This window comes from Promicromonospora sp. NPDC050249, from assembly GCF_040656015.1.
Classification (GTDB): Bacteria; Actinomycetota; Actinomycetes; order Actinomycetales; family Cellulomonadaceae; genus Promicromonospora.
This window is the reverse complement of the sequence record NZ_JBFAKY010000001.1, coordinates 114418-172088: the sequence shown is the minus strand read 5'-3', so window position 1 is coordinate 172088 and position 57671 is coordinate 114418. Positions and strand designations below refer to the sequence as shown.

Annotated in this window: 51 protein-coding genes and 1 pseudogene (1 of these 52 running past the window's edge); 28 read left to right on the top strand and 24 right to left on the bottom strand. The window is 67.4% G+C overall.

Annotated elements, in window-relative coordinates; translation table 11 throughout:
* The 5 genes from AB0I32_RS00740 to AB0I32_RS00720 all read right to left on the bottom strand — a co-directional run.
* Positions 1-739, bottom strand: partial view of an ATPase, T2SS/T4P/T4SS family gene (locus AB0I32_RS00740; protein WP_357501825.1) — the 5' portion only. The gene continues 623 nt to the left of window position 1, outside the view; only the first 739 of its 1362 coding nucleotides appear in the window; its start codon is at positions 737-739; its stop codon lies beyond the left edge, outside the window.
* A gap of 221 nt (positions 740-960) precedes the next feature.
* Complete coding sequence (locus AB0I32_RS00735) at positions 961-1770, bottom strand: hypothetical protein (protein WP_357501823.1); 810 nt, start codon at positions 1768-1770, stop codon at positions 961-963.
* A 41-nt stretch (positions 1771-1811) separates the two neighbouring features.
* Entirely contained in the window at positions 1812-2552 is a 741-nt protein-coding gene (locus AB0I32_RS00730) for an SAF domain-containing protein (RefSeq protein WP_357501821.1), read from the bottom strand.
* A gap of 37 nt (positions 2553-2589) precedes the next feature.
* Complete coding sequence (locus AB0I32_RS00725; RefSeq protein ID WP_357501819.1) at positions 2590-3060, bottom strand: hypothetical protein; 471 nt, start codon at positions 3058-3060, stop codon at positions 2590-2592.
* 515 nt (positions 3061-3575) lie between these two features.
* Positions 3576-3932 carry a hypothetical protein gene (locus AB0I32_RS00720; RefSeq protein WP_357501817.1) on the bottom strand — a complete coding sequence of 119 codons (357 nt, stop codon included), beginning with the start codon at positions 3930-3932 and terminating at the stop codon, positions 3576-3578.
* An 892-nt stretch (positions 3933-4824) separates the two neighbouring features.
* On the opposite strand from AB0I32_RS00720, the gene AB0I32_RS00715 reads away from it, so the two are divergent.
* The 4 genes from AB0I32_RS00715 (at position 4825) to AB0I32_RS00700 (ending at position 13634) form a co-directional block, all read left to right on the top strand.
* Entirely contained in the window at positions 4825-5217 is a 393-nt protein-coding gene (locus tag AB0I32_RS00715; RefSeq protein ID WP_357501815.1) for a helix-turn-helix transcriptional regulator, read from the top strand.
* A 134-nt stretch (positions 5218-5351) separates the two neighbouring features.
* Positions 5352-7124: a ParB N-terminal domain-containing protein gene (locus AB0I32_RS00710; protein WP_357501813.1), complete on the top strand. Its 1773-nt coding sequence runs from the start codon at positions 5352-5354 to the stop codon at positions 7122-7124.
* A 383-nt stretch (positions 7125-7507) separates the two neighbouring features.
* Entirely contained in the window at positions 7508-12844 is a 5337-nt protein-coding gene (gene mobF / locus AB0I32_RS00705) for a MobF family relaxase (RefSeq protein ID WP_357501811.1), read from the top strand.
* Between the two features lie 79 nt (positions 12845-12923).
* Complete coding sequence (locus tag AB0I32_RS00700; protein ID WP_357501809.1) at positions 12924-13634, top strand: SOS response-associated peptidase; 711 nt, start codon at positions 12924-12926, stop codon at positions 13632-13634.
* Positions 13635-14166: 532 nt separating this feature from the next.
* Here the strand turns inward: AB0I32_RS00700 and AB0I32_RS00695 are convergent.
* The 3 genes from AB0I32_RS00695 to AB0I32_RS00685 are packed head-to-tail and all read right to left on the bottom strand — an operon-like array spanning position 14167 to position 16199.
* A complete protein-coding gene (locus AB0I32_RS00695) occupies positions 14167-14700 on the bottom strand; it encodes a hypothetical protein (RefSeq protein WP_357501806.1) in 534 nt (177 codons plus the stop codon).
* A 9-nt stretch (positions 14701-14709) separates the two neighbouring features.
* Positions 14710-15915: an HAD family hydrolase gene (locus tag AB0I32_RS00690; protein ID WP_357501804.1), complete on the bottom strand. Its 1206-nt coding sequence runs from the start codon at positions 15913-15915 to the stop codon at positions 14710-14712.
* Entirely contained in the window at positions 15912-16199 is a 288-nt protein-coding gene (locus AB0I32_RS00685; protein ID WP_357501802.1) for a hypothetical protein, read from the bottom strand. Before AB0I32_RS00685 ends, AB0I32_RS00690 begins: the two co-directional genes overlap by 4 nt.
* Positions 16200-16385: 186 nt before the next feature.
* On the opposite strand from AB0I32_RS00685, the gene AB0I32_RS00680 reads away from it, so the two are divergent.
* A complete protein-coding gene (locus AB0I32_RS00680) occupies positions 16386-17648 on the top strand; it encodes a helix-turn-helix transcriptional regulator (RefSeq protein WP_357501800.1) in 1263 nt (420 codons plus the stop codon).
* Entirely contained in the window at positions 17645-18199 is a 555-nt protein-coding gene (locus tag AB0I32_RS00675) for a hypothetical protein (RefSeq protein WP_357501798.1), read from the top strand. The genes AB0I32_RS00680 and AB0I32_RS00675 overlap by 4 nt, the downstream gene beginning before the upstream one ends.
* Positions 18200-18518: 319 nt before the next feature.
* Here the strand turns inward: AB0I32_RS00675 and AB0I32_RS00670 are convergent, their stop codons facing one another.
* Genes AB0I32_RS00670 through umuD form a run of 3 tightly spaced genes read right to left on the bottom strand, consistent with a single transcriptional unit; the run spans position 18519 to position 20243 of the window.
* The gene (locus tag AB0I32_RS00670) at positions 18519-19298 is read right to left on the bottom strand and encodes a DUF4113 domain-containing protein (RefSeq protein WP_357501796.1); all 780 of its coding nucleotides are present in this window, start codon (positions 19296-19298) and stop codon (positions 18519-18521) included.
* 10 nt (positions 19299-19308) lie between these two features.
* Complete coding sequence (locus AB0I32_RS00665; RefSeq protein WP_357501794.1) at positions 19309-19794, bottom strand: hypothetical protein; 486 nt, start codon at positions 19792-19794, stop codon at positions 19309-19311.
* Positions 19791-20243, bottom strand: a complete 453-nt coding sequence (gene umuD / locus AB0I32_RS00660) for a translesion error-prone DNA polymerase V autoproteolytic subunit (RefSeq protein WP_357501792.1) — start codon at positions 20241-20243, stop codon at positions 19791-19793. Before umuD ends, AB0I32_RS00665 begins: the two co-directional genes overlap by 4 nt.
* A gap of 127 nt (positions 20244-20370) precedes the next feature.
* Here umuD and AB0I32_RS00655 point away from each other — a divergent pair, with 127 nt between their 5' ends.
* The 3 genes from AB0I32_RS00655 to AB0I32_RS00645 all read left to right on the top strand — a co-directional run bounded on the left by AB0I32_RS00655 (position 20371) and on the right by AB0I32_RS00645 (position 24812).
* Positions 20371-20982, top strand: a complete 612-nt coding sequence (locus AB0I32_RS00655) for an ATP-dependent DNA ligase (RefSeq protein WP_357501790.1) — start codon at positions 20371-20373, stop codon at positions 20980-20982.
* Positions 20983-21079: 97 nt separating this feature from the next.
* Positions 21080-22300, top strand: a complete 1221-nt coding sequence (locus AB0I32_RS00650) for a tyrosine-type recombinase/integrase (protein WP_357501788.1) — start codon at positions 21080-21082, stop codon at positions 22298-22300.
* Entirely contained in the window at positions 22209-24812 is a 2604-nt protein-coding gene (locus AB0I32_RS00645; protein ID WP_357501786.1) for a site-specific integrase, read from the top strand. Before AB0I32_RS00650 ends, AB0I32_RS00645 begins: the two co-directional genes overlap by 92 nt.
* A 282-nt stretch (positions 24813-25094) precedes the next feature.
* Here the strand turns inward: AB0I32_RS00645 and AB0I32_RS00640 are convergent, their stop codons facing one another.
* A complete protein-coding gene (locus tag AB0I32_RS00640; RefSeq protein WP_357501784.1) occupies positions 25095-26051 on the bottom strand; it encodes an alpha/beta hydrolase in 957 nt (318 codons plus the stop codon).
* 162 nt (positions 26052-26213) lie between these two features.
* Here AB0I32_RS00640 and AB0I32_RS00635 point away from each other — a divergent pair, with 162 nt between their 5' ends.
* On the top strand, positions 26214-27053 hold the full coding sequence (locus tag AB0I32_RS00635) for an alpha/beta hydrolase (RefSeq protein ID WP_357501782.1): 840 nt from the start codon (positions 26214-26216) through the stop codon (positions 27051-27053).
* A 175-nt stretch (positions 27054-27228) separates the two neighbouring features.
* Positions 27229-27843 (top strand): TetR/AcrR family transcriptional regulator, encoded by a 615-nt coding sequence (locus tag AB0I32_RS00630; RefSeq protein WP_357501780.1) that lies wholly within the window; start codon positions 27229-27231, stop codon positions 27841-27843.
* A gap of 140 nt (positions 27844-27983) precedes the next feature.
* On the opposite strand, the gene AB0I32_RS00625 is transcribed toward AB0I32_RS00630, so the two are convergent.
* Positions 27984-28781 (bottom strand): alpha/beta hydrolase, encoded by a 798-nt coding sequence (locus tag AB0I32_RS00625; RefSeq protein ID WP_357501778.1) that lies wholly within the window; start codon positions 28779-28781, stop codon positions 27984-27986.
* 10 nt (positions 28782-28791) lie between these two features.
* Positions 28792-29649, bottom strand: coding sequence for an alpha/beta hydrolase (locus tag AB0I32_RS00620; protein WP_357501776.1), 858 nt, complete (start codon positions 29647-29649; stop codon positions 28792-28794).
* On the opposite strand from AB0I32_RS00620, the gene AB0I32_RS00615 reads away from it, so the two are divergent.
* The 9 genes from AB0I32_RS00615 (at position 29648) to AB0I32_RS00575 (ending at position 42364) form a co-directional block, all read left to right on the top strand.
* Positions 29648-30349 carry a TetR/AcrR family transcriptional regulator gene (locus tag AB0I32_RS00615; RefSeq protein ID WP_357501774.1) on the top strand — a complete coding sequence of 234 codons (702 nt, stop codon included), beginning with the start codon at positions 29648-29650 and terminating at the stop codon, positions 30347-30349. The genes AB0I32_RS00620 and AB0I32_RS00615 overlap by 2 nt on opposite strands.
* 63 nt (positions 30350-30412) lie before the next feature.
* A complete protein-coding gene (locus AB0I32_RS00610) occupies positions 30413-30874 on the top strand; it encodes a helix-turn-helix domain-containing protein (protein WP_357501772.1) in 462 nt (153 codons plus the stop codon).
* Positions 30875-31281: 407 nt separating this feature from the next.
* A complete protein-coding gene (locus AB0I32_RS00605; RefSeq protein ID WP_357501770.1) occupies positions 31282-32199 on the top strand; it encodes an NAD(P)H-binding protein in 918 nt (305 codons plus the stop codon).
* Between the two features lie 89 nt (positions 32200-32288).
* Positions 32289-32909: a TetR/AcrR family transcriptional regulator gene (locus AB0I32_RS00600; protein ID WP_357501768.1), complete on the top strand. Its 621-nt coding sequence runs from the start codon at positions 32289-32291 to the stop codon at positions 32907-32909.
* 294 nt (positions 32910-33203) lie between these two features.
* The gene (locus AB0I32_RS00595) at positions 33204-33611 is read left to right on the top strand and encodes a hypothetical protein (RefSeq protein WP_357501766.1); all 408 of its coding nucleotides are present in this window, start codon (positions 33204-33206) and stop codon (positions 33609-33611) included.
* 356 nt (positions 33612-33967) lie between these two features.
* Positions 33968-37552: an SIR2 family protein gene (locus tag AB0I32_RS00590; protein ID WP_357501764.1), complete on the top strand. Its 3585-nt coding sequence runs from the start codon at positions 33968-33970 to the stop codon at positions 37550-37552.
* 754 nt (positions 37553-38306) lie between these two features.
* Complete coding sequence (locus AB0I32_RS00585; protein ID WP_357501762.1) at positions 38307-40013, top strand: hypothetical protein; 1707 nt, start codon at positions 38307-38309, stop codon at positions 40011-40013.
* A gap of 989 nt (positions 40014-41002) precedes the next feature.
* Complete coding sequence (locus tag AB0I32_RS00580; RefSeq protein WP_357501760.1) at positions 41003-41449, top strand: hypothetical protein; 447 nt, start codon at positions 41003-41005, stop codon at positions 41447-41449.
* A 705-nt stretch (positions 41450-42154) separates the two neighbouring features.
* On the top strand, positions 42155-42364 hold the full coding sequence (locus AB0I32_RS00575; RefSeq protein ID WP_357501758.1) for a hypothetical protein: 210 nt from the start codon (positions 42155-42157) through the stop codon (positions 42362-42364).
* A 124-nt stretch (positions 42365-42488) separates the two neighbouring features.
* Here AB0I32_RS00575 and AB0I32_RS00570 read toward each other — a convergent pair whose 3' ends face one another.
* On the bottom strand, positions 42489-43163 hold the full coding sequence (locus AB0I32_RS00570) for a hypothetical protein (protein WP_357501756.1): 675 nt from the start codon (positions 43161-43163) through the stop codon (positions 42489-42491).
* 338 nt (positions 43164-43501) lie between these two features.
* Here AB0I32_RS00570 and AB0I32_RS00565 point away from each other — a divergent pair.
* From AB0I32_RS00565 to AB0I32_RS00555, 3 genes and pseudogenes are all read left to right on the top strand, one after another.
* Positions 43502-43714, top strand: a pseudogene (locus AB0I32_RS00565) (LuxR C-terminal-related transcriptional regulator); the annotation flags it as partial.
* 251 nt (positions 43715-43965) lie between these two features.
* On the top strand, positions 43966-44697 hold the full coding sequence (locus tag AB0I32_RS00560; protein ID WP_357501754.1) for a hypothetical protein: 732 nt from the start codon (positions 43966-43968) through the stop codon (positions 44695-44697).
* Between the two features lie 310 nt (positions 44698-45007).
* A complete protein-coding gene (locus tag AB0I32_RS00555) occupies positions 45008-45379 on the top strand; it encodes a hypothetical protein (RefSeq protein WP_357501752.1) in 372 nt (123 codons plus the stop codon).
* Between the two features lie 864 nt (positions 45380-46243).
* On the opposite strand, the gene AB0I32_RS00550 is transcribed toward AB0I32_RS00555, so the two are convergent.
* Positions 46244-47071 (bottom strand): hypothetical protein, encoded by an 828-nt coding sequence (locus tag AB0I32_RS00550; RefSeq protein ID WP_357501750.1) that lies wholly within the window; start codon positions 47069-47071, stop codon positions 46244-46246.
* 184 nt (positions 47072-47255) lie between these two features.
* Here AB0I32_RS00550 and AB0I32_RS00545 point away from each other — a divergent pair, with 184 nt between their 5' ends.
* Positions 47256-48020: a hypothetical protein gene (locus AB0I32_RS00545; RefSeq protein WP_357501748.1), complete on the top strand. Its 765-nt coding sequence runs from the start codon at positions 47256-47258 to the stop codon at positions 48018-48020.
* A 388-nt stretch (positions 48021-48408) separates the two neighbouring features.
* Positions 48409-49200, top strand: coding sequence for a hypothetical protein (locus tag AB0I32_RS00540; protein WP_357501746.1), 792 nt, complete (start codon positions 48409-48411; stop codon positions 49198-49200).
* A gap of 112 nt (positions 49201-49312) precedes the next feature.
* Here the strand turns inward: AB0I32_RS00540 and AB0I32_RS00535 are convergent, their stop codons facing one another.
* Positions 49313-49513 (bottom strand): hypothetical protein, encoded by a 201-nt coding sequence (locus tag AB0I32_RS00535; RefSeq protein ID WP_357501744.1) that lies wholly within the window; start codon positions 49511-49513, stop codon positions 49313-49315.
* A gap of 25 nt (positions 49514-49538) precedes the next feature.
* Here AB0I32_RS00535 and AB0I32_RS00530 point away from each other — a divergent pair, with 25 nt between their 5' ends.
* Positions 49539-50057, top strand: a complete 519-nt coding sequence (locus tag AB0I32_RS00530; protein ID WP_357501742.1) for a CGNR zinc finger domain-containing protein — start codon at positions 49539-49541, stop codon at positions 50055-50057.
* 7 nt (positions 50058-50064) lie between these two features.
* On the opposite strand, the gene AB0I32_RS00525 is transcribed toward AB0I32_RS00530, so the two are convergent.
* The 7 genes from AB0I32_RS00525 to AB0I32_RS00495 all read right to left on the bottom strand — a co-directional run bounded on the left by AB0I32_RS00525 (position 50065) and on the right by AB0I32_RS00495 (position 55148).
* Positions 50065-50742: a nitroreductase family protein gene (locus AB0I32_RS00525; RefSeq protein WP_357501740.1), complete on the bottom strand. Its 678-nt coding sequence runs from the start codon at positions 50740-50742 to the stop codon at positions 50065-50067.
* 228 nt (positions 50743-50970) lie between these two features.
* Positions 50971-51096, bottom strand: coding sequence for a hypothetical protein (locus AB0I32_RS00520; protein ID WP_357501738.1), 126 nt, complete (start codon positions 51094-51096; stop codon positions 50971-50973).
* A complete protein-coding gene (aroQ, locus tag AB0I32_RS00515; RefSeq protein WP_357501737.1) occupies positions 51093-51632 on the bottom strand; it encodes a gamma subclass chorismate mutase AroQ in 540 nt (179 codons plus the stop codon). Before aroQ ends, AB0I32_RS00520 begins: the two co-directional genes overlap by 4 nt.
* A complete protein-coding gene (locus tag AB0I32_RS00510; protein ID WP_357501736.1) occupies positions 51629-53029 on the bottom strand; it encodes an FAD-binding oxidoreductase in 1401 nt (466 codons plus the stop codon). Before AB0I32_RS00510 ends, aroQ begins: the two co-directional genes overlap by 4 nt.
* Positions 53030-53174: 145 nt before the next feature.
* Entirely contained in the window at positions 53175-53483 is a 309-nt protein-coding gene (locus AB0I32_RS00505) for an EthD family reductase (protein ID WP_357501735.1), read from the bottom strand.
* Between the two features lie 37 nt (positions 53484-53520).
* Entirely contained in the window at positions 53521-54360 is an 840-nt protein-coding gene (locus AB0I32_RS00500; protein WP_357501734.1) for an alpha/beta hydrolase, read from the bottom strand.
* Between the two features lie 167 nt (positions 54361-54527).
* Positions 54528-55148, bottom strand: coding sequence for a TetR/AcrR family transcriptional regulator (locus tag AB0I32_RS00495; RefSeq protein WP_357501733.1), 621 nt, complete (start codon positions 55146-55148; stop codon positions 54528-54530).
* A gap of 218 nt (positions 55149-55366) precedes the next feature.
* Here AB0I32_RS00495 and AB0I32_RS00490 point away from each other — a divergent pair, with 218 nt between their 5' ends.
* Both AB0I32_RS00490 and AB0I32_RS00485 read left to right on the top strand, forming a co-directional pair.
* Positions 55367-55933, top strand: coding sequence for a hypothetical protein (locus AB0I32_RS00490; RefSeq protein WP_357501732.1), 567 nt, complete (start codon positions 55367-55369; stop codon positions 55931-55933).
* Positions 55934-55935: 2 nt separating this feature from the next.
* A complete protein-coding gene (locus AB0I32_RS00485; RefSeq protein WP_357501730.1) occupies positions 55936-57381 on the top strand; it encodes an NAD(P)/FAD-dependent oxidoreductase in 1446 nt (481 codons plus the stop codon).
* The last annotated feature ends 290 nt before the right edge of the window (positions 57382-57671 follow it).

Below are 57671 nucleotides of genomic sequence, written 5' to 3'. Positions count from 1 at the left end.
CCGTCTCGAACGTCGCGATCCGTTCCCCGGCCGGGATCTGGTCGCATAACGCGCGGGTCAGGGTGGTCTTGCCGGCGCTGGCCGCGCCGGAGACCACGATCGACTTGCGTGCCCGGACCGCTGCGGCCAGGAACGAGGCCACTAACGGGTCGAGCATGCCCAGCTCGACGAGCTGGTTGAGAGTGACCTGGACCAGGCGGTGGCGCCGGATGACGACGACCGGCCGGTCGGTCACCCACGCGCTGGCGGCCAGGCGGGCACCGCTACCGGGCAGGCGCATGTCCACGTACGGGTTCCGCTCGGAGAACGGCCTGGCACCGGAACCGGTGCGTGAGGCGATGTCCTGGATCAGGTCGATCAGCTCGTCGTCGGAGTCCGCGACCGGTTCCCCGGCTACCCAGGTGCCGTCGGCGAGCTGCAGCTGAACATTGCGGTGACCGTAGATCTCGATGTTCTCGACGTCGTCGTTGTCCAGCAGAGGCTGCAGCCGGCCCATGCGGAACAGGCTGTTGAACACCGCGTCGCGCAGCGCCTCCCGCTGCGCAAGCGTGAACTCGGCCTTGTCGTCGTTGCGGCGGTCGGTGGAGGCCTGCTTCACCAACCGGTTGATCGCTTCCTTGCCCGCCTCCTCTCGGACCAGTGCGTCGGTGCCGGGCTCGAACCGCTCGGCCTGCTCGGTGGAAACCTGCTCACGCAACGCAGCGACCAGCTCCCAGTCGACCGGCACCGACCGCGACACCGTGACAGCAGAGTGATCGCTGAGTACACCGTCGTGCCCCGGAGCCGAACCTGCGGGGGATGGTCCGTTGCCTGTGGCTGTGGGCTCTGATTGCCCGGTGCCGACCCAGGGGTTGGCCTTGCGGCGTAGGTTCGGCGGTAGTTCGTGCGGCACGGGGCGCGTGAAGTATGGAACGTCCGCCGGGTCGGTACCCTCGGGTGTCTCAGTGCGGGGCTCGGCCGTCATGCCTGCTCCTGTCGCCGATCAGCAGCGGCTGCCCATACCGCCGCTGGACCCGGTACCCGCTCCTGGGCCCTGTCCGTTGCACCGTCCGGTTCGGCGGACGGCGTGGTAGCCGGGGGAGTACCGAGGGAGGTCTGCCCGCGCAGGGCGCGCGCGGTCTCCTGAAGGGAACGGGCGAAGGCTCCCTTGGGGAACCGAGGGCGTGGTGTCGTGCCCTGGTGGTAGGTCTCGGCGTCCTTGGTGGAATGGGCGATCTGTCCGACCAGCGGCAACCCGAGAAGCTTGGCCGCTCCGCGCCCGGAGTACGGGCGGCCGGGACCGACGACCAGGAGCCCAGCCTGCTTCCACGCCCGGGTCCGTACGACGAGGTCGGCGTGCGACCGGGCAGCCGCGAGTGCGGGCAGATCCGTTCGGGTTACCAGCACCGTCAGATCGGCGCGCTCGAGCAACAGCCGTGGTGACTCGGCCATGCCGAGACGTCCGGCGTCGACGATCACGTCCTGCCCGGCCGCGTCCAGACCGGCCAACACGTCCGCTAGCGGCGCCCACAGGTTGCCCAGCTCTCGTGCCTCCAGGTGCGACCTGGCACCGGGCACAAAACGCACCCCCTCAGTGACGGGTACCGCCACACGATCCAACGCCTCAGCGACCGGCTCAGCCGCGAACGCGACATCCAACAGACCCGTGTCGTGGTCCCGAGCACCCTGGAACCACCCGGCCAGGATCGCGGACCCACCCACCGGGTCGGCCCCGATGATCGTGACCGGGCGCGGCCAGGCGACGGCCAGCCCGAGCGCGGTCGTGGTCACGCCCGGTGAGCCTGAGGCCGAGCAGAGCGCGATGACCGCCATCAGCCCTCCCCGGTCTCGGGCGAGGCGCTGGGCGAGGGGGAAGGCTCCGTCCCGTCGGCGGGCGGCGTGGCGTTCTGCTCGTCGAGCTCGCGGGAGTCCAGGACGAGCGTCACCTTCCCTGCGGCGGCCTCAGCAGCAAGCGTGATCGCCTCTTCGTGGGAGACCAGGACGTCGACCACGGTCTGCCCGTCCGGAGCAGGGGGGTTGACCGCGACCACCTGCGCCTCGTGGAACGTCGGAGCCTGCTCGCTGGCGCCGTCGACCGCAGTGACGACCGCGCGCACCCGGTCGCCGGGCAGCAGCGCGAGGCCGGGCGAGACGGGCGGCGGCAGGACGATGCCCAGCACCGACATCCCCGACGGTGGTACCAGCTCCGCGGTCACTACCCCGGTCGTCAGTGGAGCACCGGCCGCGACGTCCCACGCGGCTCGCTGCCCGACGACGTCGCCCCGTGCCCCGGCCCCGATCAGGTCCAGGGCGACGTCCGCCCCGACCTGCGTCTCGGTCAGGTCCTCGGCCGTGATGACCGAGCCCCGCACGATCGTGTCCCTGGCCACCAGCACCGTGCGGGTATCGGTCAGCGTCGCCACCAACAGCACCGCACCCAACGCGCCAACGCCGATCGCCGCGATCATCACGATCGCCAGGATGGGACGTCGCTTCAGCTTCGGTGGCGCGAGCCTGGCTCCTGCCGGTGGCGCACCCGGCGCCGATGACCCTTGCGTGGTCGTGCTCGTCATCCCTGCTACCCCCTTGACTGCCCTGCCTGGCAGCGCGTCAGTTCACCAGTACCTGTGCCTCGCCGACCGAGACCTGCACGCTGCTCGACAGGTCCTCCACGTCCAGGGACCCGGACTGCCCGGCACCCTCCCACTCCACGACCCACTCGCTGGTGGCCGTGACCGTGTACTCCTGCCCGGGCTGATACCCCGACTCGCGGGTGTAGGTGTGCCCGCAGTCCGGCGACTCCGATCGATCGAAACGGGGCTCGTATGGCGTGCCTGGGCCGGCGCACACCACTTGGGTGCCGTCGCCCATGTCCCACACGATCCGCTCCACCCGAGCGGTCGCGGTCACCGTCACCGACCCCGCCGACGCCGTGCGCGTGACCGGTCCGAACGTCTGCTCGCCCGGGTCCTGGACCCACAACCACGTCGGCAACGCGACGACGCCGGGACCGTTCGGGGCCGGGGACATCCCGATCTCGACCGCGCGCAGGTTCATCCGCTCGACAGCTATCTGCGCCACCTCACCGGGCGTAGGACCGGCATCGGTCGCATTCGGGGGCTCCGCTAGCCACATCGTGCCCCGCAAGCCACCCGCCACGTTGTAGCACCCATAGATCGCGCCATCGCCTGGAGAATGCCCGTCCCACTCCGACGCCGTGGCCGGTGGCTGCGGATCGACCGGGCCACGGCTCACGTAACAGTTCCAGTCGTTGCTCCAGACACCGTGCTCCGATGTGCACGGCACGGGCGAGGAGTCGCCGGCGGAGTACCAGGCCTCCGCCTTCCAGATACACGGCGAGCCCGGCCCCGTGGCACCCGACGGCTTCTTCTCGACCGGCTCCTCGCCGCGAGGACCCTCGCCGGTGGAGATGTCGGTGACGGGCCGCGAGGGCGTCGACGGTTCGATCGCCTGGACCAAGCACGAGTTGGTGAACCGATTGGTCTGCTCACACTTCACCGGGTCCGAGGCTTCGGCAGGCCCTACGAACACTGAAAGAAGGGCTAGCCCCACGGCGGTGCTCACCAGCGTCATGCTCAGGCGGCGTCGCATGGCGCCTTCTCCAGGGTCTCGCCAGATGCGACGCGCCAGGCATCGTCTGGCTCTGCGTCGTAGTCGTAGTTCGCGACCTGCAGCCGTTCCCATGCCCGATCGGGCCGATCCGCTGGCACCACCGAGTTCCCGTGCGCATCGACGACGTCGATCTCACTCACGTCGTAGCAGACGTCGATCTGGACGGTAGGAACGGTCCCAGCGCCCGGATCCGAGTTGTCCAAGGACACCGTCTGCACCGAGAGCTGCACGATCTTCGTCGTGCCCGTCGCCGTCCACTGGTCGGCCCGGAACGTTTCAAGCTCCTGCTGCCACGCCTGGAGCGAGACACTGGACGTCACTCGCTTCAAGCGAGCCAAGGGCTGGGTCGGATCGGCCGCCAGCTCGTCAAGGACCCGGTAGTAGTCCCGGGCTGCTCGCTCTGCATTGCTCGCGGCGCGCTCCTGCTCGGTCGCTGATGATGGCGTGACGCTCGGCGCAGCGGTTGCTCGGGGCGTGGACGACGACGCCGTCGTGGCTGGCTCAGCCTCACTTGAGGCACCGGTGCACCCAGCTGCCAGTGTGAGCAGAACTACGGCTGTGAGAACAGGTCGCGTGGTTCGCATGCTGGGGGGCCTGCCTCCCTTGGCGTGCCGCTGGGACGGTCCGCCGTGATCGCCGACGAGGTCGAATGCGTCGCGCGGGTGAAAACTGGGGGAAACCATTACCCCCGATCTGGATCGTTCATGCAAGGCAAATAGCCTTTCTGTTACGCGCGTGAAACAGACTGCGCTGGGCGCTGGCGTGAAATTGGTTGCAGATGTCACGCGTGGAACCGTTGCAGATGAGCGCACGCTCTGCGCACACCTCATTGCGCGCACACCATGGTGTGCGCGCGCATCGCTGCAGGTCAGATGCGCACACCAAGCCGTTCGCTCGGTCGCACACGTGGCCGCTACGTCAAGACCTCAGCCCTTTTGGACGAATGTCCAAAAAGAGCGCACACCATAGGTGTGCGGGCTCCGCAAGGCGATAGCGTCATGAATTCACCATCTGAAATCGTGCCGCTCCCCGCTGGCGGAGAGGGCGTGCGCCGAGCCCGTGGGCGCCCGCCTCTGCATCCCTGCCGGCCGTCGCGGAAACCTGCGCCGAACTAGGATCAGGCCCACTCTCGGGGCTTCCGGGTGATGGTGACGAAGACGAGCTGCGGATCCAGGACGCAAGGTTGGAGCGAACGACGTGTTGGCAGAGCGAATGACGGGCGCCGAGGTCTTGTGTGAGAGGGAGAGTCTCGGGCTGACGCAGTCGGACCTGGCTCGACTGCTCGGCAACAACGCCGACACGATCCGGGACTGGGAACGCGGCAAGACCTTCACCCCGGTGCGACTCGCCGCCCAGATCGCCGAGGTCGAGGCGCTCCTGGAGGAGGCGACCGAGCGAGCGGTGGCAGAGCTTGTCGCCGAACTGCGGGCGATGCCGCGACCGCGCGCGGTGGTGTACGGGGAAGGAGAACGACCTCAGCAAGGAGACGTGGAGCGGTTCGGGGTGCGTTGGTGGCGTGGTGTCGCGAGCAAGGCCAAGGCCCAGGTGCCCGGAACCAGAATCGGTACACAGGCCGATTTCGACGCCATCGACAGAGAAGCATGAACAAAAGATTCGAACGCTCCGAAAAAGCATGGGTTTAAGGCGGCTTCGAATGGCTCAATAGTCCTTAGTGGCTTAGAATTGTGGTACAGGCCAAGGGGAGTAGCCCCAGGTCAGGACGGCACAAGGAGCCGACTATGTCTGTGCAGACCGAGAACAAGAACGTCGAGAAGGCGGCAGGTAACGCCTTCCAGAAGGCGCAGGTGCGGTACGTCGACCCGCGCACGGTGAAGTTCGGGACGAACGTCCGTAGCGACGTCGAGAAGACCCTCGACCCGGACTTCGTCGACAGCATCCGCGAACTTGGGATCCGGGTTCCCCCATCGGTGTACGAGGAGCCGGACGGGTCGCTCACCCTGGTCGACGGTGGTGCGCGACGGACCTGGGGAGCAATCGCGGCAGGCCTGAAGCTGTACCCCGTGATCGTGGTGCCCCACGGCGGCACGAGCGCGCTGGACCGGCTGGTGAGCCAGTTCCACGAGAACGACCAGCGGCTCGGCATCAACGACGCCGACCGCACAGCCGGGTACCAGCAGATGGCGCTTTTCGGCGCGACCGCAGCACAGATCGCCAAGCGGACCAAGACCACCACGGCCAAGGTGAAGGCCGCGCTCGGCGTCGCCGGGTCCGAGACGGCGCGGGCCGCTCAGGTCAAGTACGACCTCACGATCGATCAGGCCGCGACGCTGACCGAGTTCGCGGACCACCCGAAGATCGTCGCCAAGCTGACCGAGGTCGCCACCAGCAACCCGGGCCAGTTCGCGCACGAGGCCCAGCGTCAGCGCGACGCGCTCCAGCGCACACAGGACCTGGCGCAGGTCCGCGCGACGCTGCGCGAGGCGGGTGTGCGGGAGATCCCGAACCCTGGGTACGGCAACAAGAAGATCACCCGGATCGGTGACCTGGCCGACGCGCAGGGCAACCGCCTGACCGAGGAGACGCACCGCACCTGCCCCGGTCACGCGGCGTACCTGGACGAGTACAGCCGCAGCAAGGTCGTGTACGTGTGCACCGACCCGAGGGCGAACAAGCACGCCAAGGACGGCCGCGTCCTGGGGGTACCGCTGACCGGCAAGGAAAAGTCGGAGCGAGACGCGGTGCGCGAGTTCAACCCGCGCTGGGAGTCGGCCACGGACGTCCGCCGCACGTGGCTGTCCGAGTTCGCCAAGAAGACGACCGCCCCGAAGGGCGCCGACGAGTTCATCGCGATGTCGGTGCTGCAGGAGGGCAGCAGCCTGGACAAGGCGGGCAACACCGGGCACGCCCTGGCCGCCGAATGGCTCGGTATCAAGAACCCGGGCTACGGGGCGCGTCAGGCCGTCGCCGAGATGATCGCCAAGGCCGCGAAGGCGGGCAGGCCGGGCCGGGTGCAGCGGATCACCCTGGTCCTGGCGCTGGCCGCGATCGAGGCCCGCACAAGCAAGGCAACCTGGCGCTCCACGCGCGAGGCCCGCTACTTCCTGGCCCTGCGGGACTTCGGGTACGACCTGGACAAGGTCGAGGAGATCGCCGCAGGCCTGCGCACCGCCATCCCCGAAGCAGCCAGTCTGCAGGCCGCAACGGCAAGCACCGCACCGAAGGCCAGCGCACCGGCCAGGACCGCCCCTCCGGTCCCGACCTCCACGTCGGCTGGTGCCACGACCAAGTCCACCGGCCAGGTCAAGCGCCAGGCCTCGACGAAGCCCGCCAACACCAGCCCGACCCCGGCCAAGGCCAAGAGCACCGAGAAGCAGCAGCCCGCCCACAACCCGCGAAAGGTCACGACCACGCCCGCCAACACCACGCCTGAGGAGGCTGCGACGCGCGAGACCGCGAAGCAGGAGTCGAGCGGGCAGCAGCGACCGGCGGCGAAGCCACAGGAGGAGAAGACCGTCAGCGCCCCGCAGTCTGTTACCGCCGGGTCGCGGTAGTGCGAGCCGCATAGCAACAGGTCCAGGAGGCCGCCATCCCCGTACCGGGGGATGGCGGCCTCTTTCGCGTGCCCACCGGGGAGGTCCGGCCCTCCCCGGTGGGGTCCCCGCGCGAGGACCCCACCGCCTGTGTCCCGGTAGCGGCGACACAGGCGAAGAACAGCAACAGCGACGCGCAGGCACGCGTCGACGCACACGCGCGACACGACACGACGCGACAGGCGCGGTGACGCGGCTGCGTGGCTGGGCAGGCGAGTAGCGGACAGCGGGTCCCGCGGACCGCCCGACGAAGGCCACACACCTAATGCACAAGCCGTGAGCGGAGGTCGCCGAGGCGACCCGGAACAGCCCAGCAGACCTCAGGGGAGGGGGTGGGGGACTTGATGACGGTCCACGTGCTCAGCGCCGGCAGCGGATACACCTACCTCACTCAGCAGGTCGCTTCGGGGGACGTGCCGCGGGGGCGGGGTATGTCGTTGACGGACTACTACATGCAGCACGGCAACCCGCCCGGCCAATGGGTCGGCACCGGTCTGGAGCAGCTCGGGGTGTCCGGGCAGGTGCTGGAGAAGCAGATGAAGTCCCTGTTCGGGCAGGGCCGCCACCCGGACGCGGAGCGCCTGGAGGTCGAGGCACGGGCCCGGGGCATGTCGAAGCAGGACGCGGTCCGTGTGGGCGCGCTGGGTCGGGCGTTCCCGGAGTTCAAGGCCCCGCCCGACGGCGGGTACACCGCCGCACTGGAAGCTGCGTTCGCCGCGTTTGCTGCCGAGAACGATCGTCCGCCCGAGGCGGGGATCGAGCGGGACCTTATCCGCTGGAACGTCGCCCGTGCGCTGGCGCAGCAAGAGCGCAACGACAAGGGCGCCCCGGGCAATGTGTCGGACGCTGATCTGACGCGGTGGATGGCCAAGCGCGGTCAGCAGCCCCGCAAGGCCGTGGCGGGGTATGACCTGGTGTTCACGCCGGCCAAGTCGATTAGCGTCCTGTGGGGCCTGGGCGACCCGGCCACGCGGGAGGCGGTCACGAAGGCGCATACCCAGGCCTGGCTGGACACGCTGGCGTGGATCGAGACCGAGGGTGCGCTGACTCGTGGGGGTGCCGGCGGTGTGCGGCAGATCGACACCCATGGCCTGACCGCTGTTGCGTTCGACCACCTGGACTCCCGTGCCGGGGACCCGAACCTGCATACCCATGTCGCGGTCTCCACCAAGGTGCTGGGCGTGGACGGGATCTGGCGTGCCCTGGACGGTCGGGTGCTGCTGGCGCTGAAGGTCGCGGCGTCAGAGCGGTACAACACCCGCATCGAACAGCTCCTGGTCGAGCGTGTCGGGGTCGCTTTCCACACCGAGACCCGCGGCCGAGGCAAGCAAGGCGTCCGCGAGATCGTCGGCATCCCCAAGCAACTGCGGGACGCGTTCTCCCGGCGCCGCGCCGCGATCCAGGAGTCCTACGAGACCCTCCGGGCCGAGTACCGGGCGAAGTACGGGCACGAGCCCGCGACGAAGACCGCCTACCAATTGGCGCAGCAAGCCAACTTGGACACCCGGCAGGGCAAGGGTGCCTCGGTCGGGTTGCGACACCGGCTGCCGCAGTGGGCCCGGATAGCAGCCGAGATCCTGGGCGGCACGGACGCGGTGGCGAGCATGCTCGCCCGTGCGCTCAACCCCCGCCCGGAGACGGGGCAGGTCGTTGTCGATGAGCTCAAGGATCTGTGGCCCGCCGTCGCCCGGGACCTCGCCGGTCGGGGGATTGCCCGGTGGGCGATCCAGGACGTTACTGACGCGGTCGAGCGCGTTGCTGCGGCGTGGCCGCGCGCGCAGGCCTTCCGACAACTCCGGTGGCGCACACCAACCGGCCGCCAGATCGCCCTCGCAGACATGGCCACACAGGTGCTCGCCCAGGGCGACCTCGTCGACGCCTGCCTCACGAACGTGGCGGGCAGGCGGGCGACGTGGAGTACCTACCACCTGCAGGCCGAGGCCACCCGCCTGGCCCGAGAGCACGCCCCCAAGGGCACCGACCTGCTCGCCCTGGCCGCAACAATCGCCGGGCACGCCGAAGCCGGCAGCCTTGTGATCACGCCCCCGGACCTGAACGAGCCGCCAGACGTCATGCGCCGCAAGGACGGCGAGAGCGTCTACTTCGTGCACGGCTCCACCCGGTACACCTCCCTGGCGGTCCTGGAAGCCGAAGACCAGCTCCTGACCGCCGCCCGCACACCCGGCGGCCTGATCATCGACCCAGCCGCGGTCGAGGGAGCGATCGAGCAGGTCCGGGTGGACAAGGGTCAGGTCCTGAACCGCGGGCAGCGGGACCTGGTGGTGCACTTCGCGACGAGCACGGTTCTGGCGGCAGGGATCGGTCCTGCCGGGACCGGGAAGACCACCGCGATGCGCGCCTTCGCGACGGCCGTCCGGGAGTCGGGTGGCAAGCTCATCGCCCTTGCCCCGTCGGCCGCCGCCGCGGAAGTCCTCGGCGCGGACCTCGGCGAGGGGATCACAGCGGAGACCTTGGACATGTTCCTCCTGGCCAGCCAAGGCGCAGGCGGGGAACGCCTGCGCGAACGCCTCACGGTCGAGCCAGGAACGGTGGTCCTGGTGGACGAGGCGAGTCTGGCCGGCACTCTCGCCCTCGCCGACGTCCTGGCCATCACCCAGGCCGCCGGCGGCAGCGTCCGACTGCTCGGCGACCCCGCACAGCTCGGCGCCGTCGCCGCTGGTGGTGCGTTGCGATTGATTGCGGAGCAGGCGGGTGCGGTCGAGTTGACGCAGATCCACCGCTTCCACACCCCCGGCGAAGCCGCCGCCTCCCTCAAGGTCCGGGACGGCGACCACCGTGGCCTGGACTTCTACCTCACCCAGCACCGCACCCAGGGCGGGTCGGCGGCGCAGATGGCTGAGGAGATGTTCGCGAACTGGCAGACCGACTCCGACCACGGACGCAAGACCATCATGATCGCCGCGACCAACACCCTCGTCACCGAGCTCTCCGCCCGCGCTCGACTGCACCGTGTCACCCGCGGCGAGGTCGAGGAAGACGGCGTGGTCCTGCACGACGAGAACCGGGCCGGGATCGGCGACGTGATCGTGACCCGGCTGAACAACCGCCACCTGCGCGCCCAGCACGACGACGGGCACATCGACTGGGCCCGGGAGTGGGTCCGCAACGGCGACCTGTGGCGCGTCGTCGCCTGCGGTGAGGACGGTGCCCTGCAGGCCCGGCACATGGAGTCTGGGGCGACGGTGGTGCTGCCGGCGGACTATGTGGCCGCCCACGTCGAGCTTGGGTACGCGGCGACGATCCACCGGGTGCAGGGCATGACCGTGGACACCTCGCACGCGATGGTCGGGGTTGGGATGACCCGCAACGAGCTCTACACCGCCATCACCCGCGGCCGGGACTCGAACCGGGTTTACGTCGAGACCGACGACGTCCTGGACCTTGACCCGCACCGCCAGCCAGACCTTGAACGGGCGGTGTTGAACTCTCTCAAGGGTGTCCTGGACCGGGATGGCGAGGAGAAGTCCGCGTCGAGGGTGATCGAGGAGGAGTGGGACTACGCGCACTCGCTGGCGCGCCTGGTCCCGGAGTACGAGGACGCGTACATGACGTTCCTCGAGCCGGACCGTAGCGGGCGCCTGGCCGAGGCCGCGCGGTCCGTGCTGCCTGCGCGGGACGCGGACCGTGTCCTGACCGACGAGGTATGGCCGGTGTTGGCCAAGCGGCTGTCCATGCACGAAGCCGCGGGTGCCGACCCCGCGACCGTGGTCCGCCGCGCGGCCGGGACAGGGTTCGGGGACGCCCGGTCGATCGCGAAGGTCCTGCACCACCGCATCGGCCTACCCCGCCCCCACGACCACGACGAGCGGGGACTGCCGGCCTGGATCACGACCGCGCCCGACACCACAGACAAGATTCTCTGGGCCTCTGACGCGCCGACGGTCGGCGCGGACGGCCCTGATGACCCGGTAGCGACCACGTCGTCACATGACGCATCGTCCCGCGAGGCTGGGACCGACAGCGGCGCCACGCATGCACAGAGCGTCCCGGCTGGCACGGATCGTGAAGCGACCGGGGTCGGTGACGCCCAGGAGCCCATGGCAGTTGACGTGCGGGAGCGGGAGCTGGTGGTCGAGATCACCGGCCACGCCTGGACCTGGTGGACCCGGCAGAAGACCACCCAGCACTGGGCCACCCGGTACATGACCCGCCGCGGTCTGACCGACGCGGAGTGGGGTGTTGCCCCCGGCACGTGGACCAGCATGACCGATCATCTGCAGTCCCTGGGGTACACGGCCGACCAGCTCGTCACAGCTGGAGTGGCGACCCGGACCCGGGGCGGGCGGGTCATCGACAAGTTCCGCAACCGGATTGTGTTCCCCTACCGCGACCAGGCCGGGACCGTCGTCGGCGTCACCGGCCGCATCAACCCCACCGAGGCGGACGCGTGCGATGGGCGTGCCCCGAAGTACCTGAACACCCCCGAGACGGCGGCGTACCGCAAGGGCGAGCTCGTCTACGGCCTCGACCCCGACGCAGTCACCCGGCTGGCGGCCGGGGCACGGCCGGTCCTCGTCGAGGGTCCGACCGACCACGCCGCCCTGCACCTGGCCGCAGCCCGGCTCGCGGAGCAGACCGGGGTCCAGATCGTGCCGGTCGCCGCGGGCGGTACCGGCATCACTGAGCAGCACCTGCAAGCGCTGCGAGATGCGACAGGTAGGGATCTGGCTGACCTGATCGTCGCCCTGGACCCCGACCCCGCGGGGCGTACCGCAGCGGCCCGGGTCTGGGCCATGCTCACCCCCGAGGAAGCCGCCCACGCCCAAGCACTGGACCTGCCAACTGATCCCGCCCAGACCGCGACCGACGATCCCGAGGCCCTAGCGAGCACGCTGGCAGAGACCGTTCCGTTGATGTGGTTCGCGATGGAACCCAACCTCCAGACCATCCGGGGTCTGGACCACTTCGAGCGGCAAATCCCGATGCTGCGTGCGCTGGTCGACCATCTCTACGGGCGAGTCGAGCTGGACCAGTGGTGGCCCCTGATCGAGCACGTCGCCCAGACCGTCGGCCACACACCAGGCGCCGAGACACACGAGCAGCTCGATGTCGGCTCGGTCCGCAAGGTCATGACCGACCACCTCGCCGACCGCATCACGAGCGAAGTTCAGACCGGTGCAGGCATCGGCGTCGACGGCGCAGCCCTGGCCAGCGACACCGCACAGGCAGGAAGCGAGCGACCGGTCATCGATCCGCTCGTACGGGCGTGGCTTGCCCGGCATGCCGACCTCATCGAGACACGCTTGGACGCCCTGGTCGAGGACGCGGTCACGAACCCGCAGCTCTGGATGGAGACCATCGCCCCGCCGCCTCTGGGCGTCCGGGCACGCGGGGCATGGCAGGCGGCGATGCGCCAGGTCGTGGCCTACCGCGACCGCTACCAGGTCATGGTGCCGGTCACACCGCTCGGACCACGAGTGCCCGAAGGGGAACGTGGTGAGGCATACGCTGCCGCCGCACGAGCCCTGGAAACCATCACGACCAACCAAGAGCTGGCCCGGCAGCTGGGCTGCTCGGGACCGCAGCCGCTGGAGCGTGTCCCGATTGTCCTGGCCGACGCGCGAGCCCGTGCCTCGCAGACGCGCCGCGACGCAGACGAACGAGTGCGATGCGATGCCGCTGATCGGGCATCGGAGCAGGCCAGCGGCTGGGGATGGTAGGAGTTACCACAGCCCGGCAGTCGAACTGCGCGTTCCGCGTAGCGCGCGAGCGTACACGCGCACGGTCACACTGGTGGGCATGTGCGGCAGATTCGCCAACGCGCGTCGTGACCAGGAGATCGCCGACCGGTTCCACATCGCCGAGCTCATCGGCGAGGAGCCCGAACCGTCCTGGAACGTCGCCCCAACCAACGACGTCCGCGCGGTGCTGGAGCGCGACGAGGGTGGTCACACGATGCGGCAGCTGCGCAGTCTGCACTGGGGGCTGGTGCCGTCGTGGGCCAAGGACACGAAGATCGGCGCCCGGATGATCAATGCCCGCGTCGAGACGATCACCGACAAGCCGGCCTTCCGCAAGGCTGCCTCGCGCCGGCGGCTGATCGTCCCGATGGACGGGTACTACGAGTGGCAGGCGCCCGAGAGCGGCAAGGGTCGTAAGCAGCCGTTCTACCTGACCGACCCCGACGGCGCGCCCCTGGCCGCGGCCGGCCTGTACGAGCTGTGGCGCGACCACTCCAAGGGCGAGACCGATCCCAATCGGTGGCTGTGGTCCCTGACCGTCATCACGACGAACGCGACCGACACGCTCGGCCAAATCCACGACCGCTCGCCCTTGCTGCTGCCCGACGAGTTCTGGGACAGGTGGCTCGACCCGGACCTGACCGACCGCGACCAGGTCGACGCCCTGATCGCGTCGATCCCCGAATCACACCTGACGCCCGTCAAAGTCGGCACGGCCGTCGGTAACGTGCGCAACAACGGCCCAGACCTGATCGAGCCCATCGACTGACGCCGCGCACCATGCCTCCATAAGGAGTGTGTTACGCAGGCGGTATGCCATGTACCTCTGGCCAGGTCGAAGTTATCTCTTCAAACTCGAGACCGAAGCGGCCAGACCTCACGGGCTCGACCACTTTGGACGCGTCCAGGCCAACACGCCCGAGGGTGCGCCACAGGTCACCGAGGACGCCGCAATGGGTCAGCTCGCAGCAATCATCGCCGCGATGCCGCGGCCCTGGGAGGACGTCATGCTCGACGTAAGGCGATCACGGCTCCAGTGCTGTGCGCCGGTGCGTGCACGACGTGATGATCGACGCCTACGGCTCCTGCACTGCAATGCAGGAGCTGCTCACCCTGGCACTCCCGTGACGCCACGAGGCCCCCGCTCCACAAGTGGAGCGGGGGCCTCGTTTCGTTTGTCAGGCGCTGGAGCCCGAGCCTGGGCAGGTACCGGATCCAGGCTTGCCCTTCTGGTGGGTCGCGAGCTTCCCTCCGACTACGCCGACAACCTGGCCGCAGCTACCGCACTTCTTCGTTGCCACTTACACCGCCTCCTTGATCCGCCACTCCGTGCTTTCCGTGCGCCGCTCGCCGGGTGCGAGGGTGTACCTGAGGAAGCTCGTGGTGGAGCTTCCGTCGTGCCACTTGAGCGTGTACCCGAACGGGTGGGTAAAGCCCAGAAGCGGCTTGGGCGGACGCGTCGAGAACCGCTCGACCGACGCCAGCTCACGAGACTGGGCGTTGATGACCAGGGCCGTGAGCCACGCTTCCAGATCGGCCACGCGCAACTTGCCGTCGGCCACCGAAAGCTCAATGGGTGCGACCGGTGCGGGCGGGTCGCCTTCGACGATCTCTTCCGGCCGGTCGAAGCTGTCGCCCTTGGGGCCGCCGCCGATGACGGTCTGCCAGTACACGGTCCCGCCGTCGGGTGCTTCGAAGACGAGGCCGGTGCACTGCTCGCCCATGCCACTGTCCTTGTTGATGCCGCTATCGGCCCACTCGATGCGCTTCACACCAGTCGGGAGGTTGGCGTCAACGAGGGCAGTGATCCAGGTCTGGAAACGTGGGAGGCGCATGGTCCGAGGCTATCCGAGAAGGGGGCGCAGCACGGCGGCTGCACCCTCGTCGGAGGTCCCTGTGACGTAGTCCGCGCTTCGGGACGATGACCACCGCAAGTCGCTGAGGGGCAACTCGAACCCGTGCGGTCCATCACCAGTGACACTGCGCCACTTCGCGCGGCGGCGGCCTTCGTCCCCGCGCGGGTACGGCAAGCCCGCCTCCAGTGCGGCAGCCTCGATGGCGCGCATTGTGGTGCCGACGCCGGATGCGATCGGCGCGTGCTTGATCCAATGGCCGTTCTGGAGGGTCCATGCTTCGCACCGGGACAGATCCGGTCCGGTGCCGTGCCACACGCGCAGGACCACTGGGCCCGGTGCGCTGGCCTCGGCGGTGGCGATCTGCGCAGCCAACGGGGAGAGCGAACCGTCGACATCCGGGATCAGGGAACGCAGTACCGACAAGGCCCCGGCCTGGTCGATGGTGCCGGTGGTCTCGTCAGCAGCACTGCGCACGATCGCGGGCGCGTGCCCCATCGCCACCGAACGTCCAGCCCACGCGAGCATCGTCAGATCGTTGATGCCATCTCCCACCGCCACGGTGCGCTCGACCGGGATGTTCAGGCGTCGGCGCACATCGTCGAGCGCGACCGCCTTGTTCACGTCTCGCGCCGCGATGTCCAACCAGTCGGATCCCATCGGCGTCACGGTGACGCCGGTGGCGTGCAGCGCATCGGCGGACCCGCCGATACCCGGTCCGACGAGCACGACCCGGGTAGCGGGATGAGAGACCAGATCGCTCAGGGTGACGACCTTCTGTTGCCCGTTGAGTTCTCCCGGCTCGAACGGTTGGTTGGTTCGCCAGCCCCAGCCGACCTCTTCCACCGCGACCCGTGCTCCCGGAGTCATCTCCATGGCGCGGTGGATCACCGGTTCCGGATCGAAGATGCGAGCGGCAACGATCTCGTACCCCGAGGGTGCGGACGGGTCGAGGCGCACGGTGAGGGCGCCGTTGGAGCACACGCCCCAACCGTCCGTTAGCCCCAGTCGGATCGCTATCGGCACCAGCCCAATCAGTGAGCGTCCGGTAGCGAGCACGACCTTGTGCCCGCCAGCCCGTGCTAGGTCGAGCGCCGGGACGGTGCCAGAGGGGATCGTGTTGCCGTCGTCCACCAGGGTCCCGTCGATGTCGAGCGCGACGAGCGTGCGGGTGCACGTGGTGGTCGTGGCACTCATCGGACCGCCACCTGGCGAAGGACCGATCGGACCTGGACCTCCAAGCTGTCGACCACACCGGTCCAGAGGGTGTGCCCGGGTACGAACATCCGATGATCGAGCGGAAGATCGCACCCCAGGAGGCGTGCGATCTGCTCGCCCTTGTTCAGGTCTACGGGCTGTACGCAGATGCGGCCTCGGGTCAACGTGACGATCTCGATGTGTTCCGGTCCCACGGCGCGGATCGCCTCGGCGGCGACGTCCATGGCGAACGTGAGCTGGTCGGCTAAGCGGGTCGTGGTCATGGTCTGGCCCTTGTGTGTAGGGGGTGGTGGAGCGGTCACTCGGCAGCCGGGGAGGGCTGGGATCCAGTGAAATACGCGTAATCGTGAAGGCGTGAGGAAAAAGCGCCGGGGTATTCATCTGCGGCAACCGGAAATTTCCGGGGTGATCGCTTCTTCTCGATGCCGCCGTGTGGCTACCGTGAACGAGTGGGAGGCAACCAGATCCTCAAGACGCGCATGGCGGAATCGGGCTACACCCAGGCAGAACTGGCTGAAGCCGTGAACGCTGACCTGCGTGCGGCCGGATACGAAGGAACCGTCAGCGACAGGACGGTCCGCAACTGGCTGACCGGAAAAACTCGATGGCCCCACCATCGCCAGCGTGCCGCACTGGAGGCGCTGTTCAACTGCCCCGTGACGGAGCTGGGCTTCACGACCCAAGGAGACCGCACCCCGACGGCGCCACCACAGGGTGGGGTGCACCGCCCGGTCAGCCATACCGTCAGGACGATCCGCCCAACCGTCGCCGTCCCGTCCTTTGGACCTCGACAGCGCGTCGGCCTCGGCGACGTGGAGCGGCTCTTGGCCAAGTTCGCGCTCGTGATCGCTGACGACCATCGGTACGGCGGAAAGCTCACCATCGAGGTTCAGGCCGCCGCACTGGCAGGCGAAGCCCTCGCACTCCAGGCACGCGGCACGGCGAGCCAGCGCGTGCGAGCCGCCCTGTACGGCTGTGCCGCGTCCTTCACCTCCAGCGCGATGTGGGCTGCGATCGACGGCCGCCGCTTCGATACCGCGCAACGCCACTTCGACCGTGCGGCCAGCCTCGCGGCCCTCTCCGGAGACTCGACCATCCAGTTCCGCATCTGGTCCCACGCCGGCAGCCTGTACCGACACATGGCCAGGCCCGTCGACGCGCTGGCCGCCAACGACGTCGCGCGCCGCCTACCCATCGCGCGCCGTGACCCGCTGTTTGCTTCTCTCGGTCATGCGCGGCACGCGGCCATCCACGGCTTGACCGGTGACGCCGGAGCAGTCCGCCAGGCCGTGGGACACGCCCAGAACGCCCTGCTGCAAGCCGACCCGGACGAACAGCGGCCGGTATGGATCACCGCGTTCTACGACCAGGCAGAACTGGAAAACCTTGCCGTGGCCGCGCACCTGGCCCTGGGCGACTACGAGGGCGCCGAAGCCCGCGCGCACCGAAGCCTGGCGCTGCTTCGCCCGGAGATGCGACGCACCCGCGCCATCACAACCGCTCGCCTCGCCCGCGCCCAGCTCGGCCAAGGTGACTTGGAGCCGGCCGTAGCTACTGCCATGTCCATCTCGGCCGATCCCACCGGTCAGCACCCCCGCGTGACCGGCATGCTGCACGACTTCGGCAACGCCCTCAGCCTCACCGCAAGGTCCAGTCCGCACGCCCGCACCTGGGACCAGTACATCCACGACGGCCGAAGGAACCCACAGTGACCAGTGACGGTATCGAGCTGCGCCACGCCACCGACCTCGACAGCGTTTGGAGCACCCTGATCGAGATCTACGCCGAAGTGCGCGCCGACCAGCTCCACCAGCCCCACTACTCGGTGGAACGGTACGGGGAACGGCTTGCCCGGCACGGCGCCGAACCCGGTTGGGAGACCGTCATCGGATTCGACGGAGGCGAACCAGTGGGATATGCCTACGTCAACACCCTTCAACCCGACGATCGCTGGTGGCGACGGATGACCACGCCCCTGCCCGATGGCTGCACCGAGCGGTCGACCGTGGCGCTCAAAGAGATCATGCTCAAGGTGCCGTGGCGTGGTACCGGTACTGCACGGCGCATCCACGACGACCTCCTCGCCAGCCGCCCCGAGGAGCAGGTCTCCCTTCTGGTCAACCCACTGGCTGGGAACGGCAAGGTGAAAGCGCTATACGAACGGTGGGGGTACTACGAGATCAGCACACAACAGCCCGCATCCGACGGGCCCGTCCTGACCGCCATGCTCCGCACCACCCGCGAACCGGCGTCCGTCGACTGAGAGCTGCTGGTCGCCCGGTCAGCGGTTTAGTACGGCGATGTGCTCGTCCTGGCTCGTGGCACGCTTCGACAGGTGGCGCCTCGAGCTGTCCGACGACGGCCTGGTGTGTCGTCATGGACTGGCCGACTTTCGAGGCGGTTAGCTGACGGGAGTCGATAGTGGGTCCGGAGTTGTGCACCACGACTAGACGCTGTCGGGCTAGGGTCCGGTCGCTTCAGCTGGCAGAAGCAGTCTGGACAGCCCCTGGCGCGGCGGCCCGATTATCAAAGTGAACATCGCGGTACGGTTACTGTGAATCTGACGCCCTACTGGGTTGAGGTCACGCGCGCACCGCGGCGAGTTCTGCCCAGTGCGTGGTAGCGCGCGGCGTGAGCATGGCGCGTTTCATTTGCCAGGACGGGCCCGGGCGGAAGCCACCGTAGCCGAGGCCGAGTGAGTTCTTGCCGGTCCTCTTCTGTACGCGGTCGATGACGGTGGCGATCCCGACGTCCTCGTGCCGGGAGCGGAAGATCTCGAAGGGAAGCTGGGCCCCGGCGGGGGTGAGGTCGGTGAGCAGTAGGCCGGCACGCGCGTACCGGGCGCCCTCGACGATCTGGGGCAGGAGGCGGTGGGCGGCCCGGGTCAGCTCGACGGGGTCGGCGGTCGGGAACGGGAGACGGACCGTGATCGTGGGGTGGTGCTTGTCCTGAGCCCAGTGGCTGGTGCCAGCGAACGCGGTCAGGGTCTTGGCGACCTGCGAGTGCTTGACCAGGCGGGTCGCGGCCTGCTGGGCGTAGATGCTCAGCGCCTGCCGCATGATCACGGTAGAAGTGACCTTCTCGGAGAACGAGCGAGACGCGATGATCTGCTGCTTTTTGCCAGTGTGGTCCTCCTCTGGCCCGATGCACGCGATCCCGCATAGCTCCAGCGCGGTGCGCATGACGACCACGTTGAACAGTGTGCGGATGTGAGCCGGGTCGACGGTGGCCAGGTCCCAGACTGTCAGTACGCCGTGCCCGCCGAGGCGTCGCTCCAGGCGTGAAGCGATGCCCCAGACCTCGGAGACCGGCAGCGCCCGCATCAGTCTCTCGCGCCAGCCGGTGTCGATGGCCGGCCACACGCACACCCCATCAAAGTCGCCGATCTTCTTCGCGGCCCGGTTGGCGAGCTTCGCCAGGGGTGCGGGTCTCAGCGATCCCGACGCAGACGGGCACGCCGAGCAGGCGGCGCACCGTTTTCTTGATGTCGTGCCCGAGCAGGGTCATTGCCTCCAGGTCGGCCGTGGTGCGCCGGTCGATGGTGAGGAAGGCTTCGTCGATCGAGTAGACGTCGAGGTCGTGGGTAAAACGCTCGAGGACCTCCATCACGCGGCGGGACATGTCCCCGTAGAGCTCGTAGTTGCTCGACACGGCCACGACACCGGACCGGGCGGCGGTGGAGCGTAGCTCGAACCAGGGCTTGCCCAGGTCGAGGCCGAGCGACTTGGCCTCGCGGGAGGCGGCGACGACCATGCCGTCGTTGTTGGACAGCACGACCAAGGGCACCGTCTCCAGGGCGGGGTTGAACACCCGCTCGAAGGAGGCGTAGGCAGAATTGACGTCGACGTGCGCGATCACCGCCGCCCCCGTAGGTGGTGGATGCAGTACGTCACCACGCCCCAGATCTGCAGGTCGGGCAGCTCGGGCACGGTGATGTCGGGGTGGTTCGCGTTCTCCGCCCGCAGGACGACGCCGTGCGGGCCGAGTTCGAGGCGTTTGACGGTGAGCTCGCCGTCCAGGACGGCGACGACGACGTCGCCGTGGCGGGGTGTCTTGGACCGGTCGACCAGGAGCTCGTCACCGTCGCTGATGCCGGCCTCGGTCATGGAGTCGCCGGCGGCGCGCACGATGAACGTGGCGGCGTGGTCGTGTACGAGCATCTCGGTTAGGTCGATCGCGCCGTCGTAGTAGTCCTGGGCGGGGGAGGGGAATCCCGCGGCGACGGAGACAGGCGCTACCCGCAGCGCGTTGGTGCTGGTGGGGCTGAGGGTGGCGGTGCTGGCGGGGCGTGGTGACAGGGCGTACATCACGCCTCCCAGACCGCAGGACGGTAGTACATGCGTTCGAGTGTATGTCGGGAATATCGCGTCCGGGCAACGATGCTGGTCAGCGCCCCGACGTGCAGGGTCGCGATGGGCGGGCGACGGTTGGGCCATGACGGCAACGTTGCCGCCCGAACTTACCGGCCCGGTCCAGGTAGCCCTCGCTCGCACCGTCGAGCAGATCCCGCACGCCGGCGCACTGCCCGGCGGGTGCCGCTTCGAACCCAAATGGGACGGTTTCCGCCTGATCGTCGCCCGCGACCGGGGCGGCTCGAAACTGTGGTCGCGGCGCGGCACCGACCTGTCGACGACGTTCCCCGAGATCACGGCAGCGTGCGTCGATCAGCTCGTTCCTGGGACGGTGCTGGACGGCGAGGTGGTGATCTGGACCTCCGGGCGCCTCGACTTCGGTGCTCTGCAGACACGTATGGGCCGCGGTCCTCGCAGCGCCGCCGCGCACGCCGCTGGCCATCCCGCCTCCTACGCCGCGTTCGACCTCCTCGCTAGCACCGGGCAGGATGCCCGCCACCTACCGTTCGACGAGCGCCGGCGCCTCCTGGAACAACTCGCCGCCGCCTGGCGCCCGCCACTGAATCTCTCACCGGTTACGGATGATCGTGACGTCGCAACCGAGTGGTTCGAGACCTACACGGCCGCCGGCATCGAAGGCCTCGTGATCAAGGGCGGAGCCCAGCCATACCCAGCAGGCCAGCGGGGTTGGTGAGTTATCTGCACCATCGGCGTGGTGTCGGCACCCACGGTGCCACACATTGATAAGCCGGTGGTGCAGTTCCTGACTAGCGACCTGCGAGGAGCTTGGCGTGAGCGGCACCATCCCAGAAGACCCAGTTCGGCGTGGCCTTCGGTCCGGTGAGATCGAGTTGGTGCGAGTCGGTCGGGTCAACGCCGGGTCGGGGCCCGAGGAGCCCTACCTGGTGCTCGATAAGGACGGCAACGTCGTCGAGGCTGTGAGCGAGTGGGTCCGGTACATGGCTGTCGGTGACTACAGTCCTCGCACGATCCGGTCGTATTGCCACGCGGTTCTGCGGTGGTTCCGGGTTCTGTGGCAGCTCGACGTCGGATGGGAACGGGCTACCGAGGCGGAGACGGCCACCCTGGTCGGCTGGCTACGGGTCGCCCCGAACCCTCAGAGGCGCCGGAAACCTGGAGCCGTCGCTGCAGTGAACCTCAAGACTGGCAAGCCGAACCTTGGTCTCGGGTACGGCTCGGCGACGATCAACCTCACGCTGGCGGCCGTTCGAGGGTTCTATGACTTCCACGCGCACTGGGCGCACGGCCCTGTCGTGAACCCGGTCCCGGAGTCGCCGGCGCGCCGTCGGGCTCTCGCTCACCGCAGCCCGCTCGAGCCGCGCCATGCCTACCGGCGGGGCACCTATCGGCAGCGTGCTCAGCGGGCGGCACCACGGTCGATCCCGGACGCGATGTGGGACCAGTTGTTCGCGCAGCTGCCCTCGGACCGGGACCGGGCTTTGGTCGCCTGCTATGTCAGCTCGGGCGCACGCGCCGAGGAACTCCTCGGCGCGACCGTCGAGGACGTCGACTGGGCTGGTCAGCGGATGTCGGTCGTTTCGAAGGGCTCACGCGAGCGACGGATGGTCCCGTTGTCGCCGGAGGCGCTGACCTGGCTCGGACGCTACCTGCAGACCTTCGAAGGGCCGGTCGCAGGGCCGTTGTGGAGAACGATGCGCGGTGAGTCGCGTCCGCTCACGTACGGCGCCGCTCGACGCGTGCTTCAGCGTGCGAACGACGCGCTCGGCACGAACTGGACGCTGCACGATCTGCGTCACACGGCAGCAGCCCGGATGGTCAGCAGCGGGGTGCTGACACTGCCTGAGGTGCAGGTCGTGCTGGGCCACGCCGACCTGCGGACCACGAGCATCTACACGGTGCCCCGCATCGAGGAGGTCATCGACAAGATGCAGGACCACTATGCCCGGCCCGCGCCACCGTCGCGGAGCTTCGCCCCGGGATACGCCGATGAGGACGTTGCGATCGTCTTCGGCGCCGGCGCCGATGAGTAGGGTATCGGTCTCCACGACCGGCGTCTGGACGCGACGGGATGCGCCACAGGACGGCAGTGACCGCGAGCCCTTCGTGCATGAAGGGCCCGCACGGCGGCGCTGGGGACAAGCCAACGTGGTCGAGCCAGAGGCCCCCGAGCCGGACCTACCGCAGCCACACGGCGACCTGAGCAAGGCGCCGGTCGAGGATCTGATCGCTGCGGCCTGCTCGGTTCTGCCGCGCTCGGCCGTTCAGCTCGACAAGCGGGGACGGTCAATTCGGCACCTAGCCGAGCACCTGAGTGCGTTCCCGGGCGTGTCCTGGCAGGAACGGTGGGAGGCGAGCGGGTGGGAGTCGTCGACGACGTCGCTCGCGTCGTTGAACCCATCGCCCACCGCCAGCTGGACGATGACCAGCGGATTCTCGTGGCTGGTCGCGCTCCGCGTGCTCGTGCCGTCGCTGCGTGTGCTGCGGCGGACCGCGGTCTCTGACTTCGCCACGATCTTCATGGCCGGCCAGCGGGACGACAGCCTGGCGTCCCTGGTCAGCCGCATCGAGGCGGCCCCGGTGAGCGTGGCGATGCAGAACCGAGCCCTGACCGAGCTCGCGTACATGCTCGCCTATCAGGCGATCCCTGCGCGTGACATCACGCCCCCAGGGATCATGCAGTTCGGTAAGGCCCTGCAAGAGGTGAGCACGGCCCAGGACAAGCACGGACGCAAGCTTGCGGGCTCCCTGGTCTGGCAGGTCCTGGCTGACGCGGGGCTGTTCCCTGAGGGCACCCCCGTGACGATGCGCCTTGCCGCCGTGGGCGGTCGCAAGACCGTGACCGAGCTCGTCGACACCTACAGCGTCAGGGACCCTGCGGTGCGCCAGCTCCTCATCGACTACGTCACCCACCGCGCGGGGCTTGGGATGGACTACGGCACTGTGTCCAATCTGGTGCGTTCCCTCGTGCGCAACTTCTGGTGCATCGTCGAGCGGGTCAACCCTGACCAGCGCGACCTCGACCTTGACGAGGCGACGTATGCCACGTGGCGCGCCGAGGTGGACACGGTGGACACCCCCGAAGGGCGCCGCCCTCGACGGAGCATCTGGGACCTGCTCATCGCGGTGCGTGCCCTCTACCTCGACATCCAGAGCTGGGCCGTCGAGGACCCAGCACGGTGGGGACCATGGGTTGCGCGGTGCCCGATCCCGCCCATCGCCAGCAAGGGTTACGGCGCAGGGCGCCGCCGCCTGGCCGAACGCATCGCCGACCGCACCCGCGCCCGGCAGCCGATGCTGGACCTGCTCGTTGACCAGGTCACCGCCGACCGCGAGCGTGCGCGTGCGCTGCTCGCGGCGGCCGAGGCCTCCACAGAAGCCGAGTTCGAGGCCGGCGGGATCCGGTACGTGCGCCTTGTCGAGACCGGGTCGTCGAACGCGGGGAGGTATCCGCAGAAGGGCCCGCGTTCGCGCCGAGGCGCAGCCATCGAACCGCCGCAGCAACAGGCCACGTTGCGCGTGCGGCGCGCTGGCGGCGGGCCGGTGATCGACGTCGAGGCGGCCGAAGCGCGAGCGTTCTGGACCTGGGCGGTTATCGAGGTGCTGCGACTGACCGGCATCCGGCACGAGGAACTGCTGGAGCTCTCACACCTGTCCGTGCGGCAGTACCGCCGCCCAAACGGTGAAATCGTCGCCCTACTGGTCATCACGCCCTCGAAGACAGACCGTGAGCGGGTGATCCCCATGTCGCCCGAGCTCCTGCACGTCATCGCCCAGATCATCGGCAGGCACACGGGCCAGCTCGGCGCCATCCCCCTCGTCCGGCGATGGGACCCCTACGAGCGTCAGCACAGCGACCCGCTTCCGTTCCTGTTCCAGCACAGCACCGGGCAGGTGCGGGGCGTGATGAGCCCGACCCTGATCGCCAAACTCATCCGGACCGCGTGCAAGGAGGTCGCGGTCGGCCGGCCGCAGTTCGACGGGGTGACGTTCACGCCGCACGACTTTCGGCGCCTGTTCGCGACCGAGCTGGTGAACAACGGGCTGCCGATCCACATCGGTGCCGCGCTCCTGGGTCATGCCAGCCTGCAGACGACACGGGGGTACGTTGCCGTGTTCGACGAGGACGTGGTCCGCCACTACCAGCTGCACCTTACTCGCCGCCGCCAGCTGCGCCCGAACGACGAGTACCGCAGGGCGACGGAGACCGAGTGGCAGGAGTTCGAGGAGCATTTCGACAAGCGCCAGGTGGAGCTGGGTGCCTGCGGGCGCCCCTACGGGACTCCATGCGCGCACGAGCACGCCTGCGTGCGGTGCCCGATGCTTCACGTCGAGCCCCAGATGCTCCCTCGGCTGGACGAGATCGAAGCAGACCTCAACGCTCGCCGAGATCGCGCCGAGAGCGAAGGTTGGCACGGCGAGATCGAGGGAATCGAGGTGACCCTGGACCAACTGCGCTTCAAGCGGGACCGGGCACGCCGGATCGGTCCGGCCGCGTCGGTCACGCTGCCGATGCCCGTGATGCGCGATCAGACCAGCATCTGACGAGCTATCGACAGCTCGTCGCGGTGCAACGGCGAGGCATGGCGATGGGGCATGGGGCATGGCATGGATGCGGTCGGTACGCCGTCGGCTGCGCTGGCGACCCAAGGCCGAGCCGACCCCTTGTCGATGCATCCGGTGCGAAGCTCTGGCGGCTCGGCTGGCGGCCAACGCTCGCCGGCAGGGGAAAGAGCAGCGCCCGATCCGTGGGCGATTGGTGCGTCAGAGCTGACGATCCCCTTGCCGGCGAGCCTGTATCCAGAGCCCCGCGCGGGCCGAGTCCTGTCAGTCCTGGAGCAGGCGGCGGACCCACCTGCTGCGTGCCTGCCGGGCGGCTTGTGAGAGTTCCGCCTCGGGTGCGAGCAGCTCGAACAGGTGATAGCCGCCGGGCCAGACGTGCAGTTCCGCCACGCCACCACCGGCCCAGATCCGGTTGGCGAAGGCCACGTCCTCGTCCCGGAAGACCTCGGCCGAACCCACCTCGACGTAGGTGGGCGGGAGGCTGGTGAGGTCGTCGGCGCGGGCCGCGGACTCGTAGTCCGTGATGTCGTCGGTCCCGCGCCTGTCCCCGAGATAGAAGTTCCAGCCGGTGTCGTTGCTGGTGCGGTCCCAGATCCCGATGCCGTCGATCTGCTGTGCGGAGACGCTGTCGTTGTGCTCGTCGAGCATGGCGTACATGAGCACCTGACCGGCGATCTGCGGCGCGCCTCGGTCGCGGGCCATGAGGGTGATGCCCGCCGTGAGCCCGCCTCCGGCGCTGCCGCCGATCGTGACGAGCTTCGTCGGGTCGAACCCGAGCTCGTCGGCGTGCTCCGCGGTCCAGACCAGTGCCGCGTACGAGTCCTCGAGCGCTGCTGGGGCGGGGTGCTCGGGAGCGAGCCGGTACTCCACCGTCACGACGACGGCATCCAGCTCGACGACGTAGTCCACGACGGGTGCGACGCCCACGAGCCGGTCACCGAAGATCATCCCGCCCACGTGGGTGAAGAAGAACGCCGGGCCTCCCGCGACATGGTCCGTGCGGCGGAAGACGGAGATTGTCAGGTCGCCGGCCGGTCCCGGAATGATCCGCTCCTCGTGCTCGATGGGACGCCCTTGAAGCAGTTCCTCCAGGGACGGAGTGAACCCCGGGCCGCGGAGCGTGGACAGATGGCTCGGCAGGAGGGTCGGTGGGATCCCGGCGCTGACCAGCACTGGCTCGAGCTCGGTGTCGAACGGTGGTGGTGTGTGGATCGTGGTCATGGCGGGCCCTTCGGGCTGATCGGATGCCGGCCGTTCATCGGGCGACGCTCCGACGCTAGCGACTGACTGACGGTCAGTCAAATCTGACTTGCGCTCAGCAAGTCATCCGATCATTATGGCTGAAAGGGTTGGCGATGTCGGCCCCATGACGAAGGGATGTTCATGACGTACGTCGCAGACACGGTCCCCACGCTGACCGTGGATGCCCCGTCGGGGCTGATCGCCTACCGCCGCTTCGGCCCGCGGGGCAAGACGCCCCTCGTCCTCTTCCAGCGGTTCCGCGGCACCATGGATCACTGGGATCCGGCGTTCCTCGAGGTCCTGGCCGGCGAGCATGACGTCATCGTGTTCGACAACGCTGGAATCGGCCGCAGCGGTGGGGTCTCGCCCGACTCCTTCACGGGCATGGCGAGGACTGCTGTGGAGTTCCTCCGGCAGCTTGGAACCGATCAGATCGATGCACTGGGCTGGTCGATCGGCGGCTTCGTCGCCCAGATGCTCGCACTGGACCATCCCGGGTTCGTCCGCCGCCTTCTGGTGCTCGGCAGCGGTCCGGGTGGCCAGAACGGTTCGCCCGGGCCGGAGCCTCGCTCGGTGGAGGTGATGGTGAAGCCGGAGAACGATGACGAAGATTTCCTCTACCTCTTCTTCGGCCTGCACGAGGACGGGCGACGCCGCGGGCTGGAGTCGCTCCGTCGGCTCGACCTGCGTCTGAGCGACGGGTCGCCACAGGTTGCGCCGGAGGCCATCCACGCGCAGCTGCAGGCCATCGGTGCCTGGGGTCAGGACGACGCCTCAGCCTGGGAGCGGCTCGGTGAGCTCGACATCCCGGTGCTCGTCGCGAACGGAGCGCACGATGTCATGGTGCATGCCGAGCACTCTTTCCGGATGTCGCAGCGCCTCCGGAACGCGACGACGGTCATCTACAGCGACGCCGGCCATGGGTTCCTGTTCCAGCACCCCGAGAGGTTCGGCGCGGCCGTCCTGCGCTTCCTCGCCTGACTGCGGATGTGACCTGGTGCGCGACGATACCGACCTGGCACGGTCCGTGTCGTCGCGCAGTTCTTCGGGGAGCCCCGACCGGTGACCGGCTGGTGCGCATCGGCGACACCCCCACGAGGCGGGCAAAGCTGGTCACCTACTCGTCGACTACGATCAGTTCCGGAGGAGATGACACATGCCGACATCAACGGCGCATCCGCGGTCGCCACGCCGCGTGCGGCCTGCGCAGGAGCGTCGACGAGATCTCCTCGACGCTGCGCTCATTGTCTTTACGCAGCGGGGAGTGGCGGAGGCTACCGTCGAGGAGCTCACTCGGACGGCCGGCATGTCGAAGGGCTCGTTCTACCTGCATTTCAAGACCAAGGAAGAGCTCGCCGCGGCGGCCTGGGCCCGTCATATGGAGTCGTTCGCCGAAGTTGGCGAGCGGATTCTCGGCGACGAGGACGTCCCCATCGGTGACCGGCTCGTCTCGGTCCTGCAGGAGCTGACGCGTTTCGCTCTGGCGCACGGCGATGTGCATCGTGCGCTCTACGGTGTCGCAGGCGCCGATGCGGTCAAGGACGACGTCAACGAGCGGCTGATCGCGATGATCGCTGCTGCTGCCGTCACAGGTGTGCAGACCGACGCGATCCAGGCCACCGAACCCGCCCTAGTCGCCCGCGCGCTCTATCACGGGTTCTGCGGGGCCGCGACGGACGCGGTCGCCAGCGCGGCACAGATCGATCACGAGGATCTCGTCCGCAGCGCGGGCTCCATGACGCGCGCCGTCTTCCCACCCACGGCAGCCTAAGACCCCGAGGCGAGGGCTTCGCGGTCTGGCCCAACAGGGCGGCGCCAGGCCTCAAGGTGGGCAACACACCTCTGTTCGCCAAGCCAACGACAGTGCCCGGCGGTGCCCGGTTAGAACCGGGCACCGCCGGGCGACCGCGGTCAGTGCTCTGCTGCTCGGTCGTGTTCCGAGATCCAGTCGAGCACCGTCTGTGCCACGCTCTGCCAGCCGCTGTCGAAGACGAGCGAGTGTCCGCGGCCTTCGACGCGCCGGTACTGGGTGTTGCTCCCCGGCTCGTACAGGGCAGCCGCCTGTCGGGCGACGATCTCCGGGATCGTGTGGTCCTTGGTGCCACCGAGGACGAGCAGCGGCCCGCGGTGCGTGTCGTCGAGACGGACCCGTGTCGGTGAGGACGGGTCGTGCTTGGCGCCGGTGAGCTCGAACACCGGGCGTCCGGGGCCGGGAATCGAGTAGAAGCCGTGGAGCTGGTCGGACTCGGACCGGCTCAGTGCGTTGCCGAACCCGTACCGGAACTGGCGGGCGGTCAGCGAAACGGCCCGGTCAGTATTGGCCTTGTTGCTCACGACCGGGAGCGCAGACCTGATCTGCGCGAGGGGCAGTGCCCTGACTCCCTTGATGGGTGCCGGGTCGATCGCGACGGCGGCGCGCGCGACGTCGGCCGCGAGCAACTTCTGAGCCACCAGGCCACCGAACGAGTGTCCGACGACAATCGGCTTCTGCGGGAGCTGCGCCGCAATGGCCGCGTAGTGATCCGTCAGCTGGTCGATTCCGATGCCAGCGAGCCGTTCGGGGTGGAGGCGAGTGTCCTCGACGGTCTCGCCGTCACCGGGCCAGCCCGGTGCCTGGGCGCTGTAGCCCGACTCGTCGAAGAGGCTCAGCCATGGGCGCCAGGCAGAGGCGTGGATCCACAGGCCGTGGATGAACAGCACGGGGGTCATGATCGATCTCCTAGTTGGTCGCTGCGGCTCGGTCGATGACACGAGCGACCGTGACGGGCTGCTCCAGCATCGAGAGGTGGTCGGCGAAGACGGGGGTCACGTGGCCGTGGGCACGCGTCGCCATCGCGTGCTGCTGCGCCGGCGGGATCACCTTGTCCGCGGTCCCGATCACGAACCAGCTGGGAATGGTCTTCCAGGCGGGGTCACCCGAGGGCTCCTGGAGCGCACCACCGGTGACCGGAGACTGGGACGCTGCGAGGACCGCGGCCTCCCCGGCGCCCAGATGTGCGGCGAACGCCGACCGGAACAGGTCTCGCTTGACGTAGAGGTCCGGGTTGCCGGCTGGCATCGCGGGGTCCTGCACGACGTCGAAGACCGTGCTCGGCTCGGCCGCCAGCACCGAGCCGGGCTTCTGTCCGGTGAGCTGGGAGACGGTCTCGCCCTTGTCCGGCGCGTAGGCGTCGACGAACACGAGGTCGGTGACACGTGGGGTGGAGAGCGCTGCGTTCGTGATGACGGCGCCGCCGTAGGAGTGGCCCACCAGGACGACAGGGCCGGTCGTCGCCTGGTTGACGAACGCGGCCACCGATGCGGCGTCGCTCGCAAGCCCACGCAACGGGTTCGGGGCGGCGAGCACGGTGTAGCCGTCGTGCTGCAGGAGTCTGGTGACTGGGGCGAAGCTCGAGGGGTCGGCCCAGGCGCCGTGCACCAGGACGACCGTGGGCTTGGTCGACGGGGTCGACCTCTGCGACACGACGACGGTCGGGGTGGTGCTGTCCGAGGCGAGGGCGACGCTCGGGGCTGCGATGAGTGCGGCGGCGGCCAGCCCGAGTGCTAGCCGGGCGGTCCATCGGCGGGCGGTGGTCATGAAGTTCTCCATCTTTGGCAGAAAGAACGGTCGTTCCTCCTCCCAGGAGCCAACCATGAAGGCTGAGTTGCGTCAAGCCACTCAGATGGGGAACGACCGTTCCTTCTCGTGCTACCGTCCATCTGTGCCCGACCAGCCTTCCGCCCTACCCGTCTCGCCTCGTGAACGCCTGCTCACAGTGGCGTGCGACCTCTTCTACCGAGAGGGGATAGCGCGCGTGGGTGTGGACCGGATCCTTGCGGAGGCAGGGACGACGCGGTCCACTCTCTATCGCCATTTCCCTGGCAAGGAGGCGCTCGTGGCCGCGTACCTTGAGCGCGAGGACGCGATGCTCGATGAGACCTTCGCGGGAGCCGAGGCGGTAGCTTCATCTCCGGAGCACCTGCTCGAGCTCGCCGTACAAGGCATGGCGGAAGACGCCTTCAGGCACCACACGCGCGGCTGTCCTTTCATCAACGCTTCCGCGGAGTATCCAGACGTGGCGAGTCGCGTCCGCAGAATCGTCAGCGAGCACCGCCACCGTTTCCGGGAGCGGCTGGAGCGGTATCTGCGCGCCGCCGGCCGCCCGGATCCTGCCGAACGCGCGGGCGAGCTCGTGATGCTCCGCGACGCCGTTCTCGTCGGCAGCTACCTCGACGACGAGATGACGGTACGGCGCGACTTCACGCGCGCGGCCCGTTCGGCCGCCTCCCTCGGGTGAGCGGCTCCAGATACCCCGCGCGAACACGGGAGCGCCATCGCAGAGCCGACGTACCCTGCTGGGATGGCGCCTTCCCGCTCCCCGGAGCTCGACCCCCAGCGGCCCTACTGCTCGATCGAGCGCGCGCTCATCGTGCTCACCGATCGATGGGCCTTCCTCGTGATGCGCGAAGCGCTGCTCTATGACGTGGAGCGGTTCGCCGACTTCCGGGAACGACTCGACATCGCCACGAACATCCTCACCAACCGCCTCGACCGCCTCGTCCAGGCGGGCGTCCTGGAGCGCACTGAGTACCGCGAGCCGGGCAGTCGTACACGGCCCGCATATCGACCGACGCCCGCAGGCCGCGACCTCACGGTAGTTCTCGGTGCCCTGCAGCAGTGGGGTGACGAACACGTGCCCCGCGAGGACGGCCCGACGATGACGCGCCGCGAGCAAGGATCAGCCGCTCCGCTGCGTGTCGACTTCGTTCGCGACGACGGCCCGAGCGTTCCACTCGATCGCGTCGAGTTCGCCCGCGTCTGAGGGCTGTTCCTCCGAGGTCCTCGGAGCTCTCGCTCGGCGTCAGGTGTGCGCTGCAGGCCCTGCGCTGGTACCGGACTCGGCACGCCACGAGTCCCTGACCCCTCGCCGATGCGGCCGGCCGGCGTCGGGTTTCGTCACTGCGCCCGCGGCGCACCGGCCTGCGCTGGCTGCCGCGTGCTGCTGCGGCCGTCGTCGGCCCCCAAAGTTCGAGGCGGGTAGTCATCGCGAGGATGAGTAGGCGATCCGAAGACAGGGAGTAGCGGCGCTTCCGGTGTGGCACGTGGCACGTGGCTCCGACTGTCGCATTGCGATGACGGGGTTCTTGGCGGATCAGTCCACAACGGGTTAGCATTCTTGACGATCTGGTCCACAACGGCCCTGATCCCGCTAACAGGAAGAGAACTGCCATGAGCTCCAGCCCCCGCAGATTCCTCATCACCGGCGCCGCCGGCCAGACAGGCTCGGTGACCACCCGCCTCCTGCTCGAGCACGGCCATCAGGTCACCGCTCTCGTGCGCCGCGTCGACGACCGCGCCACCGCACTCGCCGACGCGGGCGCCGACATCGTGACCGGTGACCTTCGCGACTTCCGTGACGTCAGCAGGGCGATGGTCGGGGCGGACGCCGTCTACTTCTGCTACCCGGTCGAGGCCGGGCTCATCGAGTCCACGGTGAACGTCGGCCAAGCGGCGGCAGAAGCAGGCGTCCAGGCCGTCGTCAACATGTCCCAGGTGTCGGCCCGAAGGGACGCGAAGAGCAACGCCGCACAGCAGCACTGGATCGCTGAGCGACTGCTCGACCGCGGCCCGTTCGGTACCACCCACCTGCGGCCGACCTTCTTCGCCGAGTGGATCACGTGGGGGTGGCTCGGCACAGGGGACTCCGGCGTGATCGCCCTGCCGTTCGGCACGGGCCGGCACGCGCCGATCACCGGTGCGGACCAAGCGCGCGTCATCGCCGCGGTCCTGGAACGTCCGGAATCGCACGACCGGCAGGTCTACCCGCTCTACGGGCCGGTGGAGATGAACCACGACGAGATCGCCGCGGCCGTGTCCCGGGTCCTGGACATCGAGGTGCGGTACGAGCCGCTCAGTATCGAGGCGTTCCAGACCGGACTGCTGGAGCGAGGCATCTCCCAGCACCTGGTCCAGCACCTCGGGAACGTCGCGACCGACTACCAGAACGGCGTCTTCGCCGGAACGAACAACCTGGTCGAGACGATCAGCGGGAAGGCGCCGATGACGGTCGAGGAATACGTCGCAGCGAACCGGCCCGCCTTCGAGGTAGCCACCGGTCAGTTCGCGGTCTCGGTGGCATCTGCGTAGTGCTGCGACGTTGACGGCTGCGGTCCGGGTGGCCCCTCGGACCGCAGACGTTCTGGACTTGATAGTCCACAACGGCCTATCCTCACTCCATGGCACGTCCGCGCAGTTTCGACAATGACCAGGTCCTGGCCGCCGTGGAGCGGCAATTCCGCCACGACGGATACGCCGGCACAAGCCTGGACGACATCGCGGCGGTGACCCGCCTCGGGCGCGGCAGTCTGTACGCCGCCTTCGGCGACAAGCATGAGCTGTTCCTGCGAGCCCTCGGCAGATACTGCGAACGCAAGGCGGCCGAAGCGGAAAGCAAGCTCACTGGCCCAGGGGAGAATGCGATTGCGCGCATGTGGGAGTACCTGCAAGGCAACCTCCGCTTCGTGTTCGACGATCCGGACCGGCTCGGTTGCATGGCCGGGCGGTTTGCGGTCGAGGCCGACCGGTCCGACGCCCGGGCCGCTGAGCTCATCGCCGAGTGCTTCGCCCGTCAACGCGCCGCACTGCGCGACTGCTTGATGGCGGCCCAGCAGTACGGCGCACTCGAGGCGGAGGCAGACGGCGACGAGCTGGCCGCCATGCTGCTCACTGTGGTGCGTGGCATCGATGTGATGGCTGGCTCGGGGATTGACGAGAGGCTTGCGGAAGCTGCATTCCGGCACGCCTTCACCGCACTTCCGCTCGCACACCGAGGAAAGCAGGAGCTTGAGCGGCTCTGAAGTGCACGATCATGAAGTCGCTCACCACCCGGCATCTCGCTGCGACGCCCCGGTCGCGGCCTTCGTGACCTAAACGATGGTGCGGCGCCACGCTCTCCGACGGGACTGCGTCCGCGTCGTGGTGCGAGGATGCCGATCGCCGTCGGTGAGCCGGACTCCGATGCGAGGCAAGTGCCGCAACAAGCTGACCCCTCAGCGTGCGAAATGGCACATCCTTCGTCAGCACCGTATCGACGACGGGGGCGCACCGCCGCGCCACGCCGGCCGGTTGACGGACGACGCGCTGACGCTCGGGTGCAGATAAGGCTGAAGGTAAAGCACCGCGAGACGGTCGATGTCGTCTGCGGCGCGGTGATCGGCACACGCTCATCGCCACAGGAAGTCATCGCAGGCCTCACCATCGACGGCGAACTGCGGATCGTGGGACGGACGACGCTCCTATCACCATCGGCCCGCCGAGCCCTGACGCCGTGGCTCGCTCCACCAGCCGGGAAGCATCCGTGGCCGACTCAGGTGCCCCGGACTGCGCTGGCGCGGTTCCATGTGACCGGGCGGGGCGTCGTCGACCTGACTCTCGTCGAGCCGATCGTGGTCGAGGTGAGGGCCGATGTGGGGTGGGACGGGCAGAGCTTTCGGCACCTCCTGCGCTTCCTGCGGGTACGCCCAGACACTGAGGTGCGAAGCGTGCACGCGCCCGACTGACACGGATTGCTGCCATCCTCGCAGCGCTGGACCCAGCGGCAGGGAACGAGCCCGCGCCCGATGGCTTGAGGAGACCTGTTCGTAACGCCAAACCGGTGTCATAACTCGCTCCGTGACACCTGGACTCACGAGCGCATCCTGGCGTTGGCCCGCTACCCACCCGAGACTTGTGTCTCTCGCTACGCTGATGCAGTGCAGAACCCCGTCAAGGTCCCAGTTTCCGCCGCGAACTGGATCGCCCGTGTCGGAGGAGCCGCAGGACTCATGATGCTGCTGATCCCCGATATCGCGGGCTTCGGACGGGACTCAAAGCTGAGGCTGACCGCGAGGCTGCATCCCGCCGAGGTGGCAGGGCGATGAGTGAAGAAGTTCTCTGGATAACTCCAGACGTTGGCCTGCCACGCTCCATCCTGGACGCGCAGGTCGCCGGGCGCCTTGTCTTCTTCGTAGGCGCTGGGGCGTCCTTCGCGGCGCCGTCCGGCCTCCCATTGTTCGGCGCCCTGGCGCGCCAGCTGGCTGAGCGCGCACGAATGACCTACGACGAATTAGTCCCGATTGACTACTTCCTTGGCGCGATGCCTGACAATTTCGACACGCACGCGCACGCGCACCAGATTATTGCCCGAGCCGACTCCAGGCCGAACTCAACGCATCACGCGCTTGTACGGCTAGCGTCGTCGATGGGGCCGCTGCGCATCGTGACAACGAACTTCGACGATCATCTCGCTTCAGCGGCGTCGGCCGAGGGAATGGAGATTGCGGACCGGTGGACCGGTCCGGCCCTGCCGCTCGGTCACGACTTCGAGGGGCTGGTCCACCTCCACGGTTCAGTACTTCGCTCGCCCCGGGAACTTGTGCTGACCGATAGTGACTTCGGCCGCGCATACCTCACGTCCGCTTGGGCCACGAGGTTTCTGCTGCCGATGTTTCAACGGTTCACGGTCGTGTTCATCGGTTACAGCCACGACGACCCGATCATGCAATACCTGGCTCTCGGCTTACCCTCGGCGACTCCGCGATTCGCGTTCACAGACTCCAGGGGCGCCGCAGACCCAAAGTGGCGTCGACTCGGAGTCCAACCGGTGGGCTACCCGGTTCCAGACCACGACCACAGTGCGCTCGTGCGAGCTCTTGAAGCGTGGAACGATCGCATACGGATGGGCCGGCTCGACCATCAAGCCAGAGTCCAAGACATCGTGGTCGCAGGCCCCACGATGACTCCTGTCGAGCGGGACTACCTCAACGTTCGTCTTCGGACGCTTGACGGCGTAAGAGACTTCGCCGGGGCGACTGCAGGCCTGGCCAACGAGCAAAAGATTGAGTGGCTCCGCTGGTTCGAGGAGTCTCCCGAGTTCAAGCTCCTGTTCGGTGCACCCGAGGTACCCGACAGCGTTTCCGCGCTCGGCGACTGGTTCAGTCAGACCTTCATCACATCCCCTGAACTGCACGGTGCGGCACTGCAGACGCTGCACCGACTTGGCCAATCGATGACAGGCTCCTTGTTCCGTGTTGCTTGCTGGGCGACAGAGCAACTCGCTGAGAAGGACGCCGGAGCAGGCGAGCGCTGGCGCGTGATCCTCGCGACGTCGGTGCTAGGCCACTCGGCACCGCTCAAGACCGAATATCTACTGCCATTCGTGGCCGGAGCACAGCCACGGAGTACGAGCGTGCTGCGTACGGCACTAAGGCCGTTCTTGAAACTCAAGCGCCGATGGACCGTCGACGAGTCGGAAGCGGCGACCACACCACCGGACGCTGAAGCAGCATGGGCAATAACCGAGTACGCGCTGACACAGCACGTCCGCCTCGCGGTGAATAAGGCCGACCCCGGGGACGTGCGCCTTGGCGGATCCCTCGAAGAGGCGCTAGCCAGCGCTTACGATCTTCACGACGCTTACCACGGCCGGCGCGTCTGGGATCCGCTCACCTTCGGCCGGTCAGCGATAGAGCCGCACGAACAGGACAGTGTGCGAGACCCCATCGATGCGGTCATTGATGGTCTTCGGGAGTTCGGCGTCAAGGCGCAGGCAGCGCGCACCGATCTGCCGGAACGGTGGTGGGCGCTGGACCGGCCGCTGTTTCGGCGCCTCGCGCTCCATCTCGTCGCGGTTGATCCATCGCTGACGGCGGACGCGCGCCTTGAGTGGCTTCTCGGTCGGACGAACCTCTATGCCGCGCATCTCAAGCACGAGACATTTCAGATCCTCGCGACTGCGGCGTCCGAAGCTTCAGAGCTGCTCAAGGGCCGACTCCTGGCAACGGTGAACGCAGGACCGGACTATCCCGAGGACGCCCCGGACCGGGAACGGCACGTCGCCTACGGCAAGTACAACCTTCTCGTCTGGCTCACCAGTTCTGCACCCGACTGGGCGGCGGCGGCACACGCCCTGGACGCGATCCGGGCCGAAAACCCAAGCTTCGGCCCGCGGGAACACCCTGATTTCGACAGCTGGACGACCAGCGGTGTGTGGGGCGGGAAACTTCCGATGGAGCCGAAGGCCTTCGTGCAATCGCTGCAAGAAGACCCGAGCGCAGCACTCGAGGACCTGCTGTCACGCGACTACTCCGAGCGGAGCTTTGACGAGCCCTCATGGCGCGACGTGGTCGACCTCGTCGAACGATCGATCTCCGAACGACCGGATCTCGGCACCCCGCTGTGGATGGAGATCGATGCTTTAGAGAAGGACGCATCGGCTCGGATCGAGGGCAAGGGAATTGACCTACGGTGCGCCATCGTGGAGGGCTGGTCCAGCGTGGACCTTGAAGACACGATGCTGAGCGCATTGGCACAGGTCAAAACGCTCGTGACACAGCGGGACACTGCGAGTACAGTCGGGCGCTTTCTGTCTGCTCAGGTCGATCGACTATCGGGCGCTGAAGAAACCCTGGCGCCGTCTGCGATGCGCGAGATCGCCTCAACCTTATGGCGAGAGCACAGCAGCGAATTCACCCGCCCCGAAGATGAGGATCCGCTCTCGTTCGCGCCGCTGTACCTAAACTCATGGCCCGGGGACCTCGCGCAGTACTGGATCAGCGAACTGGATCGCCGATGGCGTCTTCACCGGGACGACTGGGTCGGCCTGAGCGAGATCGAGCAAAACGCGTTGGTCGACCTGCTGCGAGGCAGTCGGGCGACTCTCGATGCGACACAGCCAGCAATTGCACGCCAGCTGTTCTTCCTCTTCTCGGCGGATCCCGCTTTCACCGTCGAGCACGTCTTGCCAATCTTTCGGGCAGACGACAGCGCCATGTTCGCTTGGTATGGGTACCTCCAGCACCCCCGATATGACGACAGGCTGCTCGACTCCGGCCTACTCGACAGCGTCGTCGCGCAGTGGGAGCGGCTCGACGCACTTCAAGATCCAACCCTTCGCAGCAACTTCTTCGGGCTCGTGGCTTCAATCCTCTCGTTCGCGACGATCACATCAGACGGCCAGCAGGCCCTCCTCGCCCAGAGCGTGCTGGCAAATGACGGTGCCTACGCTATAAAATTCGCCGGAACTGTCGCGCACTTCTTACGCGGTGACGGTATCAACGGCGCTGAGATCTGGACCCGCTGGCTGCGAGACCACCTTACCGATCGGCTCAATGGTGTGCCGCGGACTCCTAATCCTGAAGAGTTGGCCCGCTGGGCCGACATAATCCCCCAGCTCGGGGAAGCCATACCCGAGGCACTTGCGCTCTTTAGCGGGCGGGGTGTTGGGCTAGGGGACGACTTCTTCGTAATTGACTTTCCGCGAAGCGTGCTCGCTGATCATGGCCCTGCTCTCGTGGCGCATTACGCTGAGCGAGTTCAAAACACGGCGCCAAGGAACCGATTGCTCAGTTACCAAATGCGGAAGCTCTTCGAGAAGCTGCGGGTAGGCGTGAGTGAAACGGAGGTGCAGTCGCTCGTTGCCGAAGCCATCGCGAGGGGCCTGGTCGACGGCGAGCACTTCTGAGCCGGACCATAGAAGGCCTCGAGGGATTGGTGGCGCGGGTATTCGATGCGCTCGGCCCGTCGTGGCGCCCGCCCAGCCCTTTGCGCGGATACATGGCCTGCTGGACGTGTGGGGATTGAGCCAGGGCCTTCCTGCGCGGTAGGCCACCCTACTTGCGAAGATCGCACGTCACCGAAGTGAAGGTGGTGTCGTCAATCGCGCAAGCGCCGGCCGGGAGGCAGCCTTGCGGAGGGCCAGCTTTCCGTGATCGCCCCGACCCGGGCGGTGATCATGCGGGACTCGACCTTCACGTCCTTGGCCCAGGATGCGACGAGCCCCCAGCACAGCGTGGGGTAGGCGCCGCGTCGCGTGACCGCCCTCGTCGCGCTCCAGTACGGCGCACATGGTTCGTCTGCGTGGCATTCCACGACGGGTCAAGTTCTTCAGCGATCAGTTCGGCGATATGGAACCGGTTGGCGATCTCTTGATCTCGTCGTGCGTTGGCGTATCGACCGCACATGTTCGACAGTCTGGTCATGTACGGCCCGCCTCGCTTGTCGAGCGTGGCGGTGAGTCCTGGCTGCTGGCGCACCATGTGATCCGCACGGTCAGCACCGCGAACCTCAAGGGTGTGACATCCCCTCGGCGACCAGCTCGAGGAAGCATGCTCCGGCCCTTCCTCGCAAGTCACGGCATCAACTTCGGGATTCATGTCCGACCACACCAATCGGACGGAGACCCCCAGCCTCTCGCGGCTAAGCGCTACCGTGATCGCATGGGCGATGACTCCCTGTACCAGTGGGCCACATGCGGGCGCGAGTCATTCGACCGCGTCGTAGAACTCTTGCTTCAGCGCAGGCACCAAGCCGAGCCTGGTGAGGTCCAGGCGGTCGACGGTCGGGGCGGCGACGAGGGAATCGACGTTGACGTCACCTCGCACGACGGGACGATCGACACGATCTACCAGTTGAAGTATTTTCCAGAAGGCTTCTCGGGAGGGTTTAGAGAGACGCGTCGACGTCAAATCACCAAGTCTTTCAACGCCGCGATGAAGCATAAACCAAGGCGATGGGTTCTGGTTTTCCCAGGAAGACCCACGCCCAAAGAGCGATCTTATGTGCACAAACTTGCTGGAGGTCGCCGCGTTGAGATCGCGATTCTTGGACGCGACAAGCTTGATCTCCTGATGGCCGAGAACCCTGACATCCATCGGCACGTGACTACTGGCCCACTCACTGAGGCGCTTCGCCTGAGCGGTAACGAGCACTTGGCGCTGGCGACACCCATCGACCTGGATCGGGCGGCAGTTAGCCTCGGTGAGCGGATCGATGCGCGGAGCGCGTTCTGGGGCGTCAACGTGACCATCGGTGCCGATGGTTCGATCCAGCAGGAGTTCGTACCTAAGCGCCCAGACGCCTTCAGTAACGAGCCTTTGAGCCTCAAGCCGGAGTTTCGATCAGGTCCTGCTGGTGACCTAGCCAAGACACAGCTGGACGAGTTGCACGCGTATGGCGGCCCTGGGATCACGATCAATGCTGATGCTCTCGCATCTATTGAGCTGGTGGGGCCGGACTGGTTCGCTCGGAACCTCAAAGAGGTCAGCGTCGTCTTCGGTCCGATCGCGATCTCGAAAGAGGTGCCGATCGAGGTCCGGCTGATCGCTCCGAGTGGCGCGACCCTCCAAAGTCTGGAGGGTCATTCGCGTATGAGCCGCGGCCGAGTTGGAGGCCGGCTCGAGGTGATGCTGGACTGCGGCATCGAGTTCGATTTCAAGATGCCACGCAACGGCGAACGAGTCACCGCGTCCGTCGCCACGAACCACGAAGGTCGACGGATTCACGAGGTGGCTGCCTCGATCTCGTTTATGGACCGGCTAGAGAGTGACACTGACGTAATGCTCGAGATCTGGGCAGGCGACAAGCGTCTCTTCACCTTTGGCCGGCCGGATTCCCCACTAGTGGAACTCTCGCCCGATGCCTACACCAGGCAACTTGTGGATGACCTGCACGTGCTTAGTCGCCACTTCAGCGTGCCTCTGCGGTTGCCGGAGGAGCTTACGTGGGCGCAACGGGAGGAAATCCGCAAGTGCAGGCTCGTGGTGGACGGCAAGGTTGTGGAGGAGCGCAACTTCCGCGAGCTCACCGTGACGCTGAACGGGACCACGAGCGAGTCCCTGGAAGGGACCATTCAACGCGAGGCAATGATGGTCGTCGTCGAGACTGACGTGCACTTCATAGTTCAGGGGCAACGCTTGCCGGTCAGGGCCCAGGTTTTCCACCCCCGGGCACATGTCATCGAGCCTCAGGCCGTGGCCGCAGCTCTTCGAGACCAAACTGCCGCTGGGATGCGGGTACGGATTGGTGGGGTGGACGACACCGCGTTCCGAATCGTCCTCGCCAACGATGCGCGTCGCGATCCGAACGAGCCCCTTGCTGTGGAGCCACTTGGAATCGTCGAGCCCGAGGCAACCAGTCATTCGTGAGCCGCGCCTGGTGGTTCCACGGCGCTGGCCGGGGGCATGCGTGCGCAGGATGCTCTCGATCTATCCGAGCCTAAGTGTGAAACGGTCGACCGTGATGCGCGCCGGTTCGTCTTGGCCGACTTCGGCATCGCGCACTTCAAGGACTCTGCGCTCACGGAGCCGGGCGACCTCCTGGTGATCGGAACTACCTCGCCCCCGAGCAGATGGTGAGGAGCAACGCCCAAATGATCGGCAAGTCGGCGGACGTCTTTGCGCTCGGCCTTGTCATCACCGAGATGTTCACAAAGCAGAACGCCCGGGGGAGACGAGCCCGTGCGCAACCGATACCCCTTCCTGGCCGACCTCGATCTGATCGTTGAACTAATGATGCTCCAGAACGAGGCGCAGCGGCTTCCCATCGACACCGTGCGTGGCATGCTTCGAATGACACTTCAGTGACTCGAGTCGACGATCGAGGAGCGCGCGGAGGAGTTGCGCCCGAATGAAGCGCCCGCTGACGTCTCGTCCGCCGAGGTCGAGCGGATCCTCGGCCGCTCCGCGAGGGACGTGCTGTCGGCGAAGCACATCTTCGAGCGGGTCTCTGACGAGGAATTCCGCCGACACAACCTCAACTATTACTGCGAGGTTGCGTACCAGGTGGGCACGGAACTGTTCAATACGTGTGCTCAAGCCGTCGTGTATGCCCGGTGCAAGGCGAAGTTCGGCTACGAGGGTGCCGTGCGATGGGACGAGCATGACGACGCGCTGATGTTTTCAGCCGCTAAGCCGAGGCTCCAAGATGGGCTGGAGGCGATCCTGGCCGACTTTCCTCTCCCGCAGGATTCGCTCTTGGGGCGCCTGCCGCGGCAGTCCGCTCACTTGTTCCGGTTCTGTAAGGACTGCCACTGCGAAGAGTTTTTGGCGACCATCCGCGCATCCGTCTACGGCAAGAGCGAGGACTCGCTGCGGGCGAATCTAGTCGACGCCCCGATTCTCTGGATGCCCGCTGGGTGCGTGATTGTCTTGACACCGACTACCTGGAGCTCGACAGGACGGTTCGCGAGGGGATTGGGTTCGAGCACCACCTATCGGTGCTCTGGGACGCGACACTTCCGTTGGACTCGGCGCGCGAAGTGACGGGAGCGGAACTATTGACCCAGCCGTTCTATGCCGCCGACGTCGCCGACGCGCTCAAGGCGCTTGAGGCGAGGTGGGACGTCTCCGTCGGGGAACTCGACGACGAGAACTACTCGATCATGTTCCGGTCGCGCGACACGTACCGTTCCTTCCACGACGAAGTTCTCGGCCTCGCGGAACCGGACCCACAGCTCAAAGCTGACGTCCTCGATCTGCTCCGCCCTGAGGCCGAATTCGATGACCTTGTCGCACTCACATGGGATCGAGACTTCGACGTGGCCGTCACGCTTGGGAACGTCCTCGGCATCCGCACGCGCTAGCTTCCGTAAGTAGCGTGCGGGCGCAGTGGCCGCCCCTGTAGCAGTTCGGGCATGACGACTCTTCTCGAACCTGTCCCGATCCACGCCGGCCGTGACTTCTCCGGCCTAACGGCGGTGGATGTTGCACATGTGGTGGCAGTGATACCGCAGAGCGCGCCCGCCGAGGGGTAGCCAATGAAGCGATTCATTGCGCTGTCGCGGAGCGTTGTGATGACCTGCCTCTGTGACCAGCTTCTAGCAATAGGTTGCAGCTGACCCAGGAGCAGTGTCAGACTGATCGCGCGGTCAAGCGGCCGCCAGCTAGCCTCAACTCCAAGCGGAGTGTCGCGTGGAAGACCCCGCGACTAGAGGTAGGCACCGACCAAGCGGTGAAGCTTGGACGCCGACCAAGCGGTGAGTCACCAAGCGGTGATTCTTGGACGCTGCGACAACGCCGCAGCAGGCACGCGCGGCCGTGCCAATAGCCCCCGCATTCCCGTCCCACCAGACGGTGTAGTACTGCTAGTGCAGGCGTGTGACCCGTTCTTCGGAACGGTGGCGGCGTCGGCAAGGGTAGTCGAACAGTTCGGGCCCCCCGCCCGGCATCGACAAACCCTTGCTGACTCGACTTCGGTCAGCCGCTAGAAGATCGGACAACCATGTCGAACCTCGACCTGGTGAAGCTGTCGGGGGGAGCTTCGCCAAAGGTCAGAGGAGAAGTAGCTCATGCTGTCTTTGCCGTCCCGGTTCGTCGGCTTCATGCTCGCCTTTAACTGGCCGGTCGCCCTGGCACTGATCGCTCTCGTGGTCATCGTCGGGGGGATCGTGTTCATTCTCTTCTGGGACATAACGCCCTGTGAGAAGGCCATGATCCTCCGCGCACTCGGGGACCTGGTGCACGGTGCCGACGGGTTGAGCCGTACCGACTGCCCTTGAAAGCGGTCATCGAGTCACGCGTCCTCAGACAGCTCGTGATCGCGACGTGATCGGGGGCAGAGCGCATGACGGAGGTTGACCAGAGTCGGCAGTCACACCGGTGCCGCTCTCCGGGCGGACTAGTTCACAGGTTCGGGCCTTCCATGCTCGGAGCCTCGGGTCGCTCGACCAACGTGGACGCAGCGTTCGGAACCAGGGCGGCCGCAGGTTGGCTTGCCGGTGCACGCCGCTTTGTGAGGCTCGCGGGCTTGGCGGCGGCGTAGGTGCAGGGCACTGCTGTCCCGTGGTGCATGCCGGTGCAGGAGACGTCACCGACTATGCGGTCCTCGCACGCCAGGGTGCGCCGGCTCGTGGCCTCTAGCGCATCGATTGAGTAGCCGTCGAGCGCTTCGTGGTGCTGGGCGCGATCGGTGACCGGCGGCATGTCGGGAAACGCGGACTCCCACATCCGGAAGTAGAGGCCGGCAGCAGTCGAGCTCAAGGGAGCGGCCAGGCTGGCGTCGCGGCACGCACAACACACCTCGGCCGCCGTACCCGGGCGGGTGTCCATGCCGGTCGCCAGCCTGTCTAGGAGCTCGCGGTAGTGCGAGCGGCTCACGAACTCCGTAGCCATTAACCGATGCGTAGGCCTGAGGAGTCCGAACCCGTGATACAAGAGATCACCTTGGTCCGGGTGCCGGATGATGGCAGCGTCGATCTCGCTCTCGGCCCACTCGATCTGTTCCAGCGTGGTGCCGACGAGGTCGGTGGACTCCTGCAGCATTGCGGACAGCGGATCGTCCTGACGTTCTTTGACCATGACAGCTCCACCTCTCTGGGCAGCGCCAGGACGGTCGTCGTGGCCGTCTCGTGCTCGGCGCGGTCGGGCTTTGTCATCCCAGAGGTGTCCGCCCTGCACCATGGCCCCCATGCTTCGGCAGAGCAGGGGACACGCTGACGTCTGTGTGCCATCGCGCTATCGGGACTGCTGGCTTGACACCCCCCGGCCAGGGACCTCCGTCAGCCGAGCGCGGAGAGAGGCAGTTCCTGGAGGTGTTCGGGGTCCACCTCTGAGAGGGAGTCAGCCTTGAGTTCCTTTGTGTTCCCACCAGCTCTGCGGCCCGCTGCGGCGGCCCGCTCGGCGCGCTCACCGGCCGCGAGGTCGACGTCCTGCGGTTGATGGCGCGCAGCGCCTCCAACCGCGAGATCGCCGACAAGCTCTACGTCACCGAGACCACGATCAAGACACATGTCGGCGCGCTCTTCAGCAAGCTCGGCGGCCGCGACCGGGAGGCGGCCACCATCTTCGCCTACGACGCGGGACTCGTACGGTCACGACGATTACCCGGCGATCGTCCTCTGCCACTGTGACTTGTCCGCGGTTCTTATCGGATCCGTCATCGGCGGGGGGTGCCGGCGTGCACCCACCGGCGCACCGGGCCGCGATCGACTTCACCCAGCGATGTCGGACCACCCATCGGTCACTGGCTGTACGGTCAACCCCCAGATATCCGTGCTGTCCAGCTTGCGGGGCCACGCGAGTTGAGCTCCTGCAGCGACTATCCGCCGCAGGCGAACTGCCCAGACCAGCCCTATAGGGTTCTTTGACCCCGAGGAGCGATGTGGAAAGAGACGTAGAAAGAGGCGCAGAAAAGGGCATCGGAGCGAAGGGTGCCTGGATCGGCGCAGGTGCTGTCGTGCTTGCCGCGCTTCTGGCTGCGGCGATTGGAATTCTGCCAGATATTTGGTCTCAAAGTGGATCGCCTGAGGAGGGTGCCCCGTCGTCCACCAGGGCAGTGCAGGGTCAAGACGAGACTTCTCAACCGCCCTCACCCACACCAACTAATTCGCTCGGGGGCGATGCAGATCCGACCTTCTCGCCCGAGCCTAGCGGGCTCGGCGAGTCGCCGAGCAAGATCCCCACCGAGGTCAGTGTCCGTTATCTGACGGACATCGAGCCCATTGGTGGAAGCTACGGAAATTATGCTGACGAAGAAGTCGTTCAGATGGATGACAAGGTGTACAGCAGGAGTATCGTTTTTACGCCCAGCTATTTCAACTCGGATACAAAATCTTTAGACTTCAAGGTTCCCTCCGGGCTGACTACATTTCAAGCAGACGTGATGTTGAGTGAGGACACGGCGCCCGCGTACACAGCAACAGTCGAAATTACGCACTCGGACGGATCCATCATCGATAGCGTCACGATTCGATACGGTGAGGTTCAAGAGGTGAAGTTGGGTTTGGCTGGCGCTAGTTACATCACGATTACCATGTCGGTCCTGGAGCAGGACTCAGATGCGATGAATAACAGGCCCGACATCGTGATTGGCGACGGCAGGTTCACTAAATAGCGCCGTCTGCCGAGAGAGCGCGAACAGGTCTGCCGCGCTGGCCACTCATCGTGGATCTGCCGCGGTTCGTGCTGTTCGCCACCGGGATGCTCTGCGCTTCGCACCGGGTGGGTTCGGGGGCCAGAACATGAGCGACGGCAGCGCTCTGCCTGCGCTCCGGGAGGGTCATCGTGCGTATCGGTGAGGAGTCTCACGTGAGCCGCTCGCCGTGCCGGCTGCCCTCTGCCGGCGATCTCTGCGTCTGAACCGGCCCCAAGTGTCACGCAGGATTCTCAAGACGAGTAGCTCGGATCGCGGGCAGAATTGGGTGGTGGCGGTGGGGCCCTGGGAGGAACGCGCGGCGGCGGGTGAGGTGCTGGCTCAGAAAGCTGGCTCCGATGTTGACATGCGCCTGCTTGAGCTCTTGCTCGATCCTGAGGACACTGCAGTGACCTTCCGGACGGCTGCAGCCTTGCTCAAGCAGCGGACGGTGGAGGCGTTCCGGCTGCTCGTTTTGGCCGCCGGAAAGACCGATGACAGCCACAGGGACTGGATCGGCGACGCGGTTGACGAGTTCATCGATCAAGCCCATGGGGAGGCTCAACCGTTTCTTCGCCAAGCCCTGGTGACGATTCGAAACGGCGACGATCCCGCATGCTCGCAGGCCGCGCGCGATTGGGAAGCCTGGTATCGCTGGTCCTGAAGGTTCGGGTGAATTTCGCTTCAACGGCGGGACATGCCCGTTGCAGCCGGCTGGTCAGAAGCCAGGTGGCGCCCGTCTTGCATGGACCTACCCAGGTTAGACGGGTATGCAGTAGAGGGCGTGAGCAGACCGTTTACAGTAGGGCCAGGCAGTAGGCACAACCGTGCCGAAAGTTTTCCGGGTTACTGCCACGAAGGGCCGCTTCCTCTTTGGGGGAGCGGCCTTTCGCGGCCTAGTACGGCAACCGACGTAAGTTACGCCGCGGGTTACCTGCTCTGTCTTGGCGTGAGCGGCATCGTGTGGGTGCCGGCAACCGTGCGCTCCACGTCGCTCCCAGTATCAGCGGGACCGCATCGAGGGCTGGAGGGTCAGTACTGTCACATGAAACCCTTGGTCAGGACTCTCTGCGCGTTGCCCTCGCGAGGGGCCGTCGACGACCTGGTAAGTGCGTTCCAAGATGCAGAGCACCCGGCTGGCACCGGTTGTCTATTGCCATCGGTGGACTGCCGCGTGAGTCCGGTCGAACATGGGTGAGGCGGGCTCAACGCAACGGCGTCGCTGTTGAGCAAGCACTGCGGCGACACCGATGACCGCAGGGATCACGAGCAGTGCAGCGCAGAACATCAGCACCACTGCGAGGAACAGTGACGCCACGACGGGTTGCCGTGCTGCCGTCCGCGCAGCAGTCTGATAACAACCGGGGCGCCGGGGACATCGCCACCGCGAGCAGCACGGACGTGGCGCGGACCAGTCCGTCAAGCGTGACGACCCCGCCGAGGACCGGGATCCTAATAGAATCCGCTCGCCGTTACGTCCCGCCAGTCCAGCGGAAGCTCGAAGCGCATCCCAGAACGAGCTTCCGGGCTAAGGCTCTGAGAGCGGGCGAACTCGATACATGAAGAAGACACGGTGATCGAACCCGTTGGCACGATGGTAGGTCGCGCCCTTCACGGACATCTGGATGTTGATGGCATTCGATTCCACGATGTCGGCCTCCTGCACACGCCACGTTAGCTCGACGGGCTCGCCGCTTCGCGATACCGCTTGGTCGGACCCGCCCGACTTCGTCGACCGAAGCTCCCACTCGAGGTCCCGCCCTTGGGCGTCAACGCCTACGCACGTGAACGTGACGGAGTCGCCCGGCTGAACGATCACGTAGCGCCATGACTTCCCGGCGATCTCGGAGAGCTGAGGGACGATATCGATCGAGTCGCCGAAACTGTCGACGACGGACTCGATGCGTGGGTACGGATCTCCGTCCGGAGCGGTGCTTGTCATGTGAAGCGTCACCTTGTTTCGTATCTCCCCGGAGATCCCAGACATCAGGTCCCGCTCGAACGGCATGAGCTCGCGACTGTGACTCGCGGAGTTGCGTACTCGCTCGAAATGTTCCAGCAGGGTCACGACCTTCGCCTTCTTGCCGAGCGCCCCGGACAGGGGCTCCCAATGCCGCTCGGCAATCTGGATGAGCTCGTACAGCTCGCTGTACTCGAGGCCCACCGACGGTACCGCGACGACCCCGGGACGCCGAGCGACCTCCTGGTCGTACCGCCCTTTCCACTTCTCGCGCTGCTCTGGCGTCGTCACGTGATCGAGCCAGGCCGGACCATACCTTTGCTCGAACTCTCGACGCATGAGTTGCCGCAGCGCGCGTTCGAGCGTCGTCACAGCGACTGTCGGTTCGACTGTCATGCGGATCATCGTGCCACCGCAAACATCCTCTCGGACGGGGACTGCGGGTGAGATGTTCCGTCGTTGGGCTCTAGCCCGTTGCTGCTCGCCCCTCGTCCGCGCCGTGGCCGACGCAAGCGCCCAACCGCGGAGCGCTTGGTGATGTCGTCGAGCGCGGGTTGCATGGCGCCACTAGGTTCGGCGCGTGAGAACTCCTGCAGGTGCTGAGCCCGTACAGCCGCCCCCCGTCGGCCCCAAGGGCGTGCTGGTCATCGAGGGTTCACAACTACAACTCAGCGACATCGTGCTGCACCTCGACGGCAGCCCTTCCCCGGCACCGCGCGTCATGCTCTCTTGGGAGATCTGGCCGATGTGGCTCCGCGTCGCAATCGAGCATGAGGCCGCCGCGCGCAAGTTTCGGACGAAACTTCTCCAAGCAGATGGCCCTGATAGCGACCAGTTGCGTGCTGATTTGCTCGCTTCCGAGACACGCGCTGGCATGGTTGCGATCACGGCTTCGGCGTTCGCCTTCGAGGCGATGGCGCTATCGGCGGTTGCGAAGGCGGGGCTAGCCAGCGGAATCGGCAGTCGGGCGAGCGCTGCCAAGCGTGTCGCCGAGATGCTAAAGCAGTGCTTCACTATCCCGCCCGACCAGTTCAAGGCTTGGCGCGCGGGGCTACAGCAACTATTCGCGGCGCGGAACCAGGCGGTGCATGCAGACACGGGCTTCCATGAACCACTCTCACACCCGGCGCTCCGTGCAGGCGTACCCCGCCCTGCTCACGTGTATCGGCTTGAGAACGCCCAAACTGCGGTCGAGGGAGCCTTAGCTTGCGCGCTGACGTTTAGCAAGGTCCCGCGAACTACACGAGGCAAGGTGTTCCGCGGGTCGGTAGCGGCGTGGGCAGGAATGGCCGATGAGCTTCGCGACCTGCGCGACTTCTTGAAGGAGTCCGTCCCAGGCTCTTGAAACGCGACCGGGCGGGGGCCCGTGGGTCTGGGATTCCGGGTAGCCAACCAACCACCGCCCTGGAGAGCGGGATGCCATCGAACTCCGTGAAATGCCGTCGAAGATCCACCCGCGGATCGATGGCGCGAATCGTCACTAGGGCTTGGGCCAGCTAACCAAGACCGGCTTCCGTGCACGGTGCAGAAGGCGGGCTCTATCTCCTAGACTGATGACGTTGCCTGATGGCGACCACCTCGGATCGAGCGTCAAGGCTCCTCCGAGGACGCAACTCCTGAGACCGCCACATCGAGGCGGTACGAGGTGTCACTGCTCCCGTTCGCGGGAGCACTCAGGTCTTCCTCTGGGTGCCGGTTCGCCGGCACCCAGAGATACGCGGGAGGTCAACGTTGTGACCACAATCGTCGCGTGGGCTGGGGTGGACCAGCGCAAGGTCGCCTCCGTCTACATCGCCAGCGACAGTCGCATCTCTTGGGGCAGCTCGCACATATGGAACCAAGGGCGCAAGACATTCGCCGCCACAGGATCTGCCCACATCTTCGGCTATTGGGGAGACGTGCTGTTCCCCTCGATCGCACTGCCGACAGTCTTGGATGAGCTGGCGGCAGGCGTTGTCCGATCGAAAGGCTCAGCCTTTGGCGAGATTGGAAACGGCATCCGACGCCTATGGACCGACTACCCGAAGCAAGAGCAGCGGGACTTCGGGATCGTGATGGCGACTCGTCGGCGAGAGGCAATGGACGCTGTCTTCGAGCTGGCGATCATGACGTTCGACTCCAAGACTGGCACTTGGGACTTGAAGGACGTTCCGATGCCTCAGTCCTCGGCCCGGCTCCACATCGCAGGCAGCGGCGCAAGCGAGGTCCGCAACGCCGGACTCTTGTGGGAGGAGAGCAGCCAAGGCGGAACGAGCCGAGCCGTCTACGGCGCCTTCACCGAAGCACTAGCGCACGGAACGGACCCTTATTCAGGAGGCGGACCACAACTAGTTGGATTGCGCCGGATCGGCCCGGCCATCCGATTCGGGACCGTTTTCCAGGGCAAGCGATACCTCGCCGGCGCGCGCGTTACTCAAGCAACAGTTCGAGCTTCCAAGGTGGAATGGTTCAACGAATTGTTCGAGCGAGTTGACGGCGCCCGCGGGAGGCGTTTGTCAGATGCTCAGCGTCACTTGTCACGGTGAACCGAAGCGTGAGCGTGCGCCGGTTGCGCTCAGGTTGCGTCAAGACGCTGCTGGCGGGCAGCAGATTCGGGGGCGTACGCGACGGCGCAGGGGCTATTACTACCGCCGCTCGTCAGATCTCTCTGCTCAGGGCGCGGGGCGGCGCGTCCGTGTCGGCGAGGTCGATGCGGCGGGTCCCGCACTCGACGCACCGGACATAGAGGACGGTGCCGTCGAGGCTGCGGTGTGAGGACTCGACGGTCCATCCGTGCTCGTGGGCGGGTAGTGCGAGACAGGGGAGCGGGGAAGCGTGGGAGGCGCTGATGCGTGTCACGCCCCAACGATGATGTAATGGCCTTATGCAACTCAACCCTTACGGGGAATACGCCGTGCTCATGGCGGCCTCGCTCGCTAACGACTGGCCCGCGGATCGTCCGGGCATCATCGCTGTCATCCGCGAGGCGGGAATGACTGGTCAGTGGTCCGAGGCACCAGACGACCACGCGCGTACGCGTGCTGTGATCGAGGAGTGGCTGGAGGTCGTCGACGCGCCGGACCCGTCCCGCCGGGCCGCCCTGCTCAACGCGCAGATGGCGGACGCCGCCGCCTACCCGCGCCTGACGGACCACGACGGCGAGGGGTGGCACCTGCACTATCGCGACCCCGGTGACGCCTTGCCGTTCGTGGTCCGCGGGGTCGTTACAGTCGGCACGGCCTTGCATCTCGTCACGCGTGGCATGCATCGGATCGGGCGTTGCGCAGCGGACTCGTGCGATCGCGTCGTGGTGGACGTCACGCGCAACGGCCGCCAGCGCTACTGCTCGGTGCGTTGCGCGAACCGGTCGGCGGTACAGCGGCACCGGGCGCGGGCCCGCTGAACCTGACTTACCAGCGGTTCCAGTGGCTGAAGGCCGCACCGTCGGCCCGTGCCGCCGGCTTGAAGTCGGTTCCGATCGTGTAAGCGATCGGTGTCAGCGCGACCTGGACGGTCTGCTCGTACGGCAGGCCCAGCACGTCTGCCATCTCGCGCTCGAAGGAGAGGTGTGCCACGGTCCACGCGGTGCCCAGCCCACGTTCCCGCGCGGCCAACATGAAGCTCCAGGTCGCGGGCAGGACGGATCCCCAGTTGTGTGCTTGACCGCGGGTCGTTGCCATCTCCTCGCGCCGCGCGACCCGGACCACCGGGATCATCAGGACCGGGACCTCGTGCATGTGGGCGTAGAGGTGCCCCAGGCTGTCGCGGATCCTGCCCCACTCTGCTGAGGCGAAGTCCATCCGGGTGGGCAACGGTGCCGGGTTGCGCTCATCTGGCGCGCCGGCCATGAGCCCGGCCCGCCAGATGTCGGCAACCCTCGCCTTGGTCGCTGGGTCATCGATGAAGACGAAGTCCCACTGCTGCTGGTTCCGGCCGGTCGGCGCCTGGGTGGCGACGTTGACCGCCTCCTGGATCAGGTCGCGAGGAACGGGCCGAGTGAGATCGAGGCGCCGTCGGACCGCGCGTGTGGTGGTGAGGACCTCGTCGGCGGACAGACCGAGGCGCCGGTCGGTCGGGGTGCTGCTCATGGTGATGCTCCTGGTTGGTGGTTGTGAGAGCTGGCCTCCGTTGTGGGGTGCCCGTTCTCATGAGGTGGCTGAGCGGCTGAGCACAGATTCAGTGTGGCCAGGGTGCCGCCGTCGACGCCGGAAGTGGCCGCGACGGCTCGGCGCATGTGTGGGGCGTTGGTGGTGTCGGCCTGGACGGCGAGGACGTTGCCTCCGTCGGCGGTGAGGTCCTCGGCGACACGTTCGAGCTCAGGTCGCCGGCGGGCGGTAATGACGGCATTCCCGCCTTCGCGGGAAAAGGAGCTCGGCGGACTTGCCGATACCGGCCGAGCCGCCGGCGATGAGCACGCTCTGGTCTGCGAGCAGATCGGTCATGGGTGTTGCTCCTTTCGGGTCGTGCGGTGGACGGAACGTGTCGCCACGTCGAGCGCGTGACGGTGGAGGGTGTCGAGCGACTCCAAGAGGGACCCGTCCGTGGACACATGTGAGCAGGTCCGGATGGGCTCGTCCCGCGGCGGGTGCGGGTCGTGGAGTTCCTGGAGCAGGCGGGTGGTCAGCTGGTCGAGCCGCTTGCGGACCTTGTCGAGGTCAGGCGGCACCGTCGGTGCTTCCTCGGGGTGAGTGGTCCAGTGGGCGAACAGGCCCTGCTGCACGAGCTTGCTCGCCGTGAACTGGTCGCGTACGAACGCGGTCGCCGTCTCCGGGTCCACCTCATTGGTGCCGGACCGGCTCCGGACGTGGTCGAGGACCTGCTGCTCGCGGGCAGGGTCGTCGATCGGCGATCCGGTCAGGAACTTGGCCGCCGCGACGTCGTCGGCCATGAGCAGCCGGTCGACGATGAGGCCCGTCAAGGGCACGCGCCGGTGGTACGGCCAGGCCCCGTCTGTGACGTCGTCAAGGGTGGTGCTCAACGACCTGCCTCGCTCCCAGCCGCTGCCGACAGGCCCGGCAGTGGGGTCGCGCGGAAGACGTTTTCCGGGTCGTAGCGGCGCTTGAGCGCGAGCAGTCGCTCGGTGTTCGGGCCGTAGGCGTGTGCGACCTGGTCCGTCTCCTCGGCCGTGAGCAGGTTGGGGTAGCCGCCGGGCAGGGCCTCGGGTTCGAGCGTGCGGGTCACGTCGGCGGCCCATGCGCGGTGCTCCGCCGCGCGGGGGTCGCCGGGCTCCCAGAGCGCGATGACCTCGATCATGAGGTGCGGGTCGCGGTTCCCGAACGCGGTCTGGGTTGCGGGCATCCGCTGCGCGGCCCCGTGCAGGCTGTGCACGGACACGGCCGAGGTGGGGGACGTCAGGGTCGATCCCGCGTGGATCAGCGCTTCGCGGACCTCCGCGGTGAGCGACGGAACGGAACGGGTGCGGATCTCGACGTGGCGCCCCACGGGGAACTGCGCGTCGATGGCGGAAAGCATGTCGGGCAGCGTGGTGGGGCCGACCTGCGAGACGAGCGGGGTGCCGAGGGCGGCGACACGTGCCAGCGTGCGCTCGCCCGCCGCGGCGTCGTCCCCGCTCCAGGTGGGCGAGATGAAGACCACCGGCGCACCGTCCGGCCCAGCCAGGACGCCGTGCTGCACGGTCAGCTCGTCGGGGCTCTCGGCCAGGACGTCCGAGAGCCCGGCCAGGACCGTCCCAGCCTGGGTCCACGGGAAGACCAGCAGGCCGGACAGCAGGGTGGGCACCCGGTGGAGCCGGACACGCATCGAGGTGACCAGGCCGAAGTTGCCGCCCCCGCCGCGCAGCGCCCAGAAGAGGTCGGGCTCCTCCTCGGCGTCGGCGATGACGACGGTGCCGTCGGCGAGGACGACCTCGGCGGACAGCAGGTTGTCCAGTGCGAGCCCGAACCGGCCGCTGAGCGGCCCGTAGCCGCCACCGAGTGTCAGGCCGGCCAGGCCCACGGAACCGGCAGTGCCGGTCACCGGGGTGAGACCGGAGGGGAGCGCCGCCGCGGCGAGGTCGGCGGCTGTGGCCCCGGCAGAGACCGTCGCGACCCCGGCCGTGGCGTCTACCGTCACCTGGCGCAGGCCGGAGACGTCGATGGTCAGGCCGCCGTCGATCAGCGCCCCGCCGGCCCAGTCGTGCCCGCCGCCACGCACCGACAAGGGTGTTCCGGTCTCCCGGGCCGCGAGCACGGCGGCGCGCGCATCAGCCGGGTCCGCGCACCGGACGACGACGCCCGGGCGGGCGTTCGCGGCGCCGTTCCAGAGGCGCCGGGTCGCGTCGTAGTCCGGTCCGGTGGTGACGACCGAGCCACTGCGGACGCTGTGCCGCAAGATCTGGACGAGGTGGTTGAGCTGGTGGTTCTCCAGCATCGGCATGATCCCACTTTCCTGGCGGAGCCCAGGGGCTCTGTGTAGAGATACAAGTACGTCTATCTGTGCGGGGTAGACCGGTGCGCGTGCCGGGTGCCACCCCGATGGGTGGCCGGTTCGTGCCCCGGCCACCCATCGGGCCTCGACGCTCTTACGCGGTCTCGACGTCGAGGAAGAGGCCGGTGATCTTGCCACCGGTCGCCTCGATCACGGCTCCGAAGAAGGCGCCGCCCTCGGGTGATTCCGTGGCCGCGGAGGCTTCGTCGTAGCCGTCGAAGAGCAGCGCGAGCGTGCGGAAGGCTGAGGTCGGCGTGCCGTCCTCCTTGGGCCAGACGCGGCTCGACTCCAGGCTTCGCAGTCCGGCGAGGGCGCGAGCCTTCTCGAGCACGTCCGGCAGGGCGGCGTCGAAGGCGTCGGGAGCGTCGAGGTTGTCGATGATGATCTCGACCTTGGTGGGCATGGTTGCTTCCTTCTGCGGTTGACGGAACGTGGTGCGGTCAGCGGGTCGCGCGGGCAGCTGCCTCGATGAGGCTCGCGGTCTCGGCGGCGTGAGAGATGTACCCGGCGTGCGAGGCGTCGATCGAGGTAGTGCGTGCTCCCATGCGCTCGGCGAAGAAGCGCTGGGCGACGGGGGACAGGGCCTTGTCCTGGGCTGAGATCTGGTACCAGCTCGGGACCGTCTTCCAGGCCGGCTCGCCTGAGATCTCCTCGAGGACCGCCACGGCCGTTGGGCGCTGGGTCGCGGCCAGGATGGCGGCCTGCGTCTTGGGCAGGTCGGCGGCGAAGATCTTCTGGAACTCGGCGGGGTCTATGGTGGCGTCCACGCCGCCGGGGAACGGGCGGAACACGAGGGACTCGGGCGTCAGCTCGCTGCCCGGGTACAGCTCCGGGTTGTTGAACTGGCCGATCGTCTCGCCCTGGTCCGGCGCGAAGGCGGCGGTGTAGACCAGGGCCTGGACGTTCTCGGCTCCCGTGGCAGCGTTCGTGATGACTCCGCCGCCGTAGGAGTGGCCGACCAGGACGACGTCGCCGTCGATGGAGTCGACGACACTGCGGACGTAGGCCGAGTCGGACGCCAGGCCGCGCAGCGGGTTGGCGACGGCGAGCACCGGGTAACCGTCGCGCTGGAGCTTGCTGATCACGCCGCCCCAGCCGCTCGCGTCAGCCCAGGCACCGTGCACGAGCACGACCGTGGGCTTCTCGGTCGAGTGCTGGCCGGGGTGCCGGCCGCTGTCGGCCTGCGCCACGGCGGCGCCGGCGCCGAGTGCGAGCGCCGCGCTCACCGCAGCGCCGACGACGGTGATCAGCGGCCAGCGCTTCGAGGACTTGACTCTCATGGATGGTTCCTTCTGTGAACGTTCGCGGTAGACGAACTAGTACGTCTACTCTACGCGCGGACGGCTGGACGTCAAGCCGACCGTGCGCGGATGGGCGTGTCGACAGCGAAAAGCCCCTCCCCACGTGCGTGGGGAGGGGCTTTGCGGCGGCTGTCGCGGGCCGCGGGCTACCTGGCGATCTTCGCTCCGTGCGCGCTCGCTACGGCGAAGATGGCGCTGGCCAGTGCCCGGCCGACGCGGGACGCCTCGCCGAGGTAGCCGGCCACCATGGCGCCGTCGCGCAGCATCAGCACCTCGTCGGCTGCGTCCGCGGTATCGGTCACGCCGATCCGGCCGAGCATCGTGGCGAACGCCTCCCGGTACCAGGCGCGGTGGTCAGCGACCACCTTGCGCACGGAGCTGTCCGGATCGGAGTACTCGGCGGCGGCGTTGATGAACGCACAGCCGCGGAAGCCCGGCTGGCAGCTCGCGGTCCCGATCAGCTCGGCGAACGAGCGGAACGCCTCAGCGTCTCCGTCGGTCGACTCGCGGATGGCGTCGAGCGCACCGCGCTCCCGGGCTGCCTGGCTCTCCAGGTAGGCGACGACGAGGTCGTCCTTGCTGCGGAAGTGGCGGTAGAACGTGACCTTCGTGATCCCGACGCGGTCGATGATCTTGTCAGCGCTGACCGCGCGGATCCCGTGCGTGTAGAACAGCTCGGTCGCTGCCTCGAGGATGCGTTCCCGGATGGACAGAGTGCGCGAGCCGTCGGCGCTGGTCGTCGCCGCGCTCGAAGGTGTGGTGCTCATCTCGCTGACGTGCTCCCGTTCTTGCTCTGGACGTCGGAAAAGGAGCAGTTTACACCCAGGTGAACGGACTAGTAACTCTACCCGGTTGTCGTGGTTGCGCTCGTCGGTGGGCGTGTGTACTGTCGATCGAAGTAGAGTGACTAGTTACTCTATCTGTATCAACCACTCGGGCCGTTGCATGACGTTGTCGCGCCGGCCACCGTCGAAAGGTCGTCCCCATGTCCGCGTCCACCGTTGCGGATCCGTCCGCCGTAGCCACCGCCACGTCGCTGCGGAAGCTGTACTTCGTCCGGTTCGGTTTCGCCATCGTCTGGGCGGCGCTGATGTTCGCCGTGGGCAAGGAACTGGGCCCGGTCACGATCGGCCTGCTGGTCCTGTACCCGCTGTTCGACGTCGCCGCCGCTGTGGTCGACTTCCGGTCCTCGAGGACCGCGCGGCCCACCGTGGGTCTGTACTTCAACATGGCGCTGAGCCTGCTCACGGCTATCGGCCTGGCTGTCGCCGTGACCTCCGGTATCCCCGCCGTCCTGCGCGTCTGGGGCGTCTGGGCCATCACCGCCGGCCTCGTCCAGCTCATCGTCGCGATCCGCCGCTACAAGCTCGGTGGCCAATGGGCGATGATCCTCAGCGGCGGCATCTCCGTGTTCGCCGGCACGGGCTTCTTCCTGATGGCCGGCGGGCCCAACGCAATGCTGACGTCGGTAGCCGGGTACGCGACCCTAGGCGGCGTCTTCTTTCTGATCTCCGCGCTGCGCCTGGGCCGCGCCGCCAAGAAGGAGAGCTGACGATGACCGAGAACATCTTCGACGTCGTCGTCATCGGCGCCGGTCCGGTCGGCGAGAACGTCGCCGACGGCGCCGTCAAGGGCGGCCTCACGGTCGCCGTCGTGGAGAGCGAGCTGGTCGGCGGGGAGTGCTCCTACTGGGCCTGCATGCCCACCAAGGCCCTGCTGCGCGACGCCGCCGCGCTCCGCGCGGTCCGGAACCTGCCCGGGGCGAACGCCGCCGTGACCGGAGAGCTGGACGCCGCCGCGGTCCTCGCCCGCCGCGACGCTTTCGCCGCCCACTGGCACGACGACGGCCAGGTCGCCTGGCTGGAGGGCGCCGGCATCGAGCTCGTGCGCGGCGTCGGCCGGATCAGCGCGCCGCGCACCGTCGAGGTCACCGGCGCCGACGGGAGCACCACGGTCCTGACCGCCCGGCACGCGGTGGTCGTCGCGACCGGCAGCAGCGCGCGGATCCCGCACGTCCCCGGCCTGGCCGACGCCGCGCCGTGGACCAGCCGCGAGGCAGCGTCCGCCCAGGCGGTCCCCGGCCGGCTGGCGATCATCGGCGGCGGCGTGGTGGGCGCCGAGATGGCCACCGCCTACGCGGCCCTCGGCTCACAGGTCACGATCATCGCGCGCGATGGGCTGCTGCCCACCGTGGAGTCGTTCGCGAGCGGCCTGGTGGCCGAGACCCTCAAGGCGCACGGCGTGACGCTCCACCTGCGCACCGAGCCCGAGAGCGTCCACCGCGACGAGGCCGGGACCGTGCACGTCCGCCTGGTCGACGGCACGACGTTCGACGCCGACGAGGTGCTGGTCGCCACGGGCCGCACGCCGAACACGAGCGCCATCGGCCTGGAGCACGTGGGGCTGACCCCCGGGGACTGGCTGCGCGTGGACGAGTCCCTGCGGGTGCTCGGCAGCGACGGCACGCCCGTCGGCGACGGCTGGCTCTACGCCGCGGGCGACGTCAACCATCGCGTGCTGCTGACCCACCAGGGCAAGTACCAGGCCAGGGCGCTGGGCGAGACCCTCGTGGCCCGCGCGGGCGGCACGCCCGTGGACCTCGAGCCCTGGGGCCGGCACGCGGCCACCGCCGACGAACGCGCCGTCCCGCAGGTGATCTTCACCGACCCGGAGATCGCCTCCGTCGGTCACACCGCTGCCTCCGCTGAGGCCGCCGGGCTGCGCGTCCGCGCCGTGGAGTACGACCTCGGGGCCGTGGCAGGCGCCGGACTGCACGCCGACGGGTACACCGGTCGCGCGGGCATGGTCGTGGACGAGGACCGCAGGGTGCTGGTCGGCTTCACCGTCGTCGGCCCCGACGTCGCCGAGCTGCTGCACGCCGCGACGATCGCCATCGCCGCGGAGGTGCCGGTCGACCGGCTGTGGCACGCCGTCCCGGCCTACCCCACGATCAGCGAGATCTGGCTCCGGCTCCTGGAGACCTACGGCCGGGCCGTATAGAGCGGCCGGGTTGCGACACGGCCAGTAGGAAGAGCCGCTCCGACGCGGGCCCGTGCGACCGGGTGGGTACCCTGCCCACCCGGTCGCTTCAGGCAATCAAGCGATCGGACGCGTTCACGGGGATCGGCACGTCCTTGAGCGCCGGGATGAGCGACGCACCTGGCGGACTCGTGAGTCGTAGGTGTTCGGCGGGTTCGCGCGGGTGGACAGAGGTTCGACCTGAACTGAACAGTGATCGACGGCGGGCGCGGCTATAGACCTTGCCCGCCCATCCGGTAGAGGCAAAGACG

What these genes read in the sequence shown, in the direction of transcription:
- AB0I32_RS00575 (WP_357501758.1), top strand. Translation starts at nt 42,155, where the DNA reads ATGCTGTCTTTGCCGTCCCGGTTCGTCGGCTTCATGCTCGCCTTTAAC.
- AB0I32_RS00530 (WP_357501742.1), top strand. Translation starts at nt 49,539, where the DNA reads ATGCAACTCAACCCTTACGGGGAATACGCCGTGCTCATGGCGGCCTCG.
- AB0I32_RS00685 (WP_357501802.1), bottom strand. Translation starts at nt 16,199, where the DNA reads ATGACCACGACCCGCTTAGCCGACCAGCTCACGTTCGCCATGGACGTC.
- AB0I32_RS00640 (WP_357501784.1), bottom strand. Translation starts at nt 26,051, where the DNA reads ATGACCACGATCCACACACCACCACCGTTCGACACCGAGCTCGAGCCA.
- AB0I32_RS00525 (WP_357501740.1), bottom strand. Translation starts at nt 50,742, where the DNA reads ATGAGCAGCACCCCGACCGACCGGCGCCTCGGTCTGTCCGCCGACGAG.
- AB0I32_RS00590 (WP_357501764.1), top strand. Translation starts at nt 33,968, where the DNA reads ATGAGTGAAGAAGTTCTCTGGATAACTCCAGACGTTGGCCTGCCACGC.
- AB0I32_RS00710 (WP_357501813.1), top strand. Translation starts at nt 5,352, where the DNA reads ATGTCTGTGCAGACCGAGAACAAGAACGTCGAGAAGGCGGCAGGTAAC.
- AB0I32_RS00635 (WP_357501782.1), top strand. Translation starts at nt 26,214, where the DNA reads ATGACGTACGTCGCAGACACGGTCCCCACGCTGACCGTGGATGCCCCG.
- AB0I32_RS00620 (WP_357501776.1), bottom strand. Translation starts at nt 29,649, where the DNA reads ATGACCACCGCCCGCCGATGGACCGCCCGGCTAGCACTCGGGCTGGCC.
- AB0I32_RS00625 (WP_357501778.1), bottom strand. Translation starts at nt 28,781, where the DNA reads ATGACCCCCGTGCTGTTCATCCACGGCCTGTGGATCCACGCCTCTGCC.
- AB0I32_RS00615 (WP_357501774.1), top strand. Translation starts at nt 29,648, where the DNA reads ATGAAGTTCTCCATCTTTGGCAGAAAGAACGGTCGTTCCTCCTCCCAG.
- AB0I32_RS00495 (WP_357501733.1), bottom strand. Translation starts at nt 55,148, where the DNA reads ATGAGCACCACACCTTCGAGCGCGGCGACGACCAGCGCCGACGGCTCG.
- AB0I32_RS00695 (WP_357501806.1), bottom strand. Translation starts at nt 14,700, where the DNA reads ATGCGCCTCCCACGTTTCCAGACCTGGATCACTGCCCTCGTTGACGCC.
- AB0I32_RS00500 (WP_357501734.1), bottom strand. Translation starts at nt 54,360, where the DNA reads ATGAGAGTCAAGTCCTCGAAGCGCTGGCCGCTGATCACCGTCGTCGGC.
- AB0I32_RS00610 (WP_357501772.1), top strand. Translation starts at nt 30,413, where the DNA reads ATGGCGCCTTCCCGCTCCCCGGAGCTCGACCCCCAGCGGCCCTACTGC.
- AB0I32_RS00570 (WP_357501756.1), bottom strand. Translation starts at nt 43,163, where the DNA reads ATGGTCAAAGAACGTCAGGACGATCCGCTGTCCGCAATGCTGCAGGAG.
- AB0I32_RS00490 (WP_357501732.1), top strand. Translation starts at nt 55,367, where the DNA reads ATGTCCGCGTCCACCGTTGCGGATCCGTCCGCCGTAGCCACCGCCACG.
- AB0I32_RS00520 (WP_357501738.1), bottom strand. Translation starts at nt 51,096, where the DNA reads ATGACCGATCTGCTCGCAGACCAGAGCGTGCTCATCGCCGGCGGCTCG.
- AB0I32_RS00690 (WP_357501804.1), bottom strand. Translation starts at nt 15,915, where the DNA reads ATGAGTGCCACGACCACCACGTGCACCCGCACGCTCGTCGCGCTCGAC.
- AB0I32_RS00585 (WP_357501762.1), top strand. Translation starts at nt 38,307, where the DNA reads ATGGGCGATGACTCCCTGTACCAGTGGGCCACATGCGGGCGCGAGTCA.
- AB0I32_RS00655 (WP_357501790.1), top strand. Translation starts at nt 20,371, where the DNA reads ATGACGGCAACGTTGCCGCCCGAACTTACCGGCCCGGTCCAGGTAGCC.
- AB0I32_RS00485 (WP_357501730.1), top strand. Translation starts at nt 55,936, where the DNA reads ATGACCGAGAACATCTTCGACGTCGTCGTCATCGGCGCCGGTCCGGTC.
- AB0I32_RS00630 (WP_357501780.1), top strand. Translation starts at nt 27,229, where the DNA reads ATGCCGACATCAACGGCGCATCCGCGGTCGCCACGCCGCGTGCGGCCT.
- AB0I32_RS00730 (WP_357501821.1), bottom strand. Translation starts at nt 2,552, where the DNA reads ATGACGAGCACGACCACGCAAGGGTCATCGGCGCCGGGTGCGCCACCG.
- mobF (WP_357501811.1), top strand. Translation starts at nt 7,508, where the DNA reads ATGACGGTCCACGTGCTCAGCGCCGGCAGCGGATACACCTACCTCACT.
- AB0I32_RS00600 (WP_357501768.1), top strand. Translation starts at nt 32,289, where the DNA reads ATGGCACGTCCGCGCAGTTTCGACAATGACCAGGTCCTGGCCGCCGTG.
- AB0I32_RS00510 (WP_357501736.1), bottom strand. Translation starts at nt 53,029, where the DNA reads ATGCCGATGCTGGAGAACCACCAGCTCAACCACCTCGTCCAGATCTTG.
- AB0I32_RS00605 (WP_357501770.1), top strand. Translation starts at nt 31,282, where the DNA reads ATGAGCTCCAGCCCCCGCAGATTCCTCATCACCGGCGCCGCCGGCCAG.
- AB0I32_RS00715 (WP_357501815.1), top strand. Translation starts at nt 4,825, where the DNA reads ATGACGGGCGCCGAGGTCTTGTGTGAGAGGGAGAGTCTCGGGCTGACG.
- AB0I32_RS00550 (WP_357501750.1), bottom strand. Translation starts at nt 47,071, where the DNA reads ATGACAGTCGAACCGACAGTCGCTGTGACGACGCTCGAACGCGCGCTG.
- AB0I32_RS00505 (WP_357501735.1), bottom strand. Translation starts at nt 53,483, where the DNA reads ATGCCCACCAAGGTCGAGATCATCATCGACAACCTCGACGCTCCCGAC.
- umuD (WP_357501792.1), bottom strand. Translation starts at nt 20,243, where the DNA reads ATGTACGCCCTGTCACCACGCCCCGCCAGCACCGCCACCCTCAGCCCC.
- AB0I32_RS00700 (WP_357501809.1), top strand. Translation starts at nt 12,924, where the DNA reads ATGTGCGGCAGATTCGCCAACGCGCGTCGTGACCAGGAGATCGCCGAC.
- AB0I32_RS00645 (WP_357501786.1), top strand. Translation starts at nt 22,209, where the DNA reads ATGCCCGGCCCGCGCCACCGTCGCGGAGCTTCGCCCCGGGATACGCCG.